The sequence below is a fragment of the Pelagerythrobacter marensis genome, from assembly GCF_001028625.1.
GTDB lineage: Bacteria > Pseudomonadota > Alphaproteobacteria > Sphingomonadales > Sphingomonadaceae > Pelagerythrobacter > Pelagerythrobacter marensis.
The window spans coordinates 2696247-2753917 of sequence record NZ_CP011805.1; the positions used below are offsets into that span (position 1 = coordinate 2696247).

Consider the following 57671-nt stretch of genomic DNA (forward strand, 5'->3'; position numbering starts at 1 on the left):
GGGTAGAAACGGTTTTTGACACCGGTTTCCTAAACTGTATCGCTTGCGGGGAATCGGACACACGAACTTCGTATCAGAGCCCTATTGCGGGCAGGGAGAACCCATGAAAATTGCTCTCATCACCGAAAACAGCCAGGCCGCCAAAAACGGCATCATTCACGAGGCGCTGACGACGGTTGCCGAACCCTTCGGCCACGAAGTGCACAATTACGGCATGTACACGGCCGAGGATTCGGCTTCGCTGACTTATGTGATGAACGGCCTGCTGGCCGGCATCCTGCTCAACTCGAAGGCGGCCGATTTCGTCGTCACCGGGTGCGGCACGGGCATGGGCTCGATGCTCGCCTGCAATTCGATGCCGGGCGTGTTCTGCGGCCTCGTGATCGACCCGACCGATGCCTTCCTGTTCAACCAGATCAACGCCGGCAATGCGATCTCGATGCCCTATGCCAAGGGCTTCGGTTGGGCGGCCGAGCTGAACCTGCAGGATTGCTACCGCAAGCTGTTCGAGAACGAGGCCGGCGCCGGCTATCCGCGCGAACGGGCCGATGTCATGCGCAAGAACCGCGGCATCCTGTCCGACCTCAAGGACGCGTCGTGCCACGACATGCTGACCGTGCTGAAAACGGTCGACCAGGATCTGCTGCGCGCGGCCATTGCGGGCGAGCGTTTCGGCGAATATTTCTACGCCAACTCGCAGGACGAAGCGATCAGCGACTACCTGCGCAACCTTTGATCCTTTCGGGAATCGCACAGACCGGCTGAACCGGGATCAGGTGTCGGCGATCGCGCTGGAACGCGCGGCCGCCGGGCCTGAGCTGGAAAGGGAGAGTTATGACAGCCAACTCCTTCGATTTGACGGGGCGAACCGCCGTCGTCACGGGCGCCAATACCGGGATCGGGCAGGGCATTGCGCTCGCGCTGGCCCAGGCGGGGGCCGACATCGCCGCCGTCGGGCGGAGCGCCGCGGACGAGACCGCGGAAAAGGTCTGCGCGCTGGGCCGCCGGTGCGAGCTGATTTCGGCCGACCTGTCCTCGATCGAACCCGTCGCCGATGTCGTCGACAGCGTGGTCGACAAGCTCGGCCGGCTCGACATCCTGGTCAACAATGCCGGGATCATCCGCCGCGAGGATGCGTTCCAGTTCTCCGAGGAAGACTGGGACGCGGTGATGGACACCAATCTCAAATCGCTGTTCTTCCTCTGCCAGGCCGCCGCCCGCCACATGACGCAGTGGACTTCGCAACAGGGCACACGCGGTAAAATCGTGAACATCGCCTCGATGCTGACCTTCCAGGGCGGAATCCGCGTTCCCAGCTATACCGCCAGCAAATCGGGCGTCGGCGGGCTGACCAAGCTGCTGGCCAACGAATGGGCGCCGCTCGGCATCAACGTCAACGCGATCGCGCCGGGCTATATCGCGACCAACAACACCGCCGCACTGCAGGCGGACGAGACGCGCAACCGCCAGATCCTCGAACGTATCCCCGAGCAGCGCTGGGGCGACCCGTCGGATATCGGCGGTGCCGCGGTCTTCCTCGCCAGTCGGGCTGCAGACTACGTCCAGGGCCACATCCTCGCGGTCGACGGCGGCTGGCTGGCACGGTGAACAGATCTGTGCCGGCGCCGGTCGTTTGCTTCGGCGAAATGCTCGCACGCCTGTCGCCGCCGGCAGGCTTGCCGCTGGCGCGCGCAACGGCGCTCGATATCGCGGTGGGCGGGGCGGAGGCCAATGTGGCGGCTGCCCTCGCCAGCCTCGAACAGCCGGCACGGATGCTCACGGTCGTTCCCGACAATCCGCTTGGCCGCATGGCGCGGGCCACTCTGGCCTCGGCCGGCGTGGACACCGGCACCATCGCAACCGGGCCGGGCCGCATGGGCCTGTATTTCTTCGAACCGCCTGCCGGCCCGGTAGCCGGTCGAGTGACCTATGATCGTAGCGCAAGTGCCTTCGCGGAAGCTTCGCCGAACGATCTGGACTTTGCCGGCGCACTCGATGGTGCGGGCCTGCTGCACATGTCGGGAATTACTCCGGCTCTCGGGCCTCGCGGCGTCGAACTGGCCCGCGCGGCACAGGCGGCAGCGAGGGCGGCGGACGTGCCGATCTGTTTCGACGGCAACTATCGCGCGAACCTGTGGGAGGCGTGGGATTCCAACCCGCGGGAGATTCTGCGCGAGCTTGTCGGCGAGGCGCGCATTCTGATCGGCAACCACCGCGACATTTCCTTGCTGCTGGGGGAAACCTTTTCCGGCGATGGACCCGATCGGCGGCGCGAAGCGGCGGAGGCAGCGTTCGCCGCTTTCCCTTCGCTGGAACTGATTGCCTCGACCGCGCGCCATGTCGAAACCGGGCAGATCCACCGTCTGGCGGCGCGGGTCGATCGGCGCGACGATCACTGGCAAACCGGCGAAGTGCGGATCGAAGGCGTGATCGACCGCATCGGCACGGGCGATGCCTTCGCCGCAGGCCTCCTGCTGCGTTACCTCGAAGGGGCCAGCGCGCAGGAGATGGCCAAGTCCGCCCTCGCGATGGCGGTGATGAAGCACGGGATCACCGGCGACATGATTTTCGCCAGCCGGGCGGAACTGGACGCTTTCGATGCTGGCGGCGGCGATGTCCGGCGCTAGGATCGACCGGCGGACTTTCGTGGCTGGCATGGCGGCCGGGGCCGGCGTGGCCGCAGGGCCGACGTGGGCCGCACGCCCACAGCCGGAAGCGGGACGCTATCGCGGACTGCGCGCCGGGCCGGTCGCGGCATTCCTTGGCATCCGATATGCCAGAGCCGACCGTTTCGCACCGCCCGTAGCGGTTTCCGATGCCGGCGAGCGCCTGGAGGCCACCGCGTTTGGCCCCATTGCGCCCCAACTCGGCCTGCAGGACCATCGCCAGAGCGAGGATTGCCTGTTCCTCAATGTCTGGACGCCCGATCCGGATGTGCGAGCGAAACGCCCTGTGATGGTCTATTTCCACGGCGGCGCCTACACGTCGGGAACCGTCACCGATCCGCTAACTCACGGCCAGCACCTCGCCGAACAGGGCGATGTCGTGGTGGTCACCGTGAACCAGCGGCTCAACGTATTCGGCTACGGCTGGCTTTCGCCCTACGGCAGCCAATTTGCCGATAGCGGCAATCTCGGTCAGCTCGATCTCATCCGCGCGCTCGAATGGGTGCGTGCGAACATCGGCGCATTCGGCGGCGATCCTTCGCGCGTGATGGTCTTCGGGCAATCGGGCGGCGGAGCGAAAATCGCGACCTTGATGGCCATGCCCGCTGCCAACGGTCTGTTTCATTCGGCCGCGACCATGAGCGGGCAACAGGTGACGGCCAGCGGCCCGGCCAATGCGCAGGCCCGTACACGAGCGTTCCTGGCCGAGATCGGTGTACGCGAAGGCGACATAGGAGCGCTTCTCGCTCTGCCGACCGAGCGGCTGGTGGAAGGATTGGGCGCGCGCGACCCCATTCTCGGCGGACGGGTCTACTTTGGTCCCGTGCTCGACATGACAAATCTTCCCCGCCACCCGTTCTGGCCCGATGCAGCGCCGCAATCGCTGCATATACCGATGATTCTGGGCAATACGCTGCACGAGACGAAGGCCTTCATCGACCCGCGCGGTCCGATTCTGTCGGGTATCGACTGGTCGAACATTGCCGAGCGTCTGACACCGCAGATCCGCATCGACCTCGATCCCAGGTGGGTCGTCGCACAGTATCGGGCGCACTATCCGGACTGGTCGGCGATGCAGGTATTCTACGCTGCGACAACGGCGGGCCGAAGCTGGCCAGGGCAGGTGATCGAGGCCGATGCGCGCGCGCGTGCCGGTGCGCAAGCGACCTGGGTTTATCAGCTCGACCGGCCATCGCCGGTCGATGCGCTGCGCGGTGCTGCCCATACGGACGATATTCCCTACGTCTTCGGGACGCTCGGTGCCCCGGGCAGCTATTCGGGCACCGATCGTGGAGCTGCCGATACCAGCAGGGCGATGATTGCCGCTTTCACCGGTTTGGCCCGCACGGGGCGCCCGGGACTGGCGCACTGGAATGCCTATACTCTGCCCAACCGCGAAACGCTGGTGATCGGCGACGGGACGACAACGATGGTCGCCGACCCGCGGCGTTGGCAGCGTGAGCTATGGGCGACCGCTCCCTATATCCAGCCAGGAAGCTGACGCTGTGCGTTCGCAGTGGGCGGGGGAGGCGCGCGGTTAGTCGCGCAGCTCCACCGGATATGCGATGATGATCGACAGGGGTTCCGGCCCGACTTGCCGGATCCCGACAACGGCCCCTTCGTAGAGATAGGCAGCCATGCCGGGCTTTAGCTCCGCCTCCTTGCCATCCGATATCACCACGCCGCGACCTGAGGTCACGTAGTAGACTTCGTCATGGCTGATCGGATGTTCGCCCACTGCCGCACCCGGATCGAGGACGCGACGCCGGAATTCCATCCTGCGCGGCTGGGGGGCGGCGTCGCTGATGCGATAGGCGGTGGACATGCCGATCGCGCCGTGCGGAGGCGCCTCGCGCACCATGACATCCGCTTCGGCGACGACGACCATCGGCGGGGCGCTGTCCGAATCGGTGTCCGAGGCGGCTGCGCAAGCGGGAAGAGCCAGGGTCGCGGCCAGTATCCAGCGGCGGATCATTGTGCATTTCCCCGCATCTGGCGATCGCGAGGTGACAGGTGCTCCTGCGCGCCGGCCTTCTGTCCCGGGTAGCTGCCATTGCGCGGGGTCATCGTGCCGAGATCCCAGTCGGCTTCGCGGAAGGGCGCCGCAGTCTCGGGCAACTCCGGATAGCCGCCGACTTCATCTTCCGAATCGATGATCTCGCCCCGCCCTTCGGCGATATAGAACAGGACCCGAATCTCTTCCTCGCCCCGATCCCAGGGACGCGCACCGGCGGTGGCGAGCAAAGTCGTTTCGACGTCCGCCGAAGGGAGGATGTCGAACCCGGAAAGATCGGCCAGGGGCGTATCGGAGCGAATGAGTTGTGCGCGGGTGTGGCCATATCTCCCGAATTCCGGGAGCGCGTTGCCGTGGCGGTCCACCACAATGTTGTCCTTGCCGTAGTACGCCAGATCACCCACGCCGCCGAGCATGAGGAAGGGCAGGCCCTCGTCCGTATCGTTCCCGCCGCGCATGATATTGCCGACCGCGGTAATCTCGCCCGTAACGTGGGGTTGGCCGGCCCATTCCAGGTCCATCAGATTGTAATGAACCGCGCGAAGCTGCGGATTGTAGATCAGGTTGTTTATCAGCGCGACTTGCGCCCCGCCTTTCACCAGGGGCGCGCGTTCGACGTTATGCGCCCAGATGTTGCGATCGAACACTATGCCGGTCGCATTGTCGTGGACCAGCGAGCCCTTGGAATGCTCACCCTTCGGATGGCTCGAATCCGCCAGCCCTTCGGCTGCCAGGTTGAGCCGGAAGGTTATGTTGTGACTAGTGCCCTTGCGCCAGTCTTCCACCGATTCGCCAGTGAAGCGCGGGCCACTGGCGGACATGTTCTCGTCGATGGCCCACATGAAGGTATTGTTTTCGACCAGGACGTTCGCCGCGCCGGCCGTAGAAAAGGCGTCGGCTTCCCACCCGCTTCGCTTGGCTTGCCCGGCGGCACCCGTCAGCACGCGCAGATGGGTGATCTTTACATCGTGTGTCTTCACGTCGATTCCGCCACGCAGCAGGGTAATGCCGGGGGAAGGGGCGGTCTGGCCGGCGATGGTGACGTAAGGTTCGCTGATCTGCAACGAAGAGCGGTCGAGGTCGATCGCGCCGCCGACTTCGAACACGATGATTCGCGGGCCCGAAGCCGCGAGCGCTTCCGCCAGACTGCCGGGCCCATCCTTCGCCAGCGACGTCACCTTTATGATGCGTCCGCCCTTTCCGCCCTCGGTCGGATCGGCTGGTGCGGCATGTCCGGGGACGGCGATCAACAGGCTTACAGCTCCGGCAAAAGCGGCCAGGCGTGCGGTCAATTTCATTTTCATGGCTTCTCCTCTCCGACACAACTTGACAAGGGTTGCCCGCATAGGCAATGAAGAATGACACCGGTTACCAAAAAAGGCCGGAGTTGGGAATGATCGGATGTCGATTGGGTGTGGCGCTGAGGTGCCTGCAAACTCACCCCAAAAAGACACCGGTGCCATTTTGGGGAGGAATTATGAAGTACCCGCTCGTTTCCCGTCGCACCAAGGCAGCCCTTCTGGCTGGGTGTGCGCTGATCTTGCCGCACATGGCCTTCGCGCAGGAAGGCGCCACGCTGGATGCCGAAGAAGTTGCCGACGAAGGCAATGTCATCGTCGTTTCGGGCTTCCGCGAATCGCTGAATGCCGCCGTTGCGGCCAAGCGCGAGGCAGTCGGCCAGGTCGACGTTATCGTTGCTGAAGACATCGCGAAATTTCCGGACACCAACCTTGCCGAATCGCTCCAGCGAATTCCTGGCGTAGCGATCGAGCGTGATGCGGGCGAAGGGCGCCAGATCACGGTTCGTGGCCTGGGCGCGCAGTTCACCCGCGTGCGCGTCAACGGGATGGAAACGATCGCCACCTCTGTCGATGGCGCCGCTTCGAACCGCGATCGCGCGTTCGACTTTAACGTTTTTGCGTCCGAGCTGTTCAATTCGATCGTCGTCAACAAGACCGCATCGGCGAAGCTGGACGAAGGGTCGCTGGGTGCGGTGATCGATCTCAGCACGGGGAACCCGCTCGCCTTTGGCGCGGGGAGCAAGTTCGTCGTCACCGCGCAGGGGCGCTACAACGATCTCAACGATGACATTTCGCCGCGCCTTGCCGGCCTGGCCGCATGGAATAATGCGGACGAGACTTTCGGCGTGTCGGCGTCGGTCGCCTGGTCGAAGTACGAAACGGCTGAGTTGGGCAACAATTCCGTGCGCTGGGCGAATGATGCCGCCTTCCGTTCTGTCGGCGGGGTCGATTGCGATGTCAACCCGGCGGACCCCGGCTGCGTCGAAGTGCGTGACGCATTCCATCCGCGCATCCCGCGTTACGGCCTCGTCAATCACGAGCGCGAGCGGCTGGGCGCGACTGCCGCGCTCCAGTTCCGGCCGACCGACAGCACCAACATCGAAATCAACGCGCTCTATTCCAACTTCAAGGAAGACCGCGACGAGTATTGGGGCGAGGTGCTGCTGCGTTCCAACGAAGATGAAATCGATGTTGTCGATTATACCATCGACGGCAATAACAACATGATCAGCGCGGACCTGTCCAACGCCTGGATCCGCAACGAGCGCTATCACCGGGAAAGCGAAACCGACTTCTATCAGGTTTCAGGCCGGCTCGAGCAGCAGTTCGGCGACTTCACTGCCACGCTTTTCGGCGGTTTTTCGAAGTCGGATGCGTCCATCCCTGTCGAAACCACGATCATCTTCGACGACCGGGACGGAGAGTACAGTTACGACTACGCCGACATGAAATTCCCGCGCCTCACGTTCGGCACCGACGTGACCCAGCCAGGCAATTTCCAGCTCGCGGAATTCCGCGACCGGCCGAGCCAGGTCGAAAACAAGTTCAGGACCATTGCGCTCGATCTCGAATACGAGCCGGTCGACGGCCTGCGTTTGTCGGCTGGACCGTTCTATCGCAAGTTCGAGTTTTTCACGACCAGTGCGCGGCGTGACAGCCAGTACTGCTCCGCCTTCGATTGCGAGCCGGGTGCCTACGGCGCGCCGGTAACGCCTGATCTGGCCGAGCTGTTCGAGCTGGGCGATGCAGGGCAGCCCTCGGGCAATACCAATGCCTGGATCGTCCCCGATCTCGATGCGGCGGTCGCGTTCCTGGATCTTTACGGCATTCCCGCCGTCACGCGCGAAGGTGACGAACGCGGCGTGACCGAAGAGGTCAAGGGCGGCTACTTCCAGACCGATTTCGAGATCGATCCGGGTGTTCGGATGACCGGCAATTTCGGTGTTCGCTATGCGCATACCGAACAGGCTTCGCAGGGTTTCGTTTCCGGCCAGTACGTCACTGTCGAGCGTAGCTACGACGATTTCCTGCCTGCAGTTAACGTGAACGTTTTCCCGTCGGATAATTTCATCATCCGCGGCGCGATCGCCCAGGTTATCACGCGGCCGACGCTCGGCCAGCTCACTCCGGGGGGCACGGTTGACGAATTCAACTTCCGCATCACGTCGGGCAATCCGTTCATCGAACCCTATCGGGCGTGGAACTACGATCTGTCGCTCGAATGGTATTTCGCCCCGGGTGCGATCCTGTCTCTGGCCGGCTTCATCAAGGACATCGAGAGCTTCCCGGTCAGTGCCTCGCGCGAAATCACATATGCGCAGAGCGGCCTGCCAACCTCGCTCCTGACCTCAGGGACCCCGGCATACGACGCTGTGGTGAACGGCACCGATCCGAACCGGCTGTTCGAGGCCCGCACGACGCTCAATGGCGAAGGCGCGGTCATCAAGGGCCTGGAACTTGGTCTGAACCTGCCGTTCTCTGCCTTTACCAGTGCATCGTTCCTCAGCGACTTCGGCGTTCTTGGCAATGTCACTTATGTCGACAGCAACCGGGACGAGGAGTTCGGGAACGAGATCTACGAGATCACCTTCCCCGGTGTTTCGAAGTATTCGGCCAACGGTACGATCTACTACGACACCGGGCGGTTCTCGGTCCGTGTCTCGGGCGCTTACCGTAGCGACTACAACACAGGTGGCAGCGGCAATAACAACTTCCTCGAAGGCTTCGGCTCCACCTTTAACCTCGATGCGTCGATCCGTTACAAGCTGACCGACAATATCGAACTGCTGCTGGACGGGAACAACCTGACCGACCAGTATCGCTATCGCTGGGCCGACGATCCGACACGCCGGAACTACGAGAACAATCACTTCGGGCGGATCATCATGGCCGGCGCGCGCGTCGAATTCTGAGTTCGATCCCGAAGTGGTCAAAGTGAGGGGGGGCTCGCACATGAACAGCGATCGTAGATCTTTGCTCGGTGCGGGCCTCGCCGTCTCTCTTCTGGGCGGTGCCAGACTTGCCGCCCAGACCCCGCCGCCTTCTGCAAGCGGCGCTCCACCTCCCGGTCTGCCGCAGCCGAACGAAACGATCGATCTCTGGCCAGAAGGTGCTCCGGGTCTGCCCGCGAGACTGCCGGTCGAGCAGGTGGAGGAGCGTTCGAGCGACCCGCTGATAGCTGACCGTGCCGTGCGCGGTGTGGTGGTGCCCCGCCTTTCGGTGTTTCGGCCCGATCGGCCCAATGGCGCGGCGGTTCTGTTGATCCCGGGCGGCGGGTATCGCCATGTCGTGGTGGACAAGGAAGGCTATGAAATGGCGCGCTGGCTGTCCGCCCGCGGCTTCACGGCGTTCGTCCTGTTTTATCGCTTGCCCTACGACGGTTGGGCGGCAGGTCCCGACGTCTGCCTGTCGGATGCACAGCGCGCCATGCGGCTCATCCGGCATCGCCACGCCGATTTCGCACTCGATCCGGAGCGGGTTGCCGCCATGGGATTTTCCGCCGGCGGCCATTTGTGTGCCGATCTTTCGACACGGTTTGCCCATCGCACATACGATCCAGTGGACGATGCGGATCAATTGGGTGCCAGGCCGATCTGCGCCGCGCCGATCTATCCGGTGATCGCAATGCAGACATCGCACGCCCACGCAGGGTCGCGCGAACGGCTGCTCGGGCCTTCACCGACCGGCGCTCTTGAAGACGCGCATTCTCCGCATCGAAATGTGCCGCGCGATGCGCCGCCATTCTTTATTCTCCACGCAGAGGACGACGATGTGGTCTCGGTCGACAACAGTCTGCTTCTGCGTGCCGCGCTGAAGGCACGGGAAGTGCCGGTAGAAACCCATTTGTTCCGGCACGGCGGACATGGTTTCGGGCTGCGCAAGGCAAGCGGCAAGCCGGTCGCTGCCTGGCCGGATTTATGGCGTGAATGGGCACGCGGAACGGGGCTGACCTGATGACAATCGATCGTCGTTCTCTTCTCGTTGGTTCCGGGGCAGTCGGCATTGCCGCGCCTTTCGGAGCTTTCACATCGACTGCCGGAGCGCATGAGCCTGCCCAGGCGACGCAGCGCACCTACCTGCGCGGTTTCGACAACCAGCGGGTGCCCGACCAGGGTAACGGCACCTTCCTGAACCCGGTCATTTCGGGCGATCGCCCCGATCCGGCGATCCTCAAGGACGGTGACGACTATTACGTCACGTTCTCCACCTTCGATGCCTATCCCGGGCTGACGATCTGGCATTCGCGCGACCTGGTGAACTGGCGCCCGCTCAAGCCCGCGCTTCATCGCAACATCGGCTCCGTCTGGGCGCCCAGCCTGCACAAGGATCGCGGTCGCTACCTCCTCTACATCCCCGTCAAGGCAAGCCCGCAGAACGATATCTTCGTGACCTGGGCCGACGCGATCGAGGGGCCGTGGAGCGATCCTGTCCCACTGGGCCTGCACGATCACATCGATCCGTGCCACGCCGTCGCCGAAGACGGCAGCCGGTGGCTGTTCCTTTCGGGCGGCGACCGTGTGCGCCTGTCGGATGACAACCTCTCGCTCGCGGGCGAGGTCGAGCATGTTTACGATCCATGGCGCTATCCTTCTGACTGGATCGTCGAGGGGTTCGCGCCCGAAGGGCCGAAGATCCACCGGATCGGTGACTGGTTCTACATGCTTACCGCGGTCGGCGGGACAGCGGGGCCGCCCACCGGGCACATGGTCATCGCCGCGCGTGCACGCTCGCTTCATGGCCCATGGGAACACCATCCGGGCAACCCGCTGGTACGCACGACTTCGATCGACGAGGCCTGGTGGTCGCGCGGCCACGCCTCGCTGGTCGAGGCGCCCGACGGCAGCTGGTGGTCGCTCTATCACGGTTACGAAAACGGGTTCTGGACGCTGGGCCGTCAGTGCCTGATGGATCCGGTGCGCTTCACGCCCGATGGCTGGTTCGAAATGACCGGGGGCGACTTGTCGCAGCCAATCGAGAAGCCGCGCGGGGGCGAGGCGCAGCCGCATGGCATGGCGCTGTCCGACGATTTCTCCGGGCCGCTCGCCCTGGGCAGCAAGTGGGCATTCTTCCGCCCGGCGCCGGACGAGGCGGATCGTGTCCACGCCGGCGGCGGCGTCCTGCGGCTTGCGGGGAAGGGGGATGCACCGTCGAGCGGCTCGCCCCTGCTGATCACCGCCGGCGACCGCAGTTACCGTTTCGAGTGCGATATCGAGATCGCGCCCGGCGGACGGGCTGGTCTGGTGCTGTTTTACGACCACAAGCTCTACTGCGGGCTCGGATTCGACGCCGATCGCTTCGTGACGCACCAGTACGGGATCGAGCGGGCGCGCCCGGCCAATCCCCACGGCGGGCGGATGCGGATGCGGGTGACCAACCGTGAACATATCGTCACCTTCGACACCAGCGGCGACGGCGGGCGCACCTGGCACCGTTTCGACCGCGGGATGGAAGTATCCGGTTACCACCACAATGTCCGCGGGGGCTTCCACATGTTGCGCCCGGGGCTCTATGCCGCCGGACCGGGAGAGGCAAAGTTCCGCGATTTCCGTTTCACCGCGCTCGACGACTGACGATGGGGAGCAGCCGTTTCTCCTCCGCTGCACAGGGTGCAGTTTCCCGGCGGCGCCTGCTGGCCGGCGGGCTGGCGCTTTCCGCGGCAGCGGCCCTGCCCGGCTGCAAGTCGCGCATGTCCGGCCTGCTGACCGGGGCGGACGCCCATCCGGCTGACTACCCCACCGTGAAGGCGGTGGAGTTCATGGGCCAATACCTGGCCGAGCGGACGGGCGGGCGCCTGGGGATCAAGGTCTATGCCGGTGGCCAGCTGGGCAGCGAGACCGATACCCTGGAGATAACCAGCTTCGGCGGCCTGGACCTCAACCGCGTGAACTTCGCGCCGCTCAATTCGGTCGAACCGATGACGCTGCCGTTCTCGTTGCCGTTCGTCTTCGAATCGGTGCCGCACATGCGCCGCGTGGTCGACAGTGAAGTGGGCGAGGAAGTGCTCGCGGCGATGGAGCCACACGGCCTGATCGGCCTGTGCATTTACGATTCAGGCGCGCGCAGTTTCTACAACACGCGCCGTGCGATCCGCACGCCCGACGACATGGCCGGCCTGAAGCTGCGCGTGCCGGCATCGGATCTCTACGTGGCGATGATCAATGCGCTTGGCGCGAACGCCGTGCCAATCCCGTTCGGCGAAGTCTACCAGTCGCTGGCCCAGGGGGTGATCGACGGGGCGGAGAACAACTGGCCTTCGTTCGTCAGCGCACGCCATTACGAAGTTGCCACGTACCAGAGCCTGACCGAGCACCTGCTGACGCCTGAGGCGCTTGTGATGAGCAAGATAAGCTGGGATCGCCTCTCGCCCGAAGACCAGGACCTGGTGCGCGAAGCGGCCCGGTTGTCGGTCGGTGAGATGCGGCGCCTGTGGGATCTGCGCGTGACAGAGGCGAAGGCGACGATCGCCGCCTCCTCCGTCGCGGTGAACGAAGTCGAGAAAGAACCGTTCGCCGCGCTGATGCGCCCGGTCTGGGAACAGTTCATCACCACGCCACAGCAAAAATCGGTCGTCGAACGCATCCTTGCGATGAGGGAGGGTTGATCATGGCCGCAACCATCGCGCGCTGGCTGATCGGCTTCGGCGCAGCCGGGCTGATCGCCATGACGGCAATCATCGGCTGGCAGGTCTTCGGTCGTTTCATGCTCGATTCGAGCCCGTCCTGGACCGAGCAGGCCTCGCTGATCCTGATGATCTGGTACGTCATGTTCGCCTCGGCCGCCGGCGTGTACGAAGGCTTCCACATCCGTATCACTTTGCTGGAAGAGAAGCTGGGCGACAGCAGCCGGGGCGTTGCACGGATGGTCGCGCTGGTCATCGCGCTCGCGGGTCTGGTGCTGCTGATCTACGGCGCGCAGCTTTGCTGGGCGGTAAGGGGCAATGCCGTGCCTTCGCTGGGATTGAGCCGGGCCGTTGCCTATGTCCCGCTGCCGATATCCGGCCTGCTGATGACCGTGTTCGCGATCCCGCAAATCCTGCGCGGCCGCAGTCCGGTAGAAGAGGGTAACGCCTGATGGAACTCCTGGTCCTTTTCGGCGTGCTGTTCATACTGCTGGCGATCGGTGTGCCGGTGGCCTTTTCGCTGCTGGCGGCGGCGCTGTGCTGCTTTGCGGCGATGGGCATTCCTCCGATCGTCGCAGTTCAGCGCGTTGCCGCGGGCATCAGCGTGTTTACGCTGATGGCGATCCCGTTCTTCATCTTCGCGGGCGACCTGATGTACCGGGCGGGCATTGCCGACCGGCTCGTGCGCGTGGCGGACGCCGCCGTCGGCCGGGTTCGCGGCGGCCTCGGCATTGTCGATGTCGGTGCCTCGATGATGTTCGGCGCGGTGTCGGGTTCGGCCATTGCCAGCGCCTCTGCCATCGGCTCCACGATGGTGCCGTTGATGCGGGACAAGGGCTATCCCGGCGATTACGCGGTCAACGTTACCGTCACCGCGGCGATCGTCGGCCTGCTGATCCCGCCATCGCACAACATGATCATCTATTCGGCGGCTTCGGGGATCGGCGTTTCGATCGGCGACCTGTTCCTGGCCGGTATCATCCCGGGCCTGCTGACGGGGGCGATGTTGATGCTCGCCGCGTGGGTGGTGGCCCGGCGCCGCGGCCTGCCGGTGGGGCGCTTCCCCGGCTGGCGTGAATTCATCCGCGCTGCGGCCTATGCCATCCCCGGCCTGATGACGGCGGTCATCATCATGGGCGGCATTCTCAGCGGCTTCTTCACCCCCACCGAAAGCTCGGCCGTGGCGGTGATCTATACGGTGCTGATCGGCGCATTCGTCTATCGCAGTCTCGGCTGGCGGGGCACGTGGGAGGCGGCGGCCAAGTCCGTCCGGACAGCCTCGATGGTCCTGTTCATCATTGCCGCCGCGACGGCTTTCGGCTTCGCGCTGGCGCTGCTGGAAGTGCCGGCGGCGCTTGCCTCGCTGATCGCGCTGATGACCGAGAATCCGCTGCTGACCCTGCTGATCATCAATCTCATGCTCCTGGCGCTGGGCACGTTCATGGACATGGCCCCGCTGATCGTGATCACGACGCCGATCTTCCTGCCCGTGGCGATGGGCGTGGCGGTGGACCCGGTGCATTTCGGGATCATCATGATGCTGAACCTGGGCATCGGCCTCGTCACGCCGCCGGTGGGATCGGTGCTCTTCGTCGGCTCGGCAGTGGGCAAGGTGCCGGTGACCGCGCTGGTGCGCACGATCTGGCCGTTCTACCTGACCCTGATCGCGGCCCTGCTGCTAATCACTTATGTCCCGGCACTGTCGCTCTGGCTGCCGCAGGTTATCGGGCAATAGCGCGCGCTAGAGCGTAACGCCGCGCTTCCAGATCGAAATGACCCGCTGACCGCTGCGTTCGGCAGCCGTGGGCTCGCCGCTGGCAATGGCGAGCAGCCGGCGCGCGAAATCGGCGGCCACGGCCTCGCGTCCTTCGTCCAGCATCCGCCCCGCGTCGAAATCGATCCACCCGGCCTTGTCGCGCGCAAGGTGCGAATTGGAGGCGACCTTGACCGTCGGCACCGGGAAGCCCAGCGGCGTCCCCCGCCCGGTGGTGAAGAGGATCATCGTCGCGCCGGCCGCTGCCAGCGCGGTCGAGGATACGGCGTCGTTGCCAGGCGCTTCCAGCAGCGTCAGGCCGGGCCGGGTGGCCTGTTCGCCGTAGTCGATGACATCGACCAGCGGCGCCTGCCCCCCCTTCTGCACCGCACCCAGCGACTTTTCCTCCAGCGTGGTGATGCCGCCGGCGATATTGCCGGGGGAGGGGTTTTCGGAAACCGGCTGTCCCTGGTCGAGGAAGTAGCGTTTGAACCGGTTGAGCAGGGCGCCTGCCGCCTCGAACACTTCGGGCGAGGTGGCGCGGGAAAACAGGGCCTGTTCCGCGCCGAAGATTTCGGGGATCTCGGTCAGTATGGCTTTCGACCCGCTGGCCGCCAGGCGGTCGCTGAACAGGCCGAGGAGGGGGTTCGCGGTAAGGCCGGAGAGCGCGTCCGAACCCCCGCACTTGAGACCGACGGCCAGGGCCGACGCCGGTGCCGTCTCACGCTCCGCGGGGGCGAGGAGATCGACCAGCTCGTCCACGACGCGCATCGTTTCCGCCCGCTCGTCCCCCGCATCCTGCGCGCGGACCACGCGCAGCTTGCCGCGGCTCGCGGGATCGACGGATTCGACTAGGTCGTCGAGTTGGTTGGACTCGCAGCCCAGGCCGACCAGGACTACCCCGCCGGCATTGGGATTGGCGCACAGGCTGGCCAGCGCGCGGCGCGTCCCTGTCAGGTCGTCACCCAGCTGCGAACAGCCGTGCGGATGGCCGAACCCCGCGATCGCGTCGATCCGCCCGGCATGGCGCGCGGCGCATTCGCGCGCCACGTCTTCGACCAGCGGCGCAACGCAGCCGACGGTCGGCAGGAGCCAGATCTCGTTGCGGGTCGCGAAGCGCCCGTCGGCCCGGCGGTAACCCTGCCATGCGGGCAGCGGCTCTGCGATCAGCTCCGGGCCCGACGCCTCTGCCGGGCGATAGGCGACTTCGCCCGAAAGCGCGGTGGCGAGGTTGTGCCGGTGCACGTGTTCCCCCGCAGCCGCGCGCCGCGTCGCATGGCCGATCGCCGCACCGAAGCGGATCACCGGCTCCCCCTGGGCCAGGTCTGCCAGGGCGAACTTGTGACCGGCCGGGACATCGTCGCGGATACGTATTTTTGCCCCTTCGACCTGCACCGACGCACCGGCAGGCAGCGCCTCCAGCGCGGTTGCCACGTTGTCGGCGCGGTTGACCCGTATTGCCTGCAATCGTGCGGTTTGTGTCATGGGGACGGTGGGTTCCAGATGCTTCGAAGACGGAGCTGCATAACCCCGAAAGTGTTAGATTAACGCCATTGATACCGGTTTCCAAAACCTGCGCCAAGTGGCATATCGCAAGTGCTCGCGAACCGACGTGCAAATGACGCAGGAGAAGATGCCCCGATGCCGCGCCCGCTGACCCTACATCCCGATCGGCTCCTGCCGAACGAACCCGCCGTGCGCGGTATTGCGCGCGAACTCCATGCCTCGGTCGCCGACCTGCCGATCGTCAGCCCCCATGGCCACACCGATCCCGCGTGGTTTGCCACCAATGCGCCGTTCGGCAATGCGACCGAGCTGCTGCTCGTGCCCGACCACTACCTTTTCCGGATGCTCTATTCGCAGGGCATCAGGCTGGAAGACCTCGGTATCTCGGGGCACGAGGCTGATCCGCGCGCGGCCTGGCGCATCCTGGCCGAAAACTATCACCTGTTTCGCGGAACGCCGTCGCGCATCTGGCTCGACTGGGTCTTTGCAGAGGCTTTCGGGATCGACGTGCAGCTCGATTCCGAAACGGCCGATCACTATTACGACACGATCACCGAAAAGCTCGCGACCGAGGCGTTCCGCCCGCGCGCACTGTTCGACCGCTACAATATCGAAGTGATCGCGACGACCGAAGGTCCGCTCGACACGCTCGACCATCATCGCGCGATCGCCGCCAGCGACTGGGGCGGCCGGGTCATCACCGCCTATCGCCCGGACCCGGTGGTCGACCCCGAGTTCGAAGGGTTCGCCGACAATCTGGCGCGTCTGTCGCAGGTTTCGGGCGAAGACTGTTCGCACTGGGCGGGATACCTTGCTGCCCACCGCGCGATGCGTGCCGTGTTCAAGGCCGCCGGCGCGACGTCGACCGACCACGGGCACCCCACCGCGCGGACGGCTGACCTCCCGGCGGGGGAGGCGCAGGCGCTGTTCGACCGGGTGAAGGGCGGCAATGCCTCGGCCGCAGACGCGGAGCTGTTCCGCGCGCAGATGCTGACCGAAATGGCCGCGATGAGCGTGGAGGACGGACTGGTCATGCAGATCCATCCCGGCAGCTTCCGCAATCACAACGCGACGCTGTTCGAACGGTTCGGACGCGACAAGGGCGCGGATATCCCCACTCGCACCGACTATGTCCACGCGCTCAAGCCCCTGCTCGACCGGTTCGGGGCGGAGCGCGACCTGTCGATCATCCTCTTCACGCTCGACGAAAGCGCCTATGCCCGCGAACTGGCCCCGCTGGCCGGCCATTACCCGTGCCTGCGCCTGGGCCCGGCATGGTGGTTCCATGACAGCCCGGAGGGGATGCGGCGGTTCCGCCTGATGACGACCGAGACGGCCGGCTTTTACAACACGGTCGGCTTCAACGACGATACGCGGGCCTTCCTGTCGATCCCCGCGCGCCACGACGTTGCCCGCCGGATCGATTGCGGTTTCCTGGCCCAGCTGGTGGCCGAACATCGGATCGAGGACTGGGAGGCGGCCGAACTGGCGCGCGAACTTGCATACGACCTGGCCAAGCGGGCCTATCGCCTGTGAGGCTCGGCCCCGACACGCTTGGCACCCTGCCGGCAGAGATCGCGCAATGCGGCTACGACCGGGCGGGCCAGGCCATCGGCGTGGTCCATTTCGGGATCGGGGCATTCCACCGGGCACACCAGGCCTGGTATCTCGACCGCGCGATGGCCGCGGGCGAGCGCGACTGGGCGATCAGCGCCCTGACCCTGCGCTCGCCGACAGTTGCGGAGCAGCTGGGCCCGCAGGACGGCCTCTATTCCCTGACCGAGCGGGCAGGCGCGGGCGAGCGGACCCGCGTAATCGGCGCGGTGCGCGAAGTGCTGTTCGCCCGCCCCGATGCCGAGCGTGCGATCGAGCGGGTTGCCGCACCCGAATGCCGGATCGTCAGCTTCACCGTGACCGAGAAGGGCTATTGCCGCGCCGAGAGCGGCGGGCTGGACCTCGAACGTGCGCAGGAGAGCTTCTATCCGGTCCTGAGCGCAGCGCTGGCGCAGCGCGCGGCACGGGGGCAGGCGGGGGTTACCCTGCTGTCCTGCGACAACCTGGCCGGCAACGGCGCGGTCCTGCACGGGCTGGTGCGTGAATGGCTTGCCGCCCACTCGCCCGATACGCTCGCCTGGTTCGAGGCGAACTGCACGAGCCCGTCGACAATGGTCGACCGGATCGTGCCGCGCACGACCGAGGCCGACCTGCAGGCGCTGGAAGAACGTCTGGGCCTGGAAGATCGCGGCGCGGTGTTCACCGAACGCTTCAGCCAGTGGGTGATCGAGGACGACTTTGCCGCCAGGCGCCCTCGCTGGGAGGAACTGGGCGTGCAGATGGTGGCCGACGTTGCTCCTTACGAGGCGGCGAAGCTGCGAATGCTCAACGGCGCCCATTCGTTGCTGGCCTATTGCGGGCTGCGTGCCGGGCATACTTACGTTCACGAGGCGGCAGGCGATCCGGCGCTTCGCCAGCTGGCCGAACGGCTGATGGTGGACGAGGCCATGCCAACGCTCGATCCCGCGCCGGGGCAGGACCTGGCCGCCTATGCGCGCGATCTGCTGACGCGCTTCGCCGACCCGGCCCTGCGCCACCGGCTGGACCAGATCGCGATGGACGGGACGCAAAAGATCCCCCAGCGCTGGCTCGACACGGCGGCATGGCACTGCGCGCGCGGACAGGCGCCGGGTGCGATCCGCGAGGCTTTCGATGCCTGGTGCTGGCACCTCGCCGACGCGCGGTTCGTCGATGACCCGGAAGCCAAACGGCTCGTCAGGGCTGCTTCCGGGGGTGGGAGGCAAACGCTGCTCGATGCATGTTTCGGGGGCGGCGCTGGTGCCCCCCTGTGGCCCGAGTACGCCCACTTGCGTCCGCTCTTCGAAGGTCGCCGAGGCGGTTCCTGACATCCTCCTCAGCCGCCAGCCAATTGCCCCAGGGTGCGGCCGTCTTCGGCAGAGATCGAGAGGGTGAGGCGAGCGCCGAAGGGAGCGCCGTCTTCGAACATCGCACGCGTTTCCGCATGGTCCATGTCCGCATTGGCTGCGATCCGCTCCCCCGCCGAATTACGGCCCAGCACGATGGTCAGCGGCCCTCGCTCGCTCTCGACGATCGTATAGGTTTCCACGGTCAGCCCGGTCTGTTCGCCAATCGCCTTGCGCACGGCTGCCGCTTGCGGTGGCAGCGCGATCGTGCGGTCGGCACCGGACCAGTCGGCAGCGTCGGTGGAATAGATCGCGGCCGAATATTTGCTCATGAGCCCGCCGTTGGCGCCGACGAGGGCATAACTGCCCGGCGTCGCCCGCGCGCGCGACACGGCTTCGGCAATCGCATGGGTGGAATAGTTGTTTCCCGGTCCGCCGAAGAACGGCAGGCCGCCGGTCAGCGTCAGACCGCGCGGATCGTCGACAGACAGCCCGAAATGGTCGGTCAGGTTGAAGACCGGAATGGCGAAGCAGGAATAGAGATCGATGTGGCGAATCTCGTCGAAAGTGCGCCCGCACCGCGCAAGCGCAGCCTCGATTGCGGCGGTAGAGGCCGGGCTGCGGCCCAGGTCTGCGCGTGCCATCGGCGATGGTTCGCTGGCGGCAGCGACGGCGTGGATGTGGACCCAGCGGCTTTCGGGGACGCCCAGCTCACGCGCTTTCCGCATCGAAGCGACGATGATGGCCGCCCCCTGGTTCACCTGATCCCGCGCCACCGTCATTCGCGGATAAGGTTCGGCCACGATGCGGTTGCGCGGTGTCACGGCAGCAAGATCGTGCGCGGTGCGGGCGACTGGCGCCGCGGCGTGGGGATTCGCGGCGGCGACGCGGGTGAAGGGGGCGAACAGTTCGCCCATCGCCTGGCGATAGCTGTCGGGAGAAAGGCGCAGACGGGCGCGCCGGGCGTTCTCGAATAGCGCGTAGTGTGCGATGGCGCTGGCGGCACCGTGGCGGAGCAGTTCGGTATCGAACAGATCGTCCAGGCCATAGCCGCGATCTTCCAGTTCGTCGCCCACGTCTTCCGACCAGTCGCGCGTTTCGCCGGCCTTGCTCAGCGCGCGGACGGTCGAAATCGCCTCCGCCCCTGCAATTGCGGCGACCTCGCTCCGGCCCTGGGCGATATCGGTGGCAAATTCGCCGATCAGGTTCTGACCGGTCTGCCCGCCGGTCGTTTCCAGAATTGCCCGGTGCGGATTGGCACCGACCCGTCGAGCGATCGCGCGCGGGGGATTGTCGGCTCTGCCGAAGGGGGCCTTCGTATCCGGCCGCGACATTTCGAACTGGCGAATTGCGCCCAGCGTATCGATAGCTGCCGGGAGCCCCGACGCTGCGCCGGCATCCGCAATTGCGGCCGCGAGAGCATCACCGGCGAGATCCATCGGCGAACGTGCGCGATAATCGGGCGCGTCCGTGCGTTCGGAGATCTGGCCGATGCCAATGATAACCGGTGTATTGCCGCCGTCTTCGTTCATGTCTGTCGCTCTCTCCAATATGGTCGCGGCTTGCGGAGCCATTGCCAGTGTCCGGGATCGACCCTAGTGCAAGCCGGGTGATCGACAAGTCCGCCTTCCGCAATGCCCTCGGCAGTTTTGTGACGGGGGTAACGATCGTCACCGCGCGCGATCGCGAAGGCAATCCAGTGGGGCTGACGGCGAACAGCTTCAATTCCGTCTCGCTCGATCCGCCGATGGTTTTGTGGAGTCTTTCGCTGGGCAGCGCCAGCCTCCCCGCCTTTCGCGATGCGACCGCCTGGGCCGTTCACGTGCTGGCCTGCGATCAGCAGGACATGTCCGACCGGTTTGCGCGCCGCGGGGTGGACAAGTTCGCCGGCCTGACCGTGACCGATGGCCCGGAAGGCGCGCCGCTGATCGCAGGATACGCGGCACGCTTCGGCTGCCGTGCCCGCTTCGAATACGAGGGCGGGGATCACGCGATTTTCTTGGGCGAGGTAATCGATTTCGATCGCAGCGATGTCGATCCGCTGATCTATCACGGCGGGCGTTACGGACGGGTCATGCCGACGGGGGCGGAGGAACCGGAGGCGCAGGACCACGCACAGCTGGCGGCGCTCGGTCTCGCGCGCGCCGATGCAGACGGCTGGCGACTGACGGAGCAGGGCGCGGCACAGCTTGCATTGTTGCGACGGATCTCCGAACGGAACTGACGCGCTTGCACATATAAGAATATCTTTATATGTGTCTCACCCATGCGTATCGAAACTATCATGCGGGCCCTCGCCGATCCGACGCGGCTGCGGATCATGCGGCTGCTTTCCGCTATGGAACTGGCTGTGGGCGAACTAGCGCAGGTTCTGGGTCAGAGCCAGCCGCGGGTTTCGCGCCATGTCGGCATCCTGTGCGATGCCGGCCTGGCCGAACGTCAGCGCGAAGGCAGCTGGGTGTTCCTGCGCGCTTGTGTCGGCAAGGAACGGGGCAGCCCTGTGGGGGAAGCGGTGTCGCGCCTGCTCGCCACGGCAGAGCGTGAGGACGCCGATTTCGCTGCCGCCTGCGCCGACGATCGCCGGCAATTGGCTGCGATCCGCGCCGCGCGCGAAAGCAGCGCCGAAACCTATTTTGCCCGCCACGCCGAAGTGTGGGACGAACTGCGCCAGCTTCACAGCCCCGACGAACAGGTCGAGGCGAAACTGGTAGAGGCGCTGGGCGATGCGCCGCTGGGCCGGCTGCTCGACATTGGCACCGGCACGGGGCGGATGGCCGAACTGTTCGCCGACCGCGCCGAGGGTGTGGTGGCGCTGGACAAGAGCCTCGACATGCTGCGGTTCGCGCGGGCCAAGTTGCAGAACCTGCCGTCCGACGCGGTCGAACTGGTGCAGGGCGATTTCACTGCACTGCCGTTTTCCGCTCAGGGGTTCGATACCGTCCTGCTGCATCAGGTCCTGCACTTTGCGCAGGACCCCGCCGCCCCGCTGGCGGAGGCAGCGCGAGTCACGCGGCCGGGCGGACGGATCGCGATTGTCGATTTCGCGGCGCACGATCGGGAGGAACTGCGCGATCGGCACGCCCACGTGCGCCTCGGCTTCACCGACGCCGCGATCGCATCCCTGCTGGCGGAGGCGGGTTTCGCCCCGGCCCCCGCGATTGCGCTCGAAGGGGGGGAACTGGTGGTCAAGATCTGGATCGGGCAACGGCTGGGAATGCCGGTCGGGACCCGGCGGAAGGCCAGCCAGTGAGCCCGACTTTCGATCAGATGCAGGAAGCGCGCACCGCGCTCGATGCCCCGCTCTTTTCCGGCCTTGCCGGTGACATCGACGTATCGTTCGAATTCTTCCCGCCGAAGACCGAGAAAATGGCGCAGACATTGTGGGACAGCGTGCAGACGCTTTCGCCGCTTGGCCCGCGCTTCGTGTCCGTCACTTACGGCGCCGGCGGCTCGACTCGCGAGCGCACTCACGAGCAGGTCGTGCGGATCAATCGCGAAGCGGGCATTCCGGCCGCCGCCCACCTGACCTGTGTCGAAGCGACCCGAGAGCAGATCGACGAGGTCGCGCGCCATTACTGGGAAAGCGGTATCCGTCATGTGGTCGCTCTGCGCGGCGATCCGCCTGACGGGCAAGCGCATTACGTTCCGCATCCGGGGGGATACGCCAATGCGGCGGAGCTGACTGCCGGGTTGAAGGCGGTCGCGCCGTTCGAGATTTCGGTCGCCGCCTATCCGGAAGTTCACCCTGACGCGCGCGATGCCGCGGCCGACCTCGACAACCTGAAACGCAAGTTCGATGCCGGGGCGACGCGCGCGATCACGCAGTTCTTCTTCGAACCCGAATGCTTCTTCCGCTTCCGCGACAAGGCGCTGGCGGCCGGGATCGACGGGGAAATCGTTCCCGGCATCATGCCGGTCATGAGCTTTGCCAGCGTTCAGCGCATGGCGGGCCTGTGCGGAACGGCGATCCCCGGATGGATGGCCGGCCTGTTCGATGGGCTGGACGAACGGCCTGCAGCGCGCCAGCTGGTGTCGGCCACGATTGCTGCGGAGCTGTGCCGGCGGCTCTACGCCGGCGGGGTCCGCCAGTTCCACTTCTACACCCTCAACCGGGCAGAGCTGAGCTATGCCATCTGCCACATGCTCGGCCTGCGGCCGCAAGGAGACGACCGATGACCGCACGCGAGCGCCTGTTCGCCGAAGCGGCGAAGCGCATCCTGGTGTTCGATGGGGCTTTCGGAACGCAGATCCAGGCTCGCGGCCTGGGTGAGGGTGACTATGCCGGCACCCTCGGCCTCGGCGCCGATCAGAAGGGCAATAACGACATTCTCGCGCTCACCCGCCCGGATGTGATCGCGCAGATCACGCGCGCTTATCTGGAATCGGGTTCCGATGTTGTGTCCACCAACACATTTTCCGCGAACCGGATCAGCCAGGCCGATTACGCCGCGGAGTCTCGGGTGCGGGACATCAACGTCAGCTCCGCCCGGATTGCGCGCGAACTGGCGGACGAGTTCGAGCAGGCCGACGGGCGCCCCCGCTTTGTCGCCGGCGCGATCGGGCCGACCAACAAGACCCTGTCACTCAGCCCCGATGTCGAGGACCCGGGTTTTCGCGAGATCGACTTCGATTTTCTGACCGAAGTCTATCGCGAGCAGGCAGCCGCGCTGATCGAGGGCGGGGCCGATTTCATCCTGATCGAAACGATCTTCGATACGCTCAATGCCAAGGCCGGGATCATGGCCGCACGCCGGCTGGAAAACGAGCTTGGGCGCGAAGTGCCCGTGATGCTTTCGATGACGTTGACCGACCTTTCCGGCCGGAACCTGTCGGGCCACACGGTCGAGGCGTTCTGGTACGCCGTGCGCCATGCCAACCCGGTTACTATCGGCCTCAATTGCAGTTTCGGCGCGGAGCAGTTGCGACCGCACGTCCAGCTGCTTTCGGGCATCGCCGACACGCTGTTGATGGCGTATCCCAATGCCGGCCTGCCCAATGAACTGGGCGAATACGATGAAGAGCCGGAAACGACTGCGGGACTGGTCAAGGCCTGGGCAGAGAATGGGCGGGCCAATATTCTGGGCGGTTGCTGCGGTTCCACGCCCGAACATATCGCGGCGATTGCCGCTGCGGTCAGCGGCATTGCGCCGCGCAAAATACCGGCGCGCGATACGAAAATGCGGCTCGCCGGGCTCGAACCGTTCTCGATCGCGGCATAAGCGTCATGAACGATTGCATCATTCGCAAGGCCGGGCCTGCCGATGTCGAAGCGCTGGCGCTGATCGGCGGCGCGACTTTCCTCGAAACCTTTGCCGGCGTGCTCGATGGCAATGCACTGCTTGAACATTGCCGGACGCAGCATGCACCGCCGACCTATCGCGCCTATCTGGACAGCGGCGCGAGCGCCTGGCTTGCCGAAATGGGTGGGGCACCGGTCGGCTATGCCCTGCTTGCCCGGCCGGAACTGGACGCGGCGCGTGACGGCGATGTAGAACTGAAGCGGATATATCTGCTCTCCCGCTTCCACGGCAGCGGGATTGCGCGCGACCTGTTCGATGCGGCGCTGGCCGAGGCCGAGGGGTGCCAGCGTATCCTGCTGGGCGTGAAGGCCGACAACGCCCGCGCGATCGCATTCTACCGCAAGCGCGGCTTCGAACAGATCGCGACCCGCCGGTTCGACGTGGGCGGCACGCTTTATGACGATGCCGTTCTGGCGCTTCGATTGGAAGGTGCCACCCGATGACCGATTCCGGTTCTTCCCGCTTCGTCAATATCGGCGAACGCACCAATGTCACCGGCTCCGCCCGCTTCAAGAAGCTGGTGATGGAAGGCGACTACGCCGCGGCAGTCGAGGTGGCGCGCCAGCAGGTCGAAAACGGCGCCCAGGTGATCGACGTCAACATGGACGAGGGCCTGCTCGACGCGGTCGAGGCGATGACCACGTTCCTCAAGCTGATTGCCGCCGAACCCGACATTGCCCGCGTCCCGGTCATGGTCGACAGTTCCAAGTGGGACGTGATCGAGGCGGGGCTGAAGTGCGTTTCGGGCAAGCCGATCGTCAATTCGATCAGCATGAAGGAAGGCGAGGCACAGTTTCTCGAACATGCCCGGTTGTGCATGGATTATGGCGCTGCCGTCGTCGTCATGGCGTTCGACGAGGCGGGGCAGGCCGACACCAGGGATCGCAAGGTCGAAATCTGCAGCCGCGCTTACAAGCTGCTGACCGGCATCGGCTTCCCGCCGGAAGACATCATCTTCGATCCCAACGTCTTCGCCGTGGCGACCGGTATCGAAGAACACGATCGCTACGCGCTCGATTTTCTTGAGGCGACGCGCGAAATCAAGGCGGCCTGCCCGCATGTCCATATCAGCGGCGGCCTGTCGAATCTGAGCTTCAGCTTTCGCGGCAACGAGACCGTGCGCCGGGCGATGCATTCGGTCTTCCTCTATCATGCGATCCCCGCCGGGATGGACATGGCGATCGTCAACGCAGGGCAGCTCGACGTGTACGATGCGATCGATCCGCAACTGCGCGATGCGTGCGAGGATGTGATCCTGATGCGCAGGCCGGACGCGACCGAGCGGCTGATCGACCTCGCCGAAAGCTACAAGGGCAAGGATGCCAAGGCCGAAAAGGCCGCGCAGGAATGGCGCGGCTGGCCGGTGGAACGGCGGCTGGAACATGCGCTGGTCAAGGGCATCGATGCCCACGTGGTCGAAGATACCGAGGAAGCGCGGCTCGCCGTTGTCGATCGTGCCGGGCGTCCGATCGAGGTGATCGAAGGGCCGCTGATGGACGGGATGAACGTCGTCGGCGATCTGTTCGGCAGCGGCAAGATGTTCCTGCCCCAGGTGGTCAAATCCGCCCGCGTGATGAAGAAGGCGGTCGCCCACCTGATCCCCTATATCGAGGCGGAGAAGGAGGAAGGGGCGCGGGCCAAGGGCACGATCATCATGGCCACGGTGAAGGGCGACGTGCACGATATCGGCAAGAACATCGTCGGCGTCGTGCTGCAATGCAACGGGTACGAGGTGATCGACCTCGGCGTAATGGTCCCGTGGACCAGGATCCTGGAAAGCGCGAACGACAACCAGGCGGATATGATCGGGCTGTCGGGCCTCATTACGCCTTCGCTCGATGAAATGGTGACCGTGGCCGAGGAAATGCAGGCCGCCGGCATGACGATGCCCCTGCTGATCGGCGGCGCGACCACCAGCAAGGTCCACACCGCACTCAGGATCGATCCGGCTTACGAAGGGCCGGTGATTCACGTGCTCGACGCCAGCCGCGCGGTCGGGGTCGCCAGCCGTCTGCTGTCCGATACGCAGTGCGATGCCTTCGTCGCGGATACTGCCGGTGAATACGAGAAGGTGCGCGCCGCGCGCGAGGGCAAGAACAAGAGCGCGCTGCTGAGCCTGGAAGAAGCGCGGGCGAATTTCTACGACGCCTATCTCAGCGACAAGCCCGCTCCGCCCGCTGCGCCCGGCGTGCACGTGTTCGACGACTGGTCGCTGGATGATCTGCGCGAATATATCGACTGGACGCCGTTCTTCCGCGCCTGGGAACTGCATGGCACCTGGCCTTCGATCCTGGACGACGACATTGTGGGCGAAACGGCGCGCAGTCTGAAGGACGATGCCGACGCGCTGCTATCGCGCATCGTTGAGGAAAAGTGGCTGACGGCGAAAGGCGTTGCCGGGCTGTGGCCTTGCGCGCGCGATGGCGACGACGTGACGATCCATCTGGATGACAGGGAAGAACACGTCGTTCTGTCGTTCCTGCGCCAGCAGGTGAAGAAATCGCGCGACCGGGCCAACATGTGCCTTGCCGACTTTATCGATCCGGCGGGCGACTGGATTGGCGGGTTTGCGGTCGGCATCCACGGTATCGAGCCGCATTCCGCCCGCTTCCGCGAGGACAAGGACGATTATTCGGACATCCTGCTCAAGGCGCTGGCCGACCGTCTGGCCGAAGCGTTTGCCGAACGGCTTCACAAGCATGTCCGCACCGATCTGTGGGGCTATGCGCCGGAAGAACAGCTGACCAACGACGCACTGATCAAGGAGCAGTATCGCGGCATTCGCCCGGCGCCGGGCTATCCCGCCTGCCCGGATCATAGCCTTAAGCCGATCCTGTTCGAACTTCTCGACGCCGAAAACAACGCCGGGCTGGAACTGACCGAAAGCTATGCCATGTTCCCCACAGCAGCGGTCAGCGGGTTTTACTTCGGGCATCCGGAGGCGGAATATTTCGGCGTTGCGCGGATCGGGCGCGATCAGTTGGAGGATTATGCCGCCCGGCGGGGCGTCGATCTGTCCACCGCCGAACGCTGGCTGCGCCCCAATCTCGATTGACCCGGGCGCAGGGATCGCGCAGGGAACGAACCGTCGATCGGGGAAGCGATTCCCCGGGAACGTCGCGCGGGAGAGATCGCGGGCCTTGCGGCTCGCGGCGCCGAAGGAGCAACCGCCCCGGAAACTCTCAGGCACCCGGACCGCGCGCCGGATGACACTCTGGAAAGTGTCCTGTGCAAGCGGGGCCACCGAAGGTGTAAGCCGGCATTGCCGGTCAGGCTCTCAGGTTTCCCGACAGAGGGGGCAGGTGGAACGGCGCTTCGCAGCGAGGCGTCGCCATGCCAGTCGGGACGATAGATGAGCGAATCCGAAGACAACGCAGAACCTGCGAAACTGCCTCTCGATGCATGGCATCGCGGGCAGGGCGCACGCATGGTGCCCTTCGCCGGGTACGAAATGCCGATTCAGTATGAAGGGATCGTGGCCGAACACGAATGGACCCGCGCCCATGCCGGCCTGTTCGATGTCAGCCATATGGGCCAGCTGCTCGTCAGCGGCGAAGATGCGGCCCAGGCGCTGGAGGCGCTGTTGCCCGGCGATATTGCCGCGCTGAAACCGGGGCGGCTGCGCTATTCGCTGCTGCTGGACGAGAATGGCGGCATTCTCGACGACCTGATGGTGACCAATGTTACTGCCGAAGGCGGCGAGCCGACTTATTATCTGGTCGTCAACGGCGCGACCAAGTGGGACGACATTGCCCATTTGCGGGAACATCTGCCCGATGAAATCACCCTGACCCATCTGGAGGATCAGGCCCTGCTGGCAGTGCAGGGGCCGGAAGCGGCAACGGCCCTGCGCCGCGTGTTCCGTGATGCCATCGGCGATCTGCGCTTCATGCAGGGCACCAGCTTCGAATTCGGTGAGATCGAGATCGGCATAAGCCGGTCGGGCTATACCGGCGAGGATGGCTTCGAGCTGTCGGTGCCGGCCGAACACGCCGAAACGATTGCCGGGCGTCTGTGCGCCGAGATCGAGATCAAGCCCATCGGCCTTGGCGCGCGCGATTCGCTGCGCCTGGAAGCGGGGCTGCCGCTTTATGGTCACGACCTTTCGCCGGACACCGATCCGGTCAGCGCCGATCTCACCTTCGCGATCAGCAAGCGGCGGCGCGGCGAAGGCGGCTTTCCCGGGGCGGAGCGCATTCTGGGCCTGCTCGCGGACGGCGCCGAAACCCGGCGTGTGAGGCTGGTGCTAGAAGGTCGCCTCCCTGCGCGCGAGGGCGCGACGATCTTTAGCGGCGATGCCGAAGTCGGCCGGGTCACCAGCGGTGGTTTTGCACCCACCCTCGGGCACCCGATCGCGATGGGCTATGTCGCCAGCGCCCATGCGAACGAAGGCACCGCTCTGGAAATCGAAGTTCGGGGCAAGCGCCTGCCGGCAACGGTCACGGCGATGCCGTTCGTTCCCCATAATTACTACCGCGGAGACAAGTGATGACCCGATATTTTACCGACGAGCATGAATGGATCGACGTCGACGGCGACACCGCCACTGTCGGAATTACCGATTACGCACAGGGACAGCTGGGCGATATCGTGTTCGTCGAATTGCCCGCCGCTGGCACCTCGGTCGAAAAGGGCAAGGACGCGGCCGTTGTCGAAAGCGTGAAGGCTGCCAGCGACGTCTATGCCCCGATCACCGGCGATGTGACCGAAATCAACGATGCCCTCGATGGCGATCCGGCGCTGGTCAATTCCAGCCCCGAAGGCGATGGCTGGTTTTTCAGGCTGACCATCGCCGACAAGGCCCAGCTCGAAGGGCTGATGGACGAGGCAGCATACAAGAGCTTCGTCGAAGGGTTGTGACCTCGATCTGAGCGCCCGGCGGAAGGCTGGGCCTCAGACAGCCGGCGATCCGCCGATGGCAAAGAACCCCCCTTCTCGGGGGCGCGGGAAAGCAAGACTATGCGCTATCTACCCCTGACCGATACCGATCGCGAGGCGATGCTCGCGAAGATCGGTGCATCTTCGATCGACGCCCTCTTCGCCGATGTGCCGGAGGAAGCCCGGCTTTCCGGGCCGATCGAGGGGCTGCCGCTCCACGCCAGCGAGATGGCGGTTGAACGGCACATGCGGCGCCTGTCCAGGAAGAACCTGGCGGCAGCGGACGCCCCCTTCTTTCTGGGCGCAGGGGCCTATCGCCACCATGTCCCGGCCAGCGTCGACCATGTCATCCAGCGCGGCGAGTTCCTGACCGCCTATACGCCCTACCAGCCGGAAATCGCGCAGGGCACGCTGCAGATGCTGTTCGAATTCCAGACGCAGGTTGCGCGGCTTTACGGTTGCGCCGTGGCCAATGCCTCGATGTACGACGGATCGACTGCGTGCTGGGAAGCGGTGGCGATGGCGGCGCGGGTCACCCGGCGCAAGCGGGTGGTTCTTTCGGGCGCCCTGCATCCGCACTACGCCGAAGTCGTGCGGACGATGGCCAAGTTCACCGATGACGAGATCGCCGATGCGCTCCCCACACTCCAGGGCACGCCCGACAACGACGGGCTGATTGCGCGGATCGACGAGGAAACCTCGTGTGTGGTGGTGCAATACCCCGACATCCTCGGCCGCATTTCCGATCTCGGCGCCATTGCGGAGGCTGCCCATGCCAGGGGCGCGCTGCTGATCGCGGTCAATACCGAGCCGGTGGCGCTGGGGGCGATCAAGTCGCCGGGCGAGCTGGGCGCGGATATCGTCGTCGGTGAAGGGCAGTCGATCGGCGTGGGGCTACAGTTCGGCGGCCCCTATCTGGGCCTGTTCGCGGTCCGCGATGCGAAGCACGTCCGCCAGATGCCGGGCCGTCTGTGCGGCGAGACCGTGGATGCGGAGGGCAAGCGCGGTTTCGTCCTCACGCTTTCCACGCGCGAACAGCATATCCGGCGCGAGAAGGCGACCAGCAACATCTGCACCAACAGCGGGCTGTGCGCCCTGGCGTTCAGCGTCCACATGACCCTGCTGGGCGAGAAAGGGATGCGCCGGCTCGCCGCGTGGAACCATTCGCTGGCGTGCGAGGCGGCCGACCGGCTGGCCCGGATCCCCGGCGTGCGGATATTGAACGACAGCTTCTTCAACGAATTCACCGTCACGATTGGCACCGATGCGCGCGAGGTCGTGCGCAAGTTGGCAGACGACGGCGTTCTGGCCGGCGTCTCGCTTGGCCGGCTGTTCCCGCAAGTCGATGCGCTGAAGGATGGCCTGCTGGTCGCTGTGACCGAAACCACCACGCGAGAGGACATCGAAACCCTGGCCTCCGCCCTGCAGGAGGCGCTGGCATGAACGCTCCGAACAAATCAGGCTGGAAGCCCGAGATAAACGCGGCTGCAGACGGCATGCACGACGGCCCGGCCACGGCAACTGGCAATCGCGCGCTGATGCTGGAAGAGCCGCTGATCTTCGAGATCGGCCATGCCGAAACGACGGGCGTCGATCTGCCGGCAATCGCGGAGGGCAGTGCGAACCGTCTCGGCGGGATGGAGCGGACGGAAACGTTCGGCCTGCCCGGATTGTCGGAGCCGGAGACGATCCGCCATTACACGCGGTTGAGCCGGCAGAATTACGCCATCGATCTAGGGCTGTTCCCGCTCGGCAGCTGCACGATGAAGCACAATCCGCGGCTGAACGAGAAAGTGGCGCGTATGCCCGGCTTCGCCGATGTGCACCCGCTCCAGCCGGCATCGACCGTGCGCGGCGCGCTGGAAGTGATCAACGAACTGGCGTTCTGGCTGCTCGAGCTGACCGGAATGCATGGCGTGGCGATGAGCCCGAAGGCCGGCGCGCATGGCGAGCTGTGCGGTATCCTGTGCATTCGCGCTGCGCTGGAAGCTCGCGGCGACGCGCGCGAGGTGATCCTGGTGCCCGAAAGCGCGCACGGAACCAATCCGGCCACCGCCGCCTTCGCCGGGTACCGGGTGGAGAATATCCCCGCAAATTCCGACGGCCGGGTCGATCTGGAGGCGCTGAAGGCGCGCCTGGGGCCGGATGTTGCGGCGGTGATGATCACCAATCCCAATACCTGCGGCCTGTTCGAACCCGACATGAAGGCGATATCCGATGCGGTCCATGCCGCCGGCGGCTTCGTCTACTGCGACGGCGCCAATTTCAACGCGATCGTGGGCAAGGTGCGGCCCGGCGACCTCGGCGTCGATGCCATGCACATCAATCTGCACAAGACTTTCTCCACCCCCCACGGCGGCGGCGGGCCAGGGTCGGGACCGGTGGTCCTGTCCGAAGCCCTGTCGCCATACGGCCCGCTGCCTTTCACCGCGCGCACCGCGGACGGCGTTGTCCATCTGGTGGAGGAAGAGAACGCGGCCGAGTTCGAACATACCCGTGCCTTCGGGCGGATGACGGCCTTCCACGGCCAGATGGGCATGTTCACCCGGGCGCTCGCCTATATCCTCAGCCACGGCGCGGATGGGCTGAAGCAGGTGGCCGAAGATGCCGTGCTGAATGCCAATTACATTCTGCGCAGCCTCGACGATCTGCTGGAAGCCCCATTCGGCCACAGCGGGCCGTGCATGCACGAGGCGCTGTTCGGCGACAAAGGCTTTGGCGAAGGGCTCTCGACGCTCGATCTGGCAAAATCGCTGATCGACGAAGGGTATCATCCGATGACGATGTATTTCCCGCTCGTCGTTCATGGCGCGATGCTGATCGAACCGACCGAGACGGAGAGCAAGGCAGGGCTGGACCAGTTTATCGCGGCGCTCCGCAGCGTGGCGGAACGGGCGAAATCGGGCGACGAGAGCATGAAGCAGGCGCCCTATTATGCTCCGCGCCGCCGGCTGGACGAGACGCAGGCCGCGCGCAAGCCGGTTCTCGGCTGGCAGGGCCCGGGCGACACCTGACGGGAAGGGAAGCCGGCGGATCGCGCCGGGTGGACGCTAGCCGATTCCGTCGTTCTTGCGTTCGACGGTGATCTTGATCTGCTGGAGCGAGATGATCGCGACCCAGAACCCGATCACCGCCAGCGCGCTGGAACCGAGCACGGTCATGGCTGCGCCTTTCAGGCCGTTCCATCCCATCGCCTTTTCCAGCAGCAGCAGGGCCAGCACGGTAGGCACCGCCCGCACCAGGAAAGCGGTGCCCGCGCGCCCTGCCGAAACGAGCAGCGATTCCAGGCTTGCGCCGACCAGCTCGATCGCGCCGGCAACCGCCAGGATTACCATCGCCCAATAGACGACGCCGAATTCCGGGCCTGCAATAGCCTCCAGCCCCCAGCGGCCGAAAATCAGCGCGACCAGCACCGCCAGCGCGCCCCCGACCAGTGCCATATTGGCCATTCGGCGGGCCATGTCGTGCGCTTCATCCTGTGCGTGGACCAGCTCGGGATAGATCGCCTTCGACACCGTCTGCGCCAGCTGCACCAGCGCCTGCCCCAGCTGCGAAGCGACGCGGAAACCGCCGGCAAAGGCTTCGCCGCCGATTGCGCCGACGAGCAGGATCATGACCTGCTTGCCCCCGACCGAAAGGCTGCCGGACATGTTGGTCGACCAGACGAACCGCCAGGCGCCGGGATGTTCGCGGGGAATGCGCCAGAGGCTGATTTGCGAAAAATCGATCTTCTCGCGCCAGGCCGCCGCCGCCCACAATGCCAGTGCCACCGCAACTTCCGCCGCAGCCCAGGCGAGGATGAAGCCTAGCACCGTCGGCATAAACAGGGCAGCCAGGATCGCACCTGCGGCCCGGACCACCGGTTGCACGGCCTCCGCCGCCGTCGCGCGCCCGAACTGGAAGCGCAGGCGCAGCAGACCGGTCGGGGTGGATCGCATGGCCAGCAGCGACACGATGCAATAGCCGAAGGCCACCCACAGCAGGTCGTGCGGCAAGGGCAGCCAGTGCTGCGCGCTCCAAACCAGTGCAGCGGCGATGACGCTGCCTATGATGACGCTGAGGAAATCGAGCGCGATGGCAAAGCCCGTCGCTTCGCCGGCGCCTTGCGGCTCGCTGCCCCAGCGAACCACGAATTGCCAGGTCTGGAAATTGGCGAGGCCCGTCACGGTCTGGCCGAGCGCGATGATCAGCGCGAAATAGCCGAACGCCTCGATCCCCAGGGTGCGCGTCGCCAGCGCAAGATAGACGAGGCTGAGAACGGCATTGACCGCACGACCGCTGAGCAGCCAGCCGATATTTCGCAAGAGCCGCCGCATTGCACGCTACGGCGGCGTCAGCCCGCCGCTGCCTTCCGTTTGGCGAGCAGACGCTCGGTCACTTCGAAAGTGCGTTCATTATCGACGTCCACCGCGTATTCGCCGCGCGAAAGCACGATCGGCACCAGTTTGAACCCGAACCGGCGCGATACCTGGGCGAACAGTTTTTCCTTCGAACCCCAGCCGAGATAGAACCGCACGAGGTTGATCACGCCGAACGCCTTGGCGATCCGGCGCGGGTATTTCACGAACTGGCCGCCGCTGCGCATGATCTCGGCTGCAGAAAGCGCGCGCTCGCTGCCGATCCAGTAAGTGTTGCAGTTGGAATAGCTCCCGTCGGAGAACTGGTAGAAGCGCGACTGCCCTTCGGGGTCGGCGGCCTGCACGTCTTCCTTCCGCGCCAGAGCCGCGGCGGCCCCGGCATCTTCCGCCAGCGCCTTCTCGATGAATTCGCTGTAGCCTTCGGGGGTGACGAGGCAGTTGTCGGCCGTGGTGATGAGAAGGGGGAACTGTGCATCCTCCGCGCCCGAGAACACGCTGTCGACCAGGTTGAAAGCGCCGGGCCGGAATGACAGCCGCCCTTCGTCCACCAGCTTCGCGACCACCGGAATGGTGGCGATCTCGTCCGGCTCGTGCGCGACGATGCGGATTTCGCCCACTTGCGGGCAGGCGGACACTGCCTCCACCACGTGTTCGATCATCGGTTTTCCGCCCACCGGCACGACGCATTTCTGCGCCACACCTGCGCGCGCGGCCAGGGGATCGAGGACGCCGGAACGCTTGCCGGCCATGATGAGAGCGGTGACGGTCACGCCCGTTCCCTAGACCCATGGGACGGATTGGCAACCCTTGCCAGAGCGTGCGAGCCCCGGCAGGGGCAACGAATGCGCGTGATCTTCAGCCGGAAGGGTTTCGACAGCGCGGCGGGTGGCGGCGCTTCGCCCATCGTCGATGGCCGTCCGGTCAGTCTGCCGATCCCCGCCGGCGGGGCATCGCGCACGACCTACGGCGCGCTCGGGCTGGGCGAACTCGTCAGTCGGGCCAGCCGCGGCCGCCATGGGCCAGACGATCCTTGCCATCACGATCCGATGTTTCTGGCGGACGGCACCTGCCTGTTCGGCCAATGCGGGGCGGCGCAGACCCACCTGACCAATCGGGGTGTGGGCGCAGGCGACGTGTTCCTGTTCTTCGGCCTGTTCCGGGACGAGGGCACGGGCGAGCCGCATCATCGCATCTTCGGCTATCTCGCGGTGGAGGAGGTCATCCCGCTTGCCGGCTGCGCGCCGGGGGTGCTGGACGCCCTGCTCCGTCACGACCATCCGCACGCCATTGGTATGAGTGCGGCGAACGATACCGTCTACCACGGCCCGGGGCAGGTGGCGGGGCGGGCCAGCGACGCCCTGCGATTGACCGTCCCCGAAGGGCCGCCCTCGCTCTGGCAGCGGCCGGACTGGCTCCGCCGCGGCGGGCTCAGCTATCACGACCGCGCCGACCGCTGGCTGCGCGGGGGACGGCTGAAAAGCGTGGCGCGCGGGCAGGAATTCGTTGCCGATATCGGCCGCCGTACGGCCCCGCGCGAATGGCTCGCGCGGGTGCTGGAAGAGATCAGAGCGACTTGATGATGGCCGAGAAGTCCAGCGCCCCGTGCTCCGCGGCGAAATCCTCGTAAAGCTCCTTCGCATGTTGCCCCAGCGGCGTGCTGGCACCCGATGTTTCGGCAGCTTCCATCGCGAGCTTCAGATCCTTGAGCATAAGGGCGCTGGCAAACCCGCCCTTATAATCGTTGTCCGACGGGCTTTGCGGGCCGACACCGGGAACCGGGCAATAGCTGGTCATCGACCACGACTGTCCCGTCGCCTTGGAAGAGATGTCGTAGAAAACCTGGGGGTCGAGCCCAAGTTTTTCGGCCAGCCTGAACCCCTCGCAGGTTGCGATCATCGTCGCGGCGAGGATGAGGTTGTTGCACAGCTTGGCAGCTTCCCCCGCGCCCGCGTCGCCCGCGTGGATCACAGCCTTGCCCATCGCAGCCAGGATCGGTTCGGCGCGCGCGAAGGCCTCGGCCGTGCCGCCGACCATGAACGTCAGCGTGCCGCCGTTGGCCGCCGCAATGCCGCCTGAAACCGGCGCGTCGACCATCAGGTAGCCTTTGGCGCTTGCGGCTTCGGACAAGTCGCGGGTCGTCGCGACATCGATTGTCGAACAGTCGAGCACGATCGCGCCCTGGGGCGCATGGCCGAAGACATCGTTTTCCAGAACGCCCCGCACGATCGCGCCGTTGGGCAGCATGGTGACGACAGCCTCCACACCTTTCACGGCCTCCTGCGCATCGGCAAAGACCGTGCAGCCGTGGCCTGCGGCAGTGGCGCGGGCGTCTTCGCTGAGATCGAAGGCGTTCACGGCATGCCCCGCCTTGACGAGGTTGGCGGCCATCCCGCCACCCATATTGCCGAGGCCGATAAAGGCGATTTTCATGATTTCTCTCCGCGTATTCTTTTCTCGTGCCAGGGAAGGATTATCGCCCCTTCCACTTGCCCTCGCGCTTCTCAACGAAGGCGGCCATGCCTTCGGCCTTGTCTTCGCTGGCGGCGAGGATCTGGAAGATGCGGCGTTCGATGATCAGGCCCTGGTCGAGGCTGGTTTCGAAGGCCGCATTGACCATTTCCTTGTTCGCGATCGCGGCCATCGGCGGCATGCTGGCGATCTGCGCGGCAGTTTTCAGCGCTTCGTCGAGCAGCGTGTCATGCGGCACGACGCGCGCGACCAAGTTGCTGCGCTCGGCTTCAGCGGCATCCATCATCCGGCCAGTGAGGCACATCTCCATCGCCTTCGACTTGCCGACGGCCCTGGTCAGGCGCTGCGATCCGCCCATGCCCGGCGCGACGCCCAGCTTGATTTCGGGCTGGCCGAACTTGGCGTTTTCGCTCGCGATGATGAAATCGGCCATCATCGCCAGTTCGCAGCCGCCGCCCAGCGCGAAACCGTTGACCGCCGCGATCCACGGCTTGCGGGTCTTCTTTACGATCTCGCTGGTCCAGGGGCTGAAGAAATCCTCCAGGTAGAAGTCGGCCGCCGCCTTCTCGCTCATTTCCTTGATGTCGGCGCCCGCGGCGAAGGCCTTGTCGCCCGACCCGGTCAGGACCGCGCAGAGCTGTCCCCGGTCCGCCTCGTAGGCGGCGAAGGCGTCGATCAGTTCTTCGAGAATCGTGCTGTTCAGCGCATTGAGCGCCTTGGGCCGATTGAGCGTGATCAGCGTCACTGCATCGCGCTGTTCGACGGTGATGGTTTCGTAGTCGGCCATTCGGCTCTCTCCAATTTCGTCACCCTGAACTCGTTTCAGGGTCCATGCTTCTGTCCGCACTGTCCCCCGTGGGGCGAGATGGATGCTGAAACAAGTTCAGCATGACGGTGCGGGGTTTTACTTCAGCGGCGTCCATTCCTCGCCCTCGGGCAACGGGGCGAAGATGCTGTCGATCAATTCTTCGCTCACGCCCTCGGGCGCTGCGGGGTTCCATTGCGGGTCGTTCGTCTTGTCGACGATCACCGCGCGCACACCCTCGGCAAAATCGGGGCGGGTCAGCACGCGGCTGGCGATGCGATATTCCATGCGCATGTTGTCGGCGAAGCTGTCGAGTGTTTCGCTGGTCGCCAGCTGGCGCAGCGCGACCTTGCAGGTCTGCGGGCTCTTGCTGCGCAGCGTGGCGAGCTCCTTCGCCGCCCATTCGCTGTCGTCTGCCTCGAGGCTGGCGAGGATGTCCTCGTAGCGATCCGAGGCGAAGTGTTTCTTGATCAGCGCGGCATTCTCTTCCAGCCGCGCGGGCGGCGGGGTGGTGGAAAGTTCGGACAGGATCCCGCCGATCCGGTCGGGATGCTCGATAATCCGCGCCTTGGCTTCGGCGAGTTTCTCAGCCGGCAGGTAATGCGTGGCGATACCCGCCCAGACGCATTCCGCCCCGTCGAGCCGCGCACCGGTCAGCGCGAGGAACTGGCCGAGCCGCCCGCCCAGCCGCGACAGATGCCAGCCGCCGCCCACGTCGGGGAACAGGCCGATGCCGCTTTCGGGCATGGCAAAGCGCGTGTTCTCGGTCGCGACGCGATATTTGCACGGCAGCGCGATACCGACGCCGCCGCCCATGGTGATGCCATCCATGAACGCCACGATCGGCTTGCCGTACTCGAACATCTGGTGGTTGAGCCGGTATTCGTCGTGGAAGAATTCGCGCCCGCTTTTCCCGCCATCGTTGAGCGCGGAATGGCGCAGCAGATTGATGTCGCCCCCCGCGCAGAAGCCGCGCCCCTCGGCATGGTCGAGGATGACGGCCTCGACACCGTCGTCGGCCGCCCAATCGGCGAGCGCCGCGCTCATCGCATGGCACATGTCGAGCGTCAGTGCATGCAGCGCCCTGGGGCGGTTGAGCGACAGGTGGCCGGTGCGGCCATGCGCGTGGATGTTCAGGTTCTCGGTCATTGGGTTTCTCATGTTGCCGCGGGTCGCGGTTACTGGCGCAGCAAGTCCCGGCCCACGATCATGCGCATGACCTGGTTGGTCCCTTCGAGGATCGAGTGGACGCGCAGGTCGCGCCAGAAACGCTCGATCGGGTATTCCTTCAGGTATCCGTATCCGCCGAACAGCTGCAGCGCGTCGTTCACCACGTTGCTGCCGCTGTCGGTCGCGAGCCGCTTGGCCATGGCGGAAAACTTGCTCTTGTCGGGTGCGTTGTCGGTCACCTTGGCCGCGGCGAGATAGAGCAGCGCGCGGGCCGCCTCCAGCTCGGTCGCCATATCGGCCAGCATGAACTGGGTGTTCTGGAAATCGGCGATCGGCTGGCCGAACTGCTGGCGTTCCCGGGTATATTTCACCGCTTCGTCAAGACAGCGCTGCGCCCCGCCGAGCGAGCAGGCCCCGATGTTCAGACGCCCGCCATCGAGCCCCATCATCGCGAAGCGGAACCCCTCGCCCTCGTCGCCGATCCGGTTGGCGACGGGTATCCGTGCGTCTTCGAAGACGACCTGCGCCGTGGGGCTGGCGTTCCAGCCGAGCTTCTTTTCCGGCTTGCCGAAGCTGACGCCGGGGGTGTCCTTTTCCACCACCAGGCAGGTGATGCCCCTGGTCTTGTGCTCGCCGGTGCGGACCATGACGACGTAGATATCGTTGAAGCCGCCGCCGGAAATGAACTGCTTGGTCCCGTTCAGGACATAGTCGTCGCCATCGCGGCGGGCGGTTGTCTTGAGGCCTGCGGCGTCCGATCCGCTGCCCGGTTCGGTCAGCGCATAGCTGGCGATGTTTTCCATCGTCACCAGTTTCGGCAGAAATCTGGCCTTGGCTTCCCTGCTGCCGAAACTGTCGATCATCCACGACGCCATGTTGTGGATCGAGACATAGGCGCTCGTCGCCGGGCAGCCGTAAGCCATGGCTTCCATGATCAACGCGGCTTCCAGCCGGCCGAGCGCGATCCCGCCGCTTTCTTCCGAAACGTAGATCGCGCCGAAGCCCAGTTCCCCCGTCTTCTGGATCACGTCGCGCGGGAAATGATGCGTTTCGTCCCATTCGGCAGCGAAAGGGGTGATGTTGTCCGCGGTGAAACGCTGCGCCATTTCCTGAATGGCGAGCTGATCATCGGTCAGCTGGAATTGTCCGGTCATGGGCAGGCTCTGCTTCGGTGGCGCCGGGGCAAGCACGGCGGGAGGGGGAGGTGCGGCGTCGCGCGCAGTGGCCCGGCCGGCGATATGGCCGGGCCGCTGCATGCCGCGGGGTTACCCGCAGGTGACGTCGGTGATCGTCATCGCCTGATCGTACATCACGTTGACCCGGTCCTGCCGGAAATCCATCGTGAATGCTGCACCGGGAGGGCCCCAACGCAGCTGGCGCGCGCCGGTGGCCTGCAGGATTCGCGAGCCGACCTGCCCGGTTGCCTTCTGGCCGACATAGGCGCTGGCCGCATCGGCGCTGCAGGTGCCGGGGCCGCCGTCGGGGCTATCGGCGGTGGTGGCGCAGGCGGCCAGCATCGCGGCGGGCGCTATAACGGCGAGGGCTTTCAGATCGGGCATCAGGCTTCTCCTTCACTCGGGCATTCGACATACCGCAGGGGTTCGGGAATGGCACCTTCGCCATATTCGCTGCGGATCAGGGCTGCGCCGTCTTCCGCGGATTCGAGCGCCATGTCGCGGGTCCGTTCCATCCCTTCGCCGGTAAAGGCGAACGTTGCGCGGATGGAATCGCCATCACGTTCGGCCACGTTATCCAGCGTCGCGCGCGATTCGTAGAACGTCACCGATTGGCCGTCCACTTCGATCAGCCCCTTGGCATCGCCGCGGGTCGAGGTGCAATCGGCGGCAACCAGCCCCCAGCGGCCGTGCAGCGCGGCCGGAATGCCGGTGCCATCTGCGTCCAGCGGCGCGGCACCGTCGCCGATCCCGCCGTCGGGTTCGACCGGCATTGCATCTTCGGTCCCGTCGGGTGTGGGGGCGTCGGCGTCGCTTGCGGGTTCTCCGCAGGCGACAAGCGCCAGGGCCGGTAAAGCCGCAAGGAATGAAATCGTTCGCATCGAACTCTCCTGTCTTCGCTGTTGGCGTCAACTCGCGAAACGAGCCGACTTTCCCGGCATCCGGTCACCCCATTGTCGGGATGACGAAAGCGTTCGATCCATCGCCGCCGCCATCGGGCCAGCGCTGGGTCACGGTTTTCACTTTCGTCCAGAACTTCAGACCTTCGGTGCCGTACTGGTTGGTATCGCCAAAGGCGCTGCGCTTCCAGCCGCCAAAGCTGTGATAGCTGACCGGGACGGGGATCGGAACGTTGACCCCGACCATGCCGACGTTCACCCGGGCCGCGAATTCGCGCGCCGCGTGGCCGTTGCGGGTGAAGATGGCGACGCCGTTGCCATACTGGTGATCGCTCGGCAGGCGTACGGCTTCCTCGAAATCCGCCGCCCGGACGATCTGGAGCACGGGGCCGAAGATTTCCTCCTGATAGGATTTCATCTGCGGGGTTACCCGGTCGAGCAGGGTCGGCCCGACGAAGAAGCCATTCTCGTGCCCCTGGAGCGAGAACCCGCGCCCGTCGACGACGACTTCGGCACCTTCCCCCTCGGCGGTGTCGATCCACTGTTCGATCCGCGCCTTGTGTTCCGGCGTCACGACCGGCCCGTAATGCGCGTCGGGATCGTTCGATACGCCCACACGCAACCCTTCGATCGCCGGGATCAGCTTTTCGCGCAGGCGATCGGCCGTGTCCTCGCCCACCGGAACGACGACCGGCAGCGCCATGCAGCGCTCGCCCGCCGAACCGAAGGCGGCGCCGGCCAGGTCGTTCACCACCTGGTCCAGATCGGCATCGGGCATGACGATCCCGTGGTTCTTCGCCCCGCCCATGGCCTGGACGCGCTTGCCGTTGTCGACCCCGCGACGATAGACGTAATGCGCGATGTCGCTGGAGCCGACGAAGCTGATACCTGCAATGTCGGGATGGTCGAGGATTGCATCGACCATTTCCTTGTCGCCGTGGACGACCTGCAGCAGCCCTTCGGGCGCGCCGGCTTCCAGGAACAGTTCGGCCAGGCGGACCGGCACGCTCGGGTCGCGCTCGCTCGGCTTCAGGATGAAGGCATTGCCCGCCGCGATCGCCATGCCGAACATCCACATCGGGATCATCGCCGGGAAGTTGAACGGCGTGATCCCGGCCCCGATGCCCAGTGGCTGACGCATCGAATAGACATCGATGCCCGGCCCGGCGCCAACAGTATATTCACCCTTGAGAACCTGCGGAATGCCACAGGCGTATTCGATCACTTCCAGGCCGCGCTGCACGTCGCCCTTGGCATCGTCGACCACTTTGCCGTGCTCGCTCGAAAGCATCTCGGCCAGGTCCTGCATATTGGCCTCGATCAGTTCCTTGAAACGGAACATGACCCGCGCGCGCTTCTGCGGATTGGTTATCGCCCATTCCGGCTGGACTTTCTTCGCGGCCGCGACCGCCCGGTCGAGCATCGCGGCATCGCCCAGCGCAACTTCTGCCTGGACCTCTCCGGTCGAGGGGTTCCACACCTGGTGCCTGCGCCCCGTGCCGCCGCTGGCTCCCCCGGCGATAAAATGGTTCACCTGACGCATGGCATCTCTCCTGCTGGTTCTCGTTAGCGCTCGATCTGGCGCGGATCGTGCCGATTGCAAGCGTACAGACAACACTCAATCCTGCAGGTAGAAGCTGCGATTATGCAGGATATCAACTGGAACGATCTGCGCGTCTTCCTGGCGGTGGCCGAGGCAGGGCAGATTGCGCGCGCAGCACGGGGCCTGCGGCTTGACCCGACCACGCTCGGGCGCCGGCTGCGGCGGCTGGAGCTGCAGCTCGAAACCACATTGTTCGAACGCACGCGCGAGGGCCAGACGCTGACCAAGGCCGGTGAAGGGCTGCTGGCCAGGGCCGAGACGATGGCGCGCGCCGTGCGCTCGATCGATAGCGCACGCGAACAGCGATCGGGGCTGGGCGGCAACTTGCGGCTCAGTGTCTCGGAAGGGTTCGGCAGTCGCTTCCTCACCCCCTACCTGCCCCGGTTTGCCCGCACGCATCCCGATCTTTCGATCGAACTGGTTGCCAGCAGCGGCTTTCTCAGCCCGTCGCGGCGCGAAGCCGACCTGGCGGTAATGCTGTCGAGGCCGGAAGCGGGGCCGGTAATCTCGCGCAAGCTCGCCGATTACAGCCTTCGGCTATATGCCAGCGCCGACTATCTGGAAATCCACGGGGAACCGCGCGCGCCGGCCGATCTTGCGCGGGGGCACCGGCTGGTCAGCTACATCCCCGAACTCCTTTACGCGCCCGAACTCAATTATCTGGACGATTTTCATTCGGGCCTGTCGGCGGATATCCGCTCGACGAGCATCAACGCGCAAAGCCGCCTGATCGAAGAAGGCGCAGGGATCGGGGTCCTGCCCTGCTTTATCGGCGACCGCGCGCCCGGGCTGGTTCCGGTATGTCGCGAGCGGATGATCCAGCGCAGTTTCTGGATCGTCACCCACCAGGACATGCACGGGCTGCCCCGAGTGCGGATCGCGCGCGACTGGCTGCTGGATTGCGTTCGCGCTGGCCGTTCACTGCTCATGCCCGATTGACCGCCGCCCCACCTTCAGGCAAATGCGCGCTCCCAAAGCGGGTGTAGCTCAATGGTAGAGCAGCAGCTTCCCAAGCTGACGACGAGGGTTCGATTCCCTTCACCCGCTCCACGGCCGCCTTCCCAAAACATCCCGGAAACGCCATAAAACCCTTGGAAATCCGAGGGTTTCTGGCGTTCGGTTGTCCTGCATTTGCCGCTCGCGTTTTCGGACGGAGTGCGTTTCGACCAATTGCAGTTGCGGCTCTCGAAAAAAACGAGAATCGCGAGGTGTCACAGCTCATTTTCACGATCAGTCAGACGCCCGGAGGCGAGCTGCTCAAGCGCGATCGGGCGCATCGCTCGCCGCAATCCAAACCGCTGCATTCAGCGCGATCAGGCGCGGCGGCAGATTGATCACCAGGGACAGGTTTCGTTTACCGAACCCGTGAAGGTACCCGTGGGGCGGTCACCGCCGAGGAGAGCAATCCGCACTGCTTCGGCGGCGCCCTGCTGAACGGTCTCGGTGCCTTCAAAATTGTTGAGCGCGGTGCTGGTGAAGCCCGGCGTCACTGCGTTGACCATGATGCCTTCCGCTTCGAGGTCGATCGCAAATGCGACTGTCAGGGCGTTGAGCGCCGTCTTGGACGCGCCATATCCGGGGTTGAATGTCGCTCGGTAAGGGTGCGGCGTGGAGTTGATGGTGAGCGAGCCAAGTCCGCTTGAAACATTGACGATACGTGCGGCTTCCGACTTGCGCAGCAGCGGCAGGAAGGCCTGCGTGACGGCCAGGACCCCGAACACATTGGTCTCCCAGATGGCTCGGACCTCGTCCACCGAGATGAGAGAGGCCCGCGAGCGCTGGATATAGCTCTCCATTGTCTCGCTTTCCTTCCCGTTGGCCCGGGAGATCGCGGCATTGTTGATCAGGATATCCAGGCGGCCGAACTGCTTCTCGACTTGTGCGACGGCGGCGTTGATCGAAGCCTCGTCCGTCACATCGAGTTGAATGGGATGGACCTCTCCGGAAAGGCTTTGTGCGGCTGCCTCGCCGCGTTCGGGATTGCGCGACGCGAGCAGCACGGTGAGACCGCTAGCGGCGAGGTCGGTTGCGATTTGCAGGCCGATGCCTTGATTGGCGCCGGTGACGAGGGCGATGCGCGTGTTCTCGGTCATGATACGATCCTGTTCTTGAGTGGACGATCAGGACATGGTCACGGGCGACTGGACGTTCTATATCCGTACGTCCAAAGAAATTTCGCATGAGTCCAGAATGACCGATCCCCTGGCGCAAATCGTCAGCTTGCTGCAGCCGGGTGCGCCGTTCTCGAAATGTGTCACCGGATCAGGTCCATGGCGCGTCCGGCGCACGCAATCGCCCAATCCCTATTACGTCGCGGTTCTCAACGGGAGCTTGCGCTACTGGGGCCGCAAGAGCGGCGAGATCATTGTCAACGCCGGCGATTTCATCCTTATCCCCTTTGCGCAGGACTTCATGATGTGGAGTGCCGTGCCAAGCAGCGACAGGGACCTGGTGACGGCTCCGGTCATTCTGCCCGGAGGCGATTACCGCGTCGGTCGCGCTGACGGCCCGATCGATATGAGGGCGCTTGTCGGCTACTGCGTCTTCCAGTCCGACGATGCTGGCTTGCTGTCATCGTTGCTGCCCGAACTGGTGGTCGTGCGGGGCGAGCATCGCCTGGCCATGTTGATGCAGCTGCTGGGAGAAGAGGCCGTCGGCAGCAAACCGGGGCGGGAAATGGTGTTGCGGCACTTGCTGGAGGTGCTGCTGATCGAGGCGATGCGATCTTCGGCCGAACCGGGCAACAATCCGGGATTGCTGCGGGCGCTGTCGGACGACCGGCTGGCCGTGGCCATTCGAGCCATGCATGCAGAGCCTGGGCGTGGATGGACGGTGACAGAACTGGCGCGTGAGGCGGCGCTGTCCAGATCGGGGTTCCATGACCGGTTCCAACGCGCGGTCGGCCTGGCTCCGATGGAATACCTGACGGCATGGCGGATGACTTTGGCCAAGGACCTCTTGCGCAAACGAGAATTGAGCGTGAGCGCGATCGCCCGGCAGATCGGATACAGCTCCGCCAGCGCCTTTAGCGTCGCATTCGGGCGAAACGTGGGTGTCTCCCCGGCGCGCTATGCCAGCCAAGCAGCCGCGGCATCCCCCGGCATTGCGGCGGAGGAATTCGAAGGCGCCATTGCCTGACGAGACGGCATCGGCGCTGTTGCGCGGCTTCACGTCTAAATTCCTGCCTCGCGTGCGCATTCGCTCGCCCGGGATCGCGCACAAGACCAGGTTTCCGCCTGCCCATGATCTGATCCACATGCCGTTCCTGCTGCCTTCAGGGCGGTCGCCTGCCTCCCTTCATGCCGCAGCGAGGGCCAGCGATCCGAACGCGCGGATTTTCAATCGCGGATCAAGCGATAGTCCCGGGGGTTCAGCCGGTGTCTGGCCAGTTTATCGTACAGCGTTTTGCGCGGGAGGCCGAGCTCGTCGATCGCTTGGGGGATATTCCCGCGGGTATTTCGCAGGGTGTCTTCCAGAACCGCCCTTTCGAAGGCAGCGAGCCGGTCGCGCAGTGTACCCGATTGCCTGCCCGGCATGCCCGAGCCCGATCCAGCGGGCGAATCCAGCTCCAGCACGTGATTGCGTGCGAAGGCGCGCAATTCGTGCAGATTGCCCGGCCAGAGGTGAGTCATCAGATGTTGCCAGATGGTGTCGCCTATCGGCTTGGCGCTCCGGTCGAACTCGCGTTCGAATTCGGCAACGAAATGGCGGAAAATTACCGGAACGTCCTCGCGGCGGGAGGCGAGGGGCGGCAGCGCGAGTGTTACGCCCTGAAGGCGATTGATCAGTGATCGGCTGACACCGCCGTCCGTCTCCCCTTCGGCCAGCAGGTTCCGCGCGGCCGAAACGATCCGCAGGTTCGCCTGCCGGGGACGTGCCGCCCCGATCGGCAAATAGCGGCGCTGTTCGACCACACCGAGCATGCGCGCCTGGAGCGGGACCGGGATCGTTTCGATGTCGTCGAGAAACAGCGTTCCGCCGCTGGCCCGTTCGATCAGCCCCGATCGCGATAATGCACTGCCCGGATCGCGGCCGAAGATGATCAGCTCGGCATCCTGGTGCGCCCAGGTCTCGGCCCCGATGGTGACGAAGGGGCGTTCGTGACGGGGGCTGAGATCATGAATCTGGCGCGCGAGAAAGCTCTTTCCCGTCCCGCTCTCGCCGGTCAGGAACAGGTCGATTTCAGCCCTGCTGACTTCCGCGACCAGACGTTTCAACCGGTCGACCAGCGCCGAACTGCCGAGCAGGGCCGGCAATGTGCGGCTGCGCAGGGCGTCGCGCAATCGCCGGTTTTCGATGACCAGTGCGCGCCGGCCGGCGGCGCGCCGGATCGCGTCGAGGATGGCGGCCGATGAATAGGGCTTCGTCAGGAAATCGGACGCGCCGTTCTTCATTGCGTCGACTGCCATCGCCACGTCGCCGTGACCGGTAGTGAAGATCACTGGAAGTTCGTCGTCCAGCGCCCGGACGGCTTCGAACATCTCGAGGCCGTCCATCCCGGGCAAGCGAATATCGCTGACCACGACGCCATCGAACTCGCGCGTCAGGTGCTGCAGCGCGGGTGCGGCGGTTTCGAACGGCTCGACCGAAATACCTTCGAGTTCGAGCCCCTGCACCACCGCTTCACGCAGCGGCGCGTCATCCTCGATAAAGACGACCCGGACCTGGTTACCAGTGCTCATGCGCGAGGGATCCGCATGACGAATTCGGCGCCCCCGTCGCGGGCGCTGAGCGACAGATCCCCGCCGAGCGACCGCATGATGCCGCGCGAAATCACCAGTCCCAGGCCGAGCCCATCCGGCTTGGCGGTGGCGAACGGCTGAAACAGCTGTTCCGTTTCCTCACCGCTCAGGCCGGGGCCATTGTCGATCACACTCAGATTGCAGAACCCTGCTTCATTGACGACAGACAGTTCGATCCTGCCCCCGGGCCCCACCGCGTCGAGGGCATTCTGCAACAGGTTCACGAGCACCTGTTCAAGCCGCACGGGCTCCGCACGTACCTGAACGGCGCAATCATCGGCGAGCGGGGTGATCAGCGTCGCCCCCGACCGCCCCACCCGGTCACGAAGCAGGAGGAGGGCGCCGTCTATGGCTTCCCTGAGCGGGAAGTTGCGAGGTTCGGCGGCATCGCGGCGGGCGAACCGCCGCAATTCGGAGGTTATCCTGCCGATCCGCTCAGTCAGGTCGACGATCTGCCGGAAGTTCCCGCCGGCGTCGGTCGCTCTGCCGGCAGACAACAGACGTTCGCCGTTCTCCGCAAAGACGCGGATCGCTGCGACCGGCTGGCTGATCTCGTGCCCGACGCCGGCCGATACCTGACCCAGCGTAGCCAGTCGGTTGGCCTGGTTGAGCTGTTCGCTCAACGTGCGTGTCCGTTCGGTCAGCAAGGCTTCGTCCAGCAGTTTCCTGCGGCGACGAAGGTACAGTCCAAGAGCGATCGCACCTCCGGCCAGGGCGATCGCAAGCAGGACGTAGAAACGGCCGTTGGCAACCGCGGCATCTATTCGCGGCCGGGGGTCGGCCAGGAGATGCAGAGTCCAGCCATCGAGCGCGATGGGCTGTTCGGTATCGAACAGCGGGGCAGTCACCGCCCGACCGAATCCGGAGCGGCCCCCGATATCCAGCGGCTCCAGAGCCTCCACCCCGAACTGCAGGCGGTCCAGCTCGCGGTCGCGTGTGGATGCTCGTGCGGGGCCGATCGTTCGGAAGCGCCAGGATTCGTCGCTTGCCAGAAGGACCACCCCATCGCGGTCCGTCACGAAGACTCCATGCGTTGCCGCGCCCCAATTCGCCTCCAGCGCGTCGAACTCGACTTTCACCGCAACCACGCCAACGGGTTGCCCGTCCGCCACGACCCGCTGGGCGATGTACAGACCCGGCTGGCGACTGACGGTGCCGAGGGCAAACTGGGTTGCCGAACCCGTCTCCATCGCCTGCTGGAAATAGCGCCGGAAGCTGTAGTTCGAGCCGACGAATGTCGTGGGCAACTTCCAGTTGCTCGCAGCCCGCGTCTGTCCGCTTTCGTCCATCAGGTAGATCACGGCGGCGTTTGTCTGGCGGGCGAGGTCCTCCAGCCGGCGGTTGAGCAAGGCCCTCTGGCCCGGTGCGCCCGAGAGAAGGCTACTCACCTGCGGATCTTCCGCGAGCACCAGTGGGACGAGGCTGAACTTGTCGAGCTCTGCCTGAAGGCTGGTCGCGATAATCATCGCCTCGTTGCGCGCATCCTGCTGCGCTGACGCAAGGGCTCTCGTTCGGGCCAGGTGATCGATCGACCATATCGCCGCACCCAGCAGGACGAGCGCGATCGCGGCCAATGCGACCAGCCTGCCACGGGGGCGGAGAAGACCTGCGATGCGATGCACGATCACGCTCTGTGCGAAATTTCACACAACTGTCAAAATGCGTGTGCGAAAATCCGCACAAATCTCAGGTTGATCGCAGTCATGTATTTGAATTTATTGACTGAAAAAAATTCCGTGTCTTGTGCGGCATGGTCCTCCCGCCACGCCTAGCCTGCATCCCGAGACGCCAGCAGATGGCGCAGAGAGGGTGACTGAAGCGATGGCAGTGATCGATCACGATCGGATACCGGTCGGCGCAGAGCCGCGACGCAAGCCGTTCTACCGGATGCTGTACGTCCAGGTGCTCGCGGCGATTGTCGCGGGCGCGCTGCTCGGACATTTCGTGCCCGATCTCGGCGCGTCGCTGAAGCCGCTGGGCGATGCGTTCATCAATCTGGTCAAGATGATCATTGCCCCGGTGATCTTCCTCACCGTGGTGACCGGCATAGCCTCGATGAAGGACATGACCGCGGTCGGCAGCGTTGCGGTCAAGGCGCTCGCCTATTTCATGTTCTTCTCCACACTGGCCCTGATCATCGGCCTGATCGTGGCCAACGTCGTGCAGCCGGGCGCCGGCCTCGATATCGATCCGGCCACGCTCGATCGGTCCTCGGTCGCTGCCTATGCCGACACTGCGCACGAGCAGACGCTGTCAGGCTTCCTGCTGGCGATCATTCCCACCACACTGTTCAGTGCCCTTACCGAAGGAAACATCCTTCAGGTCCTGCTCGTGGCGATCCTCGCCGGGGTCGCCCTGTCCGCCACGCGCCCCAAGAGCGATCTCGTGCTCGACGTTCTGACCTCGTTGAACGAGGTGGTGTTCAAGCTCGTCCACATGCTGATGAAGCTCGCGCCCATTGGCGCGTTCGGGGCGATTGCTTTTACGATCGGCGAATTCGGGATAGGTTCGCTGGTCAGCCTCGCGGCGCTGGTGGGCACGTTCTACCTGACATCGCTGCTGTTCATCGTTCTGGTGCTGGGCACTGTCGCCCGGCTGACGGGCTTCTCCATCTTTGCGCTCGTCAGGTATCTGCGCGAAGAGCTCCTCCTGGTTCTGGGAACGTCCTCTTCGGAAGCTGCACTGCCGAGCCTGATGGAGAAGATGGAAGTCGCCGGCTGCCGCAAGACGGTGGTCGGCCTGGTCGTGCCGACGGGATATTCGTTCAATCTCGATGGCACCAATATCTACATGACCCTGGCCGCCCTGTTCATCGCCCAGGCGGTCGGCATTGATCTGTCGCTGGGCGAACAGATCGCGCTGGTGCTGGTCGCGATGGTGAGTTCGAAGGGGGCGGCGGGCGTCACCGGGGCCGGCTTCGTGATCCTCGCGGCGACGCTGTCGGTCGTGCCTTCGGTCCCGGTTGCCGGCATGGCACTGATCCTGGGCATCGATCGTTTCATGAGCGAGTGCCGGGCGCTTACCAACTTCATCGGCAACGCGGTCGCCACGATAGTCGTGGCCAAGTGGGAAGGCGCGCTCGACAAGAACCGGCTTGCGGCGGCAATGGGTGGAGAGCCGCTGCCGCTTCCCGCTGCGGACAGCGAGCGTCACGAGCGCACGAGCCCGCACCAGCCCGCAATCGCGCATTCCGGGGGGGAAGTCTGATGATCACCCGACGCACGGTGCTGGGCGCGACCGGGGCGATCGCCGCCGCCGGGCTCGTTTCGCCGGCTTCGCCGCTCGCGGCGCATCCGTATGAGGAGATCGCACTCTGGCCGGGTACGCCGCCGGGCAAAGGCGGGCCCAAGGGACCAGAGAAGATCGGCGGCGAGGGGTCGGGATACGGCGCGGTATCGAACATCTCCAACCCGCGGATGCGTGTCTATCGTCCGAATGCGCCCAACGGCAAGGCGGTGCTGGTGCTGGGCGGCGGCGGATACTTCCGCATCCAGCTATGGAAGGAATCGACCCCCGCGGCGCGGTGGCTGCAGAATCGCGGCTACACCGTGTTCGAGCTGATTTTCCGCCTGCCGAACGACGGCTGGGAAGCAAGTGCCCCGTTCGCCGACGCGCAGCGGGCGATGAAGATCATCCGGACCCGCGCGGACGAATTCGGCGTAAGGCGCGATGCGATCGGGATCATGGGGTTTTCCGCAGGGGGGCACCTTGCGGGCTACACCGCGCTCCTGCCCGATCGAAACCTCTACGAAGGGGGCGACCGCTACGAGGCGGCAAGCGCGCGGCCCGATTTCGCCGTGCTTCTGTTTCCGGTCGTATCGCTGCGCAAGCCCTACGATACAACGCGGACCCGGCGCGAAATCATCGGGACGGACCCGAGCCTGGGGGCGCAGGAGGCATGGTCGCTCGATACCCACGCTTCCGCCACTGCGCCCCCGACGATCATTTTTTCGGCGGCTGACGATCCGATCACGCCGCCCGGGCATGGGATCGCGCTGTTTCAGGCTCTGGTGGCCAGAGGCGCGCCGGCCGAGCTGCACATTTTCGAGGAGGGCGGCCATGGCTGGGGGCTGGGGACCCCGCAGGAAATTCTGAGCCAGTGGCCGGAGATATTCGAAGCCTGGCAAACCAGGCGCAATCCAGACAACGGATAAAGGGGAGGGGAAAACCCATGAACACGATCAAGATCACCAGAATGGCGTTGCTCTGCGGGGCAAGCCTTTTCGCCGGTGCAGCACCAACGGCAGTCTGGGCACAGGAAGCCGAACAGCCAGAGCCTGAGTCTGCCGAACCCGAGATCGTCGTCGTGGGCACGCAGATACAGGGCGCGCAGATCAATGACGTTCTGCCCGTCACCGTGCTCGACGAACAGGCTATCGAGAACACGGGCGCTGCATCGGGCGACGAACTGTTTCGCGCCATCCCCCAGGCGGGGACCGTCGCCTTCAACGAACAGAACGAAACCACCGCCAATAACGCACGCGGAGATGTCGGTTCGATCAACCTGCGCGATCTCGGCACGGGCAACACGCTGCTGCTGATCAACGGCAGGCGCATGACGTTGCACCCCGGCTTTCAGACCGAACTGCTGGTTCCCGTCGTCTCGTCCGACACCAACGAGATTGCTCCCGGCAGTGTGCGGCGTATCGAGGTCCTGCGCGACGGCGCATCGGCAATCTATGGCGCCGATGCGGTCGCGGGTGTGATCAACACCGTGCTCAAGGGTAACCTGCGGGGCGGATTCCTCGAAGCGGACTGGCGCGCGTCCGATGGGACGAGCCTCTACAGCTACCGCCTCAGCGGCGGGCTTGGCTTCGATTTCGGCGGTGGCCGCGGCAATCTGACGGTTTACGGCGGATATTACCATGAAAACGGCATGCCCGCGTCGGAGCGCGACTATGCCGCCGACGACAACCGCCTTCCCCTGGTGGAAGGCACGGATTTCGAGGGCGATTCCTCGTTCAACAATCGCAATACCTTCGGCCCGTTCGGTCAGTTCGACATTCAGGCCCCGTCGGGCAGCACACCGATCGGGGATGACGATTTCTATCTCCAGCCGAGCACGTTCGACAATTGCCGGCTCGATTTCGGGGGCGGCATCTGCGCGCGAAACGGATCGACGCCGACATCGGCCGTTCGCTACAATCGCAATTCCGGCAACAATCTGATCAGCGAGAAAAATCGCTACAATGCGATGGCGCTGCTGAGCTACGAGCTGAGCAGCAGCGTCGAAGCGTATGTCGAGGCGAGCTACTACCGGTCGGAAAACCGCCGGAACATCACGCCATCGGCGATTCTCAGTGCCGTTCCCGTGGGCATCTCGCGCGATGCCTACTACAATCCCTTCGGGCCTGAGACGCGCGACGGTGAACCCAATCCCCAGCGCCTGCCGGGGACCACGATTTCACCGGACGGCGCCGATCTCATCATGGAGCGTTACCGCTTCGTCGACGTCGGCAATCGCGATATCTCGGTGGACAAGAACGCCTACCGCATGGTTGCGGGCCTGCGCGGCAATTTCGGCGCGTGGGATTTCGATACCGGCTTCGTCTATTCGGAAGCGGATACGATCGACCTCGCGCGCAACCGCGTCTCGCTCACGCTGATGCAGCAGCAGATCAATCTCACGACTCCCGATGCCTATAACCCGTTCAACGGCGGTTGTGTGGACGATCCGGGCAACGGCGATTGCACGCCCAACCCGCAATCGTCGATTGATCCGTTCAGGATTTCCGTGTTTCGCAAGGGGGGCACTTCGCTCGCGCTGGCCGATTTCAAGATCAGCCGCGACGACCTGCTCCCGCTGCCCGGAGGCGACCTGGGCGTGGCCGCGGGCGTCGAATGGCGGAAGGAAACCTTCTATGACGATCGCGATCCGCGGCTCGACGGTACGATCACTTTCACCGACAGCGTGACGGGCGAATTCAATGGCAGCGACGTGGCCGGCACCAGCCCTTCGCCCGACACCAGCGGCAGGCGCCAGGTGTATTCCGCATTCGCCGAAGTGTTCGTGCCTATCGTCAGCCGCGACCTGAACGTTCCGCTGGTCGAAGAACTGAACCTCCAGCTCGCCGGCCGTATCGAACACTTCAAGGATATCGACGAGACCGCTGCCGTGCCGCGCGTCGCGGCATCATGGACGGTCGTCCCGGGGGTCACCTTCCGCGGCGCATGGTCGAGAGGGTTCCGCGCCCCCAACCTGGTGCAGGTCAACGACGAGGGCACGACCCGATCGAACACCCGCGACGACTTCATCGTCTGCCAGGCACAGGTCGAAAAGGGTCTCATCGACGATCTGGGCGCGTGTCCCGGTGCCGGCGTGATCAGCTACCGTTCGGGCACCGAGAACCTCGTCCCCGAAGACAGCACGAACATCAATCTGGGCGCAGTGTTCGAACCCGGGTTCATCCCGGGCCTGACGTTGACCGTGGATTACTGGCGCGTGAAGCAGACGGGCCTGGTCGGCACCTTCGGCGACGACAACGCCATCGCGCTCGATTACCTTCGCCGCCTCGATGGCGGTTCCAACCCCAACGTCGTTCGCCTTGCGCCGACCGCCGAAGACATTGCCCTGTTCGAAGGGACGGGCATCGCCCCCGCAGGCAAGATCGATTACGTCATCGACGACTACCTCAATCTGGACAGCCGCATATCGAAGGGATGGGACTTCGGCCTGTTCTATCGCGTGCCCGACTTCGGGCTCGGCAAGTTCCGGCTTCGCTTCAACGCTGCCCGGCTCAAAAGCTTCGTCCAGTCGGCCGGTCCCGACGGTCAGGAACTGCTCGCCGGTATTGCCGCAGGCGTCCTGCCGCTCGACGTCACGGTTGGCGGGCTGGGCGAGCTGCTGGAAGTGAACGGCAGGCCGAAATGGCGCTTCAGCGGATCGGTGAACTGGGGAAGCGGTCCGGTGGATGTCGGCCTCTTCGGCAACTACGTTGGCAAGGTTTACGACACCAGCGTCTCGCGCGACGATCCGATCGTTTCGGACGATCCGAACGCCAACTTCTTCCCCGTCGATCCCTTCTTCACCATGAACCTGTCGGTTGCCTATTCGATCAAGAACGACACGCCGCTCGACGGGACTCGGCTGCGCTTCGCAATCAACAACCTGTTCGACGAAGATCCGCCGCTCGCGGACGAGACTTACGGCTTCTACAGCGATCTGCACAGTGCGCGGGGGAGAGTGTTCCATGTCGAACTGCGCAAGAAGTTCTGAAGCTTCCAGGCAGCCTGGATAGTCTGTCCTGGGGCCAGGGTACCGCGCTGGTTCTGGGGGATGCGCGAAAGCGCCTCACCCAGAACCTTTCGGATCGTCCGGGAAGTCGTCGGAACACCCGGCAACAGCGGAAAGTGCCGCGCGTGGTGCCGCTTCGGCGGTTCAGCCCGCCTTGCCGACTTTGCGGATGACTGCCACGCTTCCGATCGCGACCACGCGGTCATCCACGTAGATCGTCGATTCGGCTACGACGCGGCGCTGGTCGTGGTGGCGCACCCTGCCTTCGGCGATGATCGTTTCGGTATTCTCGCCGATCGGGGCGAGGTAGCGCAGCTGAAGATCGACGGTCAGCAAAGTCTCGCCCACGTCGATCATGGTCAGCGCGGCACCGGCGCCTGCGACGTCGATCAGCGATGCAGCGACGCCGCCGTGAATCGTTCCCGTGAAATTGGCCAGGTGACTGCCCGGCCGGCAGGCGAACCGCATCTGTCCCCGCTCGGCCGATAGCGGCGTGACCCCGAGGGTCCCGACGAAGCCGGCGACCAGGCCCGCTTCGACCCATCGCTGCGCGATTTCCAGCCCGCTGAGGCTGAGGTCGAGATCGAACTGCGGCAGAATGCCGGTGATGCTTCCCGATGTCATCGCGGGTCGATCCCGCGCCCTGCGGTCAGCGATCCGAAGCGGTCCACGGCAGCTTCGTACTGCTGCTCCAGCTCGGCCACGATCTCGGCCACGGGCTGGATCGCGCGAATGGTCTGCAGGCCCTGCCCGGCGGCCCAGGTATCCTTCCACCGTTTGGCGGGTGACTGGCTGGAATCGTAATTACGCTCGCCGGACGGACGGCCGAGATCGTCGGGATCGAGGCCATTCGCCACCAGGCTGGGGCGAAGCCACGAGGCCGCCGTTCCGGTGATGGCGTCGCTGACCACGAGATCCCCGGTCCCGTGATCGACGATCATCTGCTTGTAAGCCTCCGGGGCCAGGCTCTCGCGCGAAGGGATGAACCGGGTGCCCATGTAAATCGCGTCGGCCCCGGCGGCGATTGCGCCGGCGATGCCCGCGCCGTTCGAAATCGCCCCGCCGACCACGATCGGACCGTCGAAGAATTCGCGCACCGTTGCGATGAATGCGAACGGCGACAGCTGCCCGGTGTGCCCGCCCGCGCCCGCGGCGATGCAGGCAAGCCCGTCGGCGCCGGCATCGGCCGCCTTCCTGGCCAGCGCGAGATTGACGACATCGGCGATCACCATCCCGCCGTAGCTTTTGACCACCTCGATCACCGGGCGGGGCGAACCCAGCGCCGTGATGACGATTGGCGGACGATATTCGGCGACGAGCTTCAGATCTTCGGCAAGCCGGGCGTTGCTGCTGTGGGTGATGAGGTTGACCGCCCAGGGGGCAGGCGCTTCCCGCGCAGTTTTACCGGCCGCGGCCGCCAGAGAGTCCGAGATCGAACCCATCCAGACGTCGAGATCGCCGACGGTGCGGCAATTGGTGGTCGGAAAGCTGCCGACCACGCCGGCCTGACATGCGGCAACGACCAGATCGACCCCGGATACGAGGAACATCGGAGCCGCAAACACCGGCAGCCGCAGCGAAGGCGGCAATTGCGATCGGCCGTCGGATCGCTGGACGCCGTGACTTGGCAATTCGTGGTTCAATGCATCACCCATGATGTTTCGCCCTGCAAGGCCGGTCGTCAGGCTGCGGAAGCCCAGGGGCCCCGTTCCAGAATGGTCACGACGGTCGCCGCTTCTTCGCCGCGGAGGAACCCGCCGCCATTTTCCGCCAGGCCCATACGCGCGCCTTCGATTTGCCCGCTGCCCGCTTCGCCCCGCAACTGCAGCGCCAGATCGTGCAGCTGGATGATGCCCGTCGCACCGACCGGATGGCCTTTCGACAACAGGCCGCCCGAGGCATTGACGGGCTGGCGGCCGCCCAGGGCGAAATCGCCTTTCGCCAGCCGCGCGCCGACGGTTCCCGGTTCGGCCAGGCCGAGATTTTCGATCTGCTGCAGCTCTGCATAAGCGGTCGCATCGTGGACTTCGACGCAATCGATGTCCTGCGGGTCGACGCCCGCCTCGCGATAGGCGGCAATGGCCGTCAGGCGGCCGATATGCTGTTCGAAATCGTCCGTCTCCCGATCGACCCCGCTTCGCAGAACGCTTGCGCGGATCGTTACGGCTCGCGCCTTCGCGCTTTCGAGACGCTTCAGCCCTGCGGCATTGCACACCACCGCCGCCGCCGCGCCGTCGCTCAACGGGGCGCACATCGCGCGGGTGAAGGGAAATGCGATGGGCTTGTCCGCCATCACTTCCGCGACCGTCATCGGCTCGCGGTATTGCGCCCGGGGATTATGCCGGGCGTGAGTGTGGTTCTTGGCCGCGATCGCCGCAAAATCTTCCTGGCGCGTTCCGAACCGATCCATGTGCGCGCGCGCCTGAGCGGCGTAGAGATCCATGAATATGCTTCGGCTGCCCGCGCTCCGATCGTCGGCATCGCCACCCAGCGAGCGGACGAAAGCCTTGGTCGCGGGCATGTCGTGGATGTCGGTCCCGCCTTCGAATGCGGCGGCCATCGCTTCGGGGCGGTCCGGGAAGACCATCTTCTCCGCGCCCACGACCAGGACGATATCGGCCATTCCCGCCTTGAGGTGAGCCATTGCCTGGATCAGTGCGGAAGATCCGCTGGCGCACGCATTCTCGATATTGACCACCGGTACGCTTTCGAAGCCGAGCGGTCGCAGCGCGATCTGGCCGCGCACGGTGTTCTGCCCTTCCAGCATCGGCTGGCGCGTATTGGAAAACCAGGCCGCATCGATATCGCCGACGCTGGCGCCTGCGTCCTTCAGCGCGGCCTCCACCGCCTCGCGCACCAGAGCCTTGACGCTGGTGTCGGGACGCTTGGCGAGGCGGGTGCAGGAAATACCCGCGATATAGACCGGCTCGGTCATTCGGGGCGCCGCCGCTGGACGATGCGGAAGCGGGAGGCGGCGAATGCGAGATCGGCCAGCGAGGCATTGCCGGCCGGGTTCAGCCCGGTGACGTGATAATCGCTGTAAGCGGCCGCGAAATTGATCCACATCGTGCCGTGCAGGTTGATCGACAGGTTCGCGCCCGCTTCCTCGTAAGCGTCGGTCGAGCGGGCGATGAAGTCCTCGTCGGTCGAATAGAGATAGGTGGCGATCGTGCCGTTTTCCTTCGCGAGCCGCGTCGCCTGGGCAACGGCATCGTCGCCGTCGTCCGTGGGCACCACGAACAGGATGGGCCCGAACTGCTCGTCGGCATAGAGCGCCTCGGCCTCCTTCGGAACGATCGCGACGAGCGGGGACAATGTCCGCGCGTCCGGATAGTCGGGATGGGCATAAGGCGAAGCTTCGCGCACGATTTCAACATCGTCGCGCCCGGCCAGTTCCTCGCGCACCCGCGCCACCACGTCCATGCTCAATTCGGCCTGCACGGCACCCATGACACTGGCGGCGGCAGCAGGATTGCCGACAAGGGCATCGATTTCCGAAGCCAGCGCCTCGGCAACATCGCGCGGGCTCGCTTGCGACGTTCCGGCAGCGATCCCGCCGCGCGGGACGAACACGGTCTGCGGGCTGGTGCACATCTGGGCCGAAAACAGCGCGGTCGAGCGGGCGATTGCGCGGGCGCTCTGCGAAAGGTCGGCCACCGAATGCATCACGACGCTGTTCACGCCGCTGGTTTCGGTAAACAGCGCCTTGCGCGTTATCGTGCTTTCGAGATGCGAGCCGTAGCGGGCGCTGCCGGTGAAATCGATGATCTGTACCGCAGGATCGGCGATGAACTGTTCCGCCACCGGTTCTTCGACCGTATCGGTCGCGAGGGTCACGACGTTAGGATCGAAGCCGAAGTCTTCCAGCACTTCGCGTGCGACAGCGACGGTCATCGCCACGGGAAGGATCGCGATCGGGTGCGGCTTCATGATCGCCGGATTGCCTGTCGCCAGATTGGCGAACAGCGCCGGATGCGCGTTCCAGGTGGGGAACGAGGCGCAGCAGATCACCAGAGCAAGCCCGCGCGGCATGATCGTGTAGCGCTTGTCCAGGGCCACGTCGTCCGGGCCGAACTTGCGGCGCCAGACCGCATTCGGCGTCACGTCGCGCATTGCCTTTACCGCGTAAGCGAGCGCTTCGATCCCGCGATCAAGGGCGTTGGGCCCGCTGCCTGCAAAGGCCTGGACATAGCTTTGCCCCGCGACGTGCATGATGCCGTGGGCCATTTCGAAGTTTCGGTCGTAAAGCCGCTGGGCGATT

Annotated in this window: 48 protein-coding genes, 1 tRNA gene and 1 riboswitch (1 of these 50 only partly in view); of the genes, 29 read left to right on the forward strand and 20 right to left on the reverse strand. The window is 65.0% G+C overall.

What is annotated here, in order from left to right:
- Positions 1-103: 103 nt before the first annotated feature.
- From AM2010_RS12740 to AM2010_RS12755, 4 genes are all read left to right on the forward strand, one after another.
- On the forward strand, positions 104-736 hold the full coding sequence (locus tag AM2010_RS12740) for an RpiB/LacA/LacB family sugar-phosphate isomerase (RefSeq protein ID WP_047807392.1): 633 nt from the start codon (positions 104-106) through the stop codon (positions 734-736).
- Positions 737-834: 98 nt separating this feature from the next.
- A complete protein-coding gene (gene kduD / locus AM2010_RS12745) occupies positions 835-1608 on the forward strand; it encodes a 2-dehydro-3-deoxy-D-gluconate 5-dehydrogenase KduD (protein WP_047807393.1) in 774 nt (257 codons plus the stop codon).
- On the forward strand, positions 1605-2627 hold the full coding sequence (locus tag AM2010_RS12750) for a sugar kinase (protein ID WP_276325046.1): 1023 nt from the start codon (positions 1605-1607) through the stop codon (positions 2625-2627). The genes kduD and AM2010_RS12750 overlap by 4 nt, the downstream gene beginning before the upstream one ends.
- Entirely contained in the window at positions 2614-4167 is a 1554-nt protein-coding gene (locus AM2010_RS12755; RefSeq protein WP_047807976.1) for a carboxylesterase/lipase family protein, read from the forward strand. The genes AM2010_RS12750 and AM2010_RS12755 overlap by 14 nt, the downstream gene beginning before the upstream one ends.
- Before the next feature lie 36 nt (positions 4168-4203).
- On the opposite strand, the gene AM2010_RS12760 is transcribed toward AM2010_RS12755, so the two are convergent.
- On the reverse strand, positions 4204-4554 hold the full coding sequence (locus AM2010_RS12760; RefSeq protein WP_047807977.1) for a cupin domain-containing protein: 351 nt from the start codon (positions 4552-4554) through the stop codon (positions 4204-4206).
- An 83-nt stretch (positions 4555-4637) separates the two neighbouring features.
- Positions 4638-5978 (reverse strand): pectate lyase family protein, encoded by a 1341-nt coding sequence (locus AM2010_RS12765; protein WP_201784055.1) that lies wholly within the window; start codon positions 5976-5978, stop codon positions 4638-4640.
- Between the two features lie 179 nt (positions 5979-6157).
- Here AM2010_RS12765 and AM2010_RS12770 point away from each other — a divergent pair, with 179 nt between their 5' ends.
- The 6 genes from AM2010_RS12770 to AM2010_RS12795 are packed head-to-tail and all read left to right on the forward strand — an operon-like array spanning position 6158 to position 14335.
- The gene (locus tag AM2010_RS12770) at positions 6158-8893 is read left to right on the forward strand and encodes a TonB-dependent receptor (protein WP_047807396.1); all 2736 of its coding nucleotides are present in this window, start codon (positions 6158-6160) and stop codon (positions 8891-8893) included.
- 40 nt (positions 8894-8933) lie between these two features.
- A complete protein-coding gene (locus tag AM2010_RS12775; protein WP_047807397.1) occupies positions 8934-9935 on the forward strand; it encodes an alpha/beta hydrolase in 1002 nt (333 codons plus the stop codon).
- Complete coding sequence (locus tag AM2010_RS12780) at positions 9935-11551, forward strand: family 43 glycosylhydrolase (protein ID WP_047807398.1); 1617 nt, start codon at positions 9935-9937, stop codon at positions 11549-11551. The genes AM2010_RS12775 and AM2010_RS12780 overlap by 1 nt, the downstream gene beginning before the upstream one ends.
- A gap of 2 nt (positions 11552-11553) precedes the next feature.
- On the forward strand, positions 11554-12582 hold the full coding sequence (locus AM2010_RS12785) for a TRAP transporter substrate-binding protein (RefSeq protein ID WP_053044086.1): 1029 nt from the start codon (positions 11554-11556) through the stop codon (positions 12580-12582).
- A gap of 2 nt (positions 12583-12584) precedes the next feature.
- Positions 12585-13052, forward strand: coding sequence for a TRAP transporter small permease (locus AM2010_RS12790; RefSeq protein WP_047807399.1), 468 nt, complete (start codon positions 12585-12587; stop codon positions 13050-13052).
- Positions 13052-14335: a TRAP transporter large permease gene (locus AM2010_RS12795; protein ID WP_047807400.1), complete on the forward strand. Its 1284-nt coding sequence runs from the start codon at positions 13052-13054 to the stop codon at positions 14333-14335. The genes AM2010_RS12790 and AM2010_RS12795 overlap by 1 nt, the downstream gene beginning before the upstream one ends.
- Before the next feature lie 6 nt (positions 14336-14341).
- On the opposite strand, the gene AM2010_RS12800 is transcribed toward AM2010_RS12795, so the two are convergent.
- Positions 14342-15838 (reverse strand): UxaA family hydrolase, encoded by a 1497-nt coding sequence (locus tag AM2010_RS12800; RefSeq protein ID WP_047807401.1) that lies wholly within the window; start codon positions 15836-15838, stop codon positions 14342-14344.
- A gap of 156 nt (positions 15839-15994) precedes the next feature.
- Here AM2010_RS12800 and uxaC point away from each other — a divergent pair, with 156 nt between their 5' ends.
- The gene (gene uxaC / locus AM2010_RS12805) at positions 15995-17395 is read left to right on the forward strand and encodes a glucuronate isomerase (protein WP_047807402.1); all 1401 of its coding nucleotides are present in this window, start codon (positions 15995-15997) and stop codon (positions 17393-17395) included.
- The gene (locus AM2010_RS12810) at positions 17392-18759 is read left to right on the forward strand and encodes a mannitol dehydrogenase family protein (RefSeq protein ID WP_082132926.1); all 1368 of its coding nucleotides are present in this window, start codon (positions 17392-17394) and stop codon (positions 18757-18759) included. Before uxaC ends, AM2010_RS12810 begins: the two co-directional genes overlap by 4 nt.
- 8 nt (positions 18760-18767) lie before the next feature.
- Here the strand turns inward: AM2010_RS12810 and AM2010_RS12815 are convergent, their stop codons facing one another.
- Positions 18768-20309, reverse strand: a complete 1542-nt coding sequence (locus tag AM2010_RS12815) for an acetyl-CoA acetyltransferase (protein WP_047807403.1) — start codon at positions 20307-20309, stop codon at positions 18768-18770.
- A 77-nt stretch (positions 20310-20386) separates the two neighbouring features.
- Between AM2010_RS12815 and AM2010_RS12820 the strand changes: the two genes are divergently transcribed.
- From AM2010_RS12820 to gcvPB, 10 genes are all read left to right on the forward strand, one after another.
- A complete protein-coding gene (locus tag AM2010_RS12820; RefSeq protein WP_047807404.1) occupies positions 20387-21001 on the forward strand; it encodes a flavin reductase family protein in 615 nt (204 codons plus the stop codon).
- 42 nt (positions 21002-21043) lie between these two features.
- Positions 21044-22027: an ArsR/SmtB family transcription factor gene (locus tag AM2010_RS12825; RefSeq protein WP_047807405.1), complete on the forward strand. Its 984-nt coding sequence runs from the start codon at positions 21044-21046 to the stop codon at positions 22025-22027.
- Between the two features lie 17 nt (positions 22028-22044).
- The gene (gene metF / locus AM2010_RS12830) at positions 22045-22953 is read left to right on the forward strand and encodes a methylenetetrahydrofolate reductase (protein ID WP_047807980.1); all 909 of its coding nucleotides are present in this window, start codon (positions 22045-22047) and stop codon (positions 22951-22953) included.
- A complete protein-coding gene (locus tag AM2010_RS12835; protein WP_047807406.1) occupies positions 22950-23996 on the forward strand; it encodes a homocysteine S-methyltransferase family protein in 1047 nt (348 codons plus the stop codon). The genes metF and AM2010_RS12835 overlap by 4 nt, the downstream gene beginning before the upstream one ends.
- Positions 23997-24001: 5 nt before the next feature.
- A complete protein-coding gene (locus tag AM2010_RS12840; RefSeq protein ID WP_047807407.1) occupies positions 24002-24520 on the forward strand; it encodes a GNAT family N-acetyltransferase in 519 nt (172 codons plus the stop codon).
- The gene (metH, locus tag AM2010_RS12845) at positions 24517-27132 is read left to right on the forward strand and encodes a methionine synthase (RefSeq protein WP_047807408.1); all 2616 of its coding nucleotides are present in this window, start codon (positions 24517-24519) and stop codon (positions 27130-27132) included. The genes AM2010_RS12840 and metH overlap by 4 nt, the downstream gene beginning before the upstream one ends.
- Positions 27133-27189: 57 nt before the next feature.
- Positions 27190-27285: riboswitch (glycine riboswitch) on the forward strand.
- Between the two features lie 144 nt (positions 27286-27429).
- Positions 27430-28566 carry a glycine cleavage system aminomethyltransferase GcvT gene (gene gcvT / locus AM2010_RS12850; protein WP_047807409.1) on the forward strand — a complete coding sequence of 379 codons (1137 nt, stop codon included), beginning with the start codon at positions 27430-27432 and terminating at the stop codon, positions 28564-28566.
- A complete protein-coding gene (gene gcvH, locus AM2010_RS12855) occupies positions 28566-28937 on the forward strand; it encodes a glycine cleavage system protein GcvH (RefSeq protein ID WP_047807410.1) in 372 nt (123 codons plus the stop codon). The genes gcvT and gcvH overlap by 1 nt, the downstream gene beginning before the upstream one ends.
- A gap of 99 nt (positions 28938-29036) precedes the next feature.
- On the forward strand, positions 29037-30398 hold the full coding sequence (gcvPA, locus tag AM2010_RS12860) for an aminomethyl-transferring glycine dehydrogenase subunit GcvPA (protein WP_047807411.1): 1362 nt from the start codon (positions 29037-29039) through the stop codon (positions 30396-30398).
- A complete protein-coding gene (gcvPB, locus tag AM2010_RS12865; RefSeq protein WP_047807412.1) occupies positions 30395-31969 on the forward strand; it encodes an aminomethyl-transferring glycine dehydrogenase subunit GcvPB in 1575 nt (524 codons plus the stop codon). Before gcvPA ends, gcvPB begins: the two co-directional genes overlap by 4 nt.
- A 36-nt stretch (positions 31970-32005) precedes the next feature.
- Here gcvPB and AM2010_RS12870 read toward each other — a convergent pair whose 3' ends face one another.
- Positions 32006-33271 carry a lipopolysaccharide biosynthesis protein gene (locus AM2010_RS12870; protein WP_047807413.1) on the reverse strand — a complete coding sequence of 422 codons (1266 nt, stop codon included), beginning with the start codon at positions 33269-33271 and terminating at the stop codon, positions 32006-32008.
- A 17-nt stretch (positions 33272-33288) separates the two neighbouring features.
- A complete protein-coding gene (gene mobA, locus AM2010_RS12875; protein WP_236699467.1) occupies positions 33289-34083 on the reverse strand; it encodes a molybdenum cofactor guanylyltransferase in 795 nt (264 codons plus the stop codon).
- 72 nt (positions 34084-34155) lie between these two features.
- Between mobA and AM2010_RS12880 the strand changes: the two genes are divergently transcribed.
- A complete protein-coding gene (locus AM2010_RS12880) occupies positions 34156-34890 on the forward strand; it encodes an Nmad3 family putative nucleotide modification protein (protein WP_047807414.1) in 735 nt (244 codons plus the stop codon).
- Here AM2010_RS12880 and mmsB read toward each other — a convergent pair.
- The 7 genes from mmsB to AM2010_RS12915 all read right to left on the reverse strand — a co-directional run bounded on the left by mmsB (position 34877) and on the right by AM2010_RS12915 (position 41374).
- Positions 34877-35743: a 3-hydroxyisobutyrate dehydrogenase gene (gene mmsB, locus AM2010_RS12885; RefSeq protein ID WP_047807415.1), complete on the reverse strand. Its 867-nt coding sequence runs from the start codon at positions 35741-35743 to the stop codon at positions 34877-34879. The genes AM2010_RS12880 and mmsB overlap by 14 nt on opposite strands.
- Before the next feature lie 40 nt (positions 35744-35783).
- Positions 35784-36569, reverse strand: a complete 786-nt coding sequence (locus tag AM2010_RS12890) for an enoyl-CoA hydratase-related protein (protein ID WP_047807416.1) — start codon at positions 36567-36569, stop codon at positions 35784-35786.
- Between the two features lie 117 nt (positions 36570-36686).
- Positions 36687-37736 carry an enoyl-CoA hydratase/isomerase family protein gene (locus tag AM2010_RS12895; protein ID WP_047807417.1) on the reverse strand — a complete coding sequence of 350 codons (1050 nt, stop codon included), beginning with the start codon at positions 37734-37736 and terminating at the stop codon, positions 36687-36689.
- 29 nt (positions 37737-37765) lie between these two features.
- Positions 37766-38911: an acyl-CoA dehydrogenase family protein gene (locus tag AM2010_RS12900; protein ID WP_047807418.1), complete on the reverse strand. Its 1146-nt coding sequence runs from the start codon at positions 38909-38911 to the stop codon at positions 37766-37768.
- Positions 38912-39022: 111 nt separating this feature from the next.
- Positions 39023-39316 (reverse strand): I78 family peptidase inhibitor, encoded by a 294-nt coding sequence (locus AM2010_RS12905; RefSeq protein ID WP_047807419.1) that lies wholly within the window; start codon positions 39314-39316, stop codon positions 39023-39025.
- A complete protein-coding gene (locus AM2010_RS12910) occupies positions 39316-39813 on the reverse strand; it encodes a hypothetical protein (protein ID WP_047807420.1) in 498 nt (165 codons plus the stop codon). Before AM2010_RS12910 ends, AM2010_RS12905 begins: the two co-directional genes overlap by 1 nt.
- 64 nt (positions 39814-39877) lie before the next feature.
- Entirely contained in the window at positions 39878-41374 is a 1497-nt protein-coding gene (locus AM2010_RS12915) for a CoA-acylating methylmalonate-semialdehyde dehydrogenase (RefSeq protein ID WP_047807421.1), read from the reverse strand.
- Positions 41375-41476: 102 nt separating this feature from the next.
- Here AM2010_RS12915 and AM2010_RS12920 point away from each other — a divergent pair, with 102 nt between their 5' ends.
- Both AM2010_RS12920 and AM2010_RS12925 read left to right on the forward strand, forming a co-directional pair.
- Complete coding sequence (locus tag AM2010_RS12920; protein WP_047807422.1) at positions 41477-42373, forward strand: LysR family transcriptional regulator; 897 nt, start codon at positions 41477-41479, stop codon at positions 42371-42373.
- Between the two features lie 37 nt (positions 42374-42410).
- Positions 42411-42484 (forward strand) — tRNA-Gly (locus AM2010_RS12925).
- 284 nt (positions 42485-42768) lie between these two features.
- Here AM2010_RS12925 and AM2010_RS12930 read toward each other — a convergent pair.
- Positions 42769-43527 carry an SDR family NAD(P)-dependent oxidoreductase gene (locus AM2010_RS12930; protein ID WP_047807423.1) on the reverse strand — a complete coding sequence of 253 codons (759 nt, stop codon included), beginning with the start codon at positions 43525-43527 and terminating at the stop codon, positions 42769-42771.
- Between the two features lie 97 nt (positions 43528-43624).
- Between AM2010_RS12930 and AM2010_RS12935 the strand changes: the two genes are divergently transcribed.
- The gene (locus tag AM2010_RS12935; RefSeq protein WP_047807424.1) at positions 43625-44572 is read left to right on the forward strand and encodes a helix-turn-helix transcriptional regulator; all 948 of its coding nucleotides are present in this window, start codon (positions 43625-43627) and stop codon (positions 44570-44572) included.
- A gap of 200 nt (positions 44573-44772) precedes the next feature.
- On the opposite strand, the gene AM2010_RS12940 is transcribed toward AM2010_RS12935, so the two are convergent.
- On the reverse strand, positions 44773-46116 hold the full coding sequence (locus tag AM2010_RS12940; protein WP_047807425.1) for a sigma-54-dependent transcriptional regulator: 1344 nt from the start codon (positions 46114-46116) through the stop codon (positions 44773-44775).
- Positions 46113-47798 carry a sensor histidine kinase gene (locus AM2010_RS12945; RefSeq protein WP_150115293.1) on the reverse strand — a complete coding sequence of 562 codons (1686 nt, stop codon included), beginning with the start codon at positions 47796-47798 and terminating at the stop codon, positions 46113-46115. Before AM2010_RS12945 ends, AM2010_RS12940 begins: the two co-directional genes overlap by 4 nt.
- Before the next feature lie 199 nt (positions 47799-47997).
- On the opposite strand from AM2010_RS12945, the gene AM2010_RS12950 reads away from it, so the two are divergent.
- From AM2010_RS12950 to AM2010_RS12960, 3 genes are read left to right on the forward strand one after another with little or no spacing between them, the layout of a single operon-like run.
- Positions 47998-49383, forward strand: a complete 1386-nt coding sequence (locus tag AM2010_RS12950) for a dicarboxylate/amino acid:cation symporter (protein WP_047807427.1) — start codon at positions 47998-48000, stop codon at positions 49381-49383.
- Positions 49383-50330, forward strand: coding sequence for an alpha/beta hydrolase (locus AM2010_RS12955; protein WP_047807428.1), 948 nt, complete (start codon positions 49383-49385; stop codon positions 50328-50330). The genes AM2010_RS12950 and AM2010_RS12955 overlap by 1 nt, the downstream gene beginning before the upstream one ends.
- Positions 50331-50347: 17 nt before the next feature.
- Positions 50348-53392, forward strand: coding sequence for a TonB-dependent receptor domain-containing protein (locus tag AM2010_RS12960; RefSeq protein ID WP_053044087.1), 3045 nt, complete (start codon positions 50348-50350; stop codon positions 53390-53392).
- 162 nt (positions 53393-53554) lie between these two features.
- Here AM2010_RS12960 and AM2010_RS13835 read toward each other — a convergent pair whose 3' ends face one another.
- The 4 genes in view from AM2010_RS13835 to paaN are tightly spaced (at most 26 nt apart) and all read right to left on the reverse strand, a layout consistent with a single transcriptional unit that may run on beyond the window.
- Positions 53555-54034: a PaaI family thioesterase gene (locus AM2010_RS13835; RefSeq protein ID WP_053044088.1), complete on the reverse strand. Its 480-nt coding sequence runs from the start codon at positions 54032-54034 to the stop codon at positions 53555-53557.
- Complete coding sequence (locus AM2010_RS12970; protein ID WP_082132927.1) at positions 54031-55065, reverse strand: NAD(P)H-dependent flavin oxidoreductase; 1035 nt, start codon at positions 55063-55065, stop codon at positions 54031-54033. Before AM2010_RS12970 ends, AM2010_RS13835 begins: the two co-directional genes overlap by 4 nt.
- Before the next feature lie 26 nt (positions 55066-55091).
- Positions 55092-56345: a thiolase family protein gene (locus AM2010_RS12975; protein WP_047807430.1), complete on the reverse strand. Its 1254-nt coding sequence runs from the start codon at positions 56343-56345 to the stop codon at positions 55092-55094.
- Positions 56342-57671, reverse strand: the 3' portion of a protein-coding gene (paaN, locus tag AM2010_RS12980; RefSeq protein WP_047807431.1) for a phenylacetic acid degradation protein PaaN. The gene runs 386 nt beyond the window's last position; the window shows 1330 of its 1716 coding nt (coding positions 387-1716); the start codon falls outside the window, past its right edge — the gene reads right to left on this strand; it ends in the stop codon at positions 56342-56344. Before paaN ends, AM2010_RS12975 begins: the two co-directional genes overlap by 4 nt.

Bases quoted from the DNA above. Each gene is read 5' to 3' on its own strand.
- AM2010_RS12960 (WP_053044087.1), top strand. From the start codon at position 50,348: ATGAACACGATCAAGATCACCAGAATGGCGTTGCTCTGCGGGGCAAGC.
- AM2010_RS12930 (WP_047807423.1), bottom strand. From the start codon at position 43,527: ATGACCGAGAACACGCGCATCGCCCTCGTCACCGGCGCCAATCAAGGC.
- AM2010_RS12740 (WP_047807392.1), top strand. From the start codon at position 104: ATGAAAATTGCTCTCATCACCGAAAACAGCCAGGCCGCCAAAAACGGC.
- AM2010_RS12955 (WP_047807428.1), top strand. From the start codon at position 49,383: ATGATCACCCGACGCACGGTGCTGGGCGCGACCGGGGCGATCGCCGCC.
- AM2010_RS12815 (WP_047807403.1), bottom strand. From the start codon at position 20,309: ATGAACGAAGACGGCGGCAATACACCGGTTATCATTGGCATCGGCCAG.
- gcvPB (WP_047807412.1), top strand. From the start codon at position 30,395: ATGAACGCTCCGAACAAATCAGGCTGGAAGCCCGAGATAAACGCGGCT.
- AM2010_RS12970 (WP_082132927.1), bottom strand. From the start codon at position 55,065: ATGGGTGATGCATTGAACCACGAATTGCCAAGTCACGGCGTCCAGCGA.
- AM2010_RS12895 (WP_047807417.1), bottom strand. From the start codon at position 37,736: ATGACCGAGAACCTGAACATCCACGCGCATGGCCGCACCGGCCACCTG.
- metH (WP_047807408.1), top strand. From the start codon at position 24,517: ATGACCGATTCCGGTTCTTCCCGCTTCGTCAATATCGGCGAACGCACC.
- gcvH (WP_047807410.1), top strand. From the start codon at position 28,566: ATGACCCGATATTTTACCGACGAGCATGAATGGATCGACGTCGACGGC.
- AM2010_RS12800 (WP_047807401.1), bottom strand. From the start codon at position 15,838: ATGACACAAACCGCACGATTGCAGGCAATACGGGTCAACCGCGCCGAC.
- AM2010_RS12825 (WP_047807405.1), top strand. From the start codon at position 21,044: ATGCGTATCGAAACTATCATGCGGGCCCTCGCCGATCCGACGCGGCTG.
- AM2010_RS12905 (WP_047807419.1), bottom strand. From the start codon at position 39,316: ATGCCCGATCTGAAAGCCCTCGCCGTTATAGCGCCCGCCGCGATGCTG.
- AM2010_RS12880 (WP_047807414.1), top strand. From the start codon at position 34,156: ATGCGCGTGATCTTCAGCCGGAAGGGTTTCGACAGCGCGGCGGGTGGC.
- AM2010_RS12755 (WP_047807976.1), top strand. From the start codon at position 2,614: ATGTCCGGCGCTAGGATCGACCGGCGGACTTTCGTGGCTGGCATGGCG.
- AM2010_RS12760 (WP_047807977.1), bottom strand. From the start codon at position 4,554: ATGGTCGTCGTCGCCGAAGCGGATGTCATGGTGCGCGAGGCGCCTCCG.
- metF (WP_047807980.1), top strand. From the start codon at position 22,045: ATGCAGGAAGCGCGCACCGCGCTCGATGCCCCGCTCTTTTCCGGCCTT.
- AM2010_RS12900 (WP_047807418.1), bottom strand. From the start codon at position 38,911: ATGACCGGACAATTCCAGCTGACCGATGATCAGCTCGCCATTCAGGAA.
- uxaC (WP_047807402.1), top strand. From the start codon at position 15,995: ATGCCGCGCCCGCTGACCCTACATCCCGATCGGCTCCTGCCGAACGAA.
- kduD (WP_047807393.1), top strand. From the start codon at position 835: ATGACAGCCAACTCCTTCGATTTGACGGGGCGAACCGCCGTCGTCACG.
- AM2010_RS12935 (WP_047807424.1), top strand. From the start codon at position 43,625: ATGACCGATCCCCTGGCGCAAATCGTCAGCTTGCTGCAGCCGGGTGCG.
- AM2010_RS12790 (WP_047807399.1), top strand. From the start codon at position 12,585: ATGGCCGCAACCATCGCGCGCTGGCTGATCGGCTTCGGCGCAGCCGGG.
- AM2010_RS12795 (WP_047807400.1), top strand. From the start codon at position 13,052: ATGGAACTCCTGGTCCTTTTCGGCGTGCTGTTCATACTGCTGGCGATC.
- AM2010_RS12915 (WP_047807421.1), bottom strand. From the start codon at position 41,374: ATGCGTCAGGTGAACCATTTTATCGCCGGGGGAGCCAGCGGCGGCACG.
- AM2010_RS12870 (WP_047807413.1), bottom strand. From the start codon at position 33,271: ATGCGGCGGCTCTTGCGAAATATCGGCTGGCTGCTCAGCGGTCGTGCG.
- AM2010_RS12765 (WP_201784055.1), bottom strand. From the start codon at position 5,978: ATGAAATTGACCGCACGCCTGGCCGCTTTTGCCGGAGCTGTAAGCCTG.
- AM2010_RS12975 (WP_047807430.1), bottom strand. From the start codon at position 56,345: ATGACCGAGCCGGTCTATATCGCGGGTATTTCCTGCACCCGCCTCGCC.
- AM2010_RS12890 (WP_047807416.1), bottom strand. From the start codon at position 36,569: ATGGCCGACTACGAAACCATCACCGTCGAACAGCGCGATGCAGTGACG.
- gcvPA (WP_047807411.1), top strand. From the start codon at position 29,037: ATGCGCTATCTACCCCTGACCGATACCGATCGCGAGGCGATGCTCGCG.
- AM2010_RS12910 (WP_047807420.1), bottom strand. From the start codon at position 39,813: ATGCGAACGATTTCATTCCTTGCGGCTTTACCGGCCCTGGCGCTTGTC.
- AM2010_RS12920 (WP_047807422.1), top strand. From the start codon at position 41,477: ATGCAGGATATCAACTGGAACGATCTGCGCGTCTTCCTGGCGGTGGCC.
- AM2010_RS12940 (WP_047807425.1), bottom strand. From the start codon at position 46,116: ATGAGCACTGGTAACCAGGTCCGGGTCGTCTTTATCGAGGATGACGCG.
- AM2010_RS12950 (WP_047807427.1), top strand. From the start codon at position 47,998: ATGGCAGTGATCGATCACGATCGGATACCGGTCGGCGCAGAGCCGCGA.
- AM2010_RS12775 (WP_047807397.1), top strand. From the start codon at position 8,934: ATGAACAGCGATCGTAGATCTTTGCTCGGTGCGGGCCTCGCCGTCTCT.
- gcvT (WP_047807409.1), top strand. From the start codon at position 27,430: ATGAGCGAATCCGAAGACAACGCAGAACCTGCGAAACTGCCTCTCGAT.
- mmsB (WP_047807415.1), bottom strand. From the start codon at position 35,743: ATGAAAATCGCCTTTATCGGCCTCGGCAATATGGGTGGCGGGATGGCC.
- AM2010_RS12780 (WP_047807398.1), top strand. From the start codon at position 9,935: ATGACAATCGATCGTCGTTCTCTTCTCGTTGGTTCCGGGGCAGTCGGC.
- AM2010_RS12785 (WP_053044086.1), top strand. From the start codon at position 11,554: ATGGGGAGCAGCCGTTTCTCCTCCGCTGCACAGGGTGCAGTTTCCCGG.
- AM2010_RS12840 (WP_047807407.1), top strand. From the start codon at position 24,002: ATGAACGATTGCATCATTCGCAAGGCCGGGCCTGCCGATGTCGAAGCG.
- AM2010_RS12770 (WP_047807396.1), top strand. From the start codon at position 6,158: ATGAAGTACCCGCTCGTTTCCCGTCGCACCAAGGCAGCCCTTCTGGCT.
- AM2010_RS12835 (WP_047807406.1), top strand. From the start codon at position 22,950: ATGACCGCACGCGAGCGCCTGTTCGCCGAAGCGGCGAAGCGCATCCTG.
- AM2010_RS13835 (WP_053044088.1), bottom strand. From the start codon at position 54,034: ATGACATCGGGAAGCATCACCGGCATTCTGCCGCAGTTCGATCTCGAC.